Below are 44,330 nucleotides of genomic sequence, written 5' to 3'. Positions count from 1 at the left end.
ATTCCTTTTTTTACTTGTTTTTATTTTTGTTGCTTTTCATTTACTTGTTTTTTATTTCATATCCCTTTTTTATTGCTCTATTTTTCAAGTCACTATATTTTTTTATCATAATAATATTACCATATTTTTATTAAAAAAACAATAAAAAAAAGGCCTTATAAAGGCCTTTATGAGTGAATTATAGAATTCACTAAAATTTTCCGGGGACAAAACACTTCAGGAGGGAGGGTAACCATCTTGAGTGTTCTGTATTTTCATTATACAAGAAAAGAAAAATTTTTCAAAGCTTTAAATAATTGATTTTAAAGTTATATAACCTTATATAGAGAGTTTATTTATATTTAATGAAAAAAATTTCATATTTTTATTTGTTTAATATGAAAGTGAAAATTTTTGTATTATCTACTAAATTAGGATATTTTAACCCTTCTGAAAATAATGGAACATTACTCATAGTATGACCATATGTTGACCATGAGAACCCAGCTTTTTTTTGCATAGTATCAAGATATTTTCTTATCAATGGAGAATTGTAAGTATAATCTTTTGAATTTTTAGTTTCATTATATTCTTTTTCTAAACCTTTAATATTTACTTCTTTTACAAAATCATCATAATTATTTGTATTTTTAATTGTATTGGCAATTTTTTCATAAGAAAATTTTTGGTCTTCAATTTTAGAAATACTTAAAAAACCATCACCAAGAGATAATCCGCCAGTTTCATGATCAGAAGTAAAAATTATTAAAGTTTCATTTTTATGTTTATTATAAAAATTTAAAGCTGTTTCTAAAGTTGAGTCTAGTTCTAACATTTCATATATCATTGTTTTTATATCATGTGCATGTGAAGCATGATCTATTCTTGCACCTTCGATGAGTATAAAAAAATTATTATTTGAAAATTTTTTTAATGCGTATTCTAATCCAGGTTTCAAATAATTTGTTTTTGAATCTATTGCAAAAGGAACATTTGAATAATTAGTTAGTATTAATTCTTGTTCTTCTGAAGGAATTTGTTTTAAACTGTTATTATATCTGAAATTCGAATTTTTTATTTTGTCATTATCAAAAAATGCAGTTCCTCCACCAATTGCGAGATCTATATTACTTTTTAAAAGTTGATCAGCTATTTCTTTATGATTTTTTCTATTAGAGGTTCTTGCATATAATCCAGCAGGTGTTGCATCAGTAATAGAAGATTTGGTTATTATACCTATTTTATATCCGGAATCTTTTAAATGATAGGTTATTGGAGAAATTTTTTTTCCTTCTTTATCTATATTTATCTGTTCATTATAGGTTTTTTCAAATGACATCATAGCAGTTATTGCAGCTGCTGAATCTGTTACAGTATTTAAAGAATTAGTTTTTAAAGTTGATAAACTTTCTAATTTGTATAAATTTAAATTTGTTTCATTATTTTTTTCTAAATATGTTTGAGATATAGAAATATGATTAAATCCCATTCCATCACCAATAAAAAAGAATATGTATTTATATGAAAAAGTAAATATATTTATTAAAATAATAAATAATAATATTATGTTTTTTTTCATAATAATCACCTCATTAATTATTTAAAAGTCTAATATTTCTCCCGGATTTAAATTCAAAAATTTTTTTCCAAGAGACTCTACTTTACTTTTGAATAGATTTTTATCAGCCCTAATAATATCCCAAGTATTAAAATGCATTGGAATTACAAATTTTGGGTTAATAATTTCTACGGCTTTGATAGCATCATCTATATCCATAACATAATTGCCACCTATTGGTAATAAAGCTATATCTATATTTTCTGTTTTTAATAAATGCATTTCCATACTTAAACCTGTATCACCAGCATGATATATTTTTTTGTTTTCTATTTCAATCAAATATCCACACGGGTTTCCTGCATATATTATTTCATTTCCATCTATTATTGATGAACCATGAAGAGCCGAAGTCATTTTTACCTTTCCAAATTCAAATTTATAACTACCACCTATATGCATTGGATGTATATTTTGCAATCCAACTTTTTGTAAATATAATGCAATCTCAAAATTACATATTATTTTAGCATTTGTTTTTTTTGCAAGATATATACTATCTCCAATATGATCATCATGTCCATGTGTAATTAAAATATAATCTATTTTTTCAAAATCATCTTTATTTTTTTTAGCCTGAGGATTTCCTGTTATAAATGGATCTATTATTATATTTTTGATTGATTGAATATAAAATGCTGAATGACCTATATTTTCAATTTTCATTTTTACATCCCCTTATCCAAGTACTATACTTTGATATATATAAAAAATATACATTAAAATAAAAATAAATCCAAGAGGTCTTCCTACTTTTTTCTTTTTAGATAATAAAGTACCAAACAATAAAATTATTGCAAGTATTAATGAATAAAAAGCATCAAAAGTCAATCCTCTATCAGGTTTTATATCATTTATTAAAGAAGAAATTCCAACTATTGTTAATATGTTAAATATATTTGATCCTATAATATTACCTAAAAGGATGTCATTAGAACCTTTTTTTGAAGCTGCGATTGCCGTTACGAGTTCTGGAAGAGATGTTCCTACTGCAACTATTGTTACTCCAATTAAAGATTCTGATATTCCTATTATTCTTGCAAGTTTTATGGAATTGTTTACAGTTAAGTCTCCACCAATTGCCAACATAATAATACCTATTGAACTTAATAAAATTATTTTTGTCCATCCCATTTCATCATTTTCATCATCTTTTATATCTTCTAATAATTGATTTTGAACTTCTTTATCATTTTTTGCCATCATATATAAATAAATAATAAAAATTAATAAAAAAGATATTAATATTAGTCCATCAAATCTACTTATAACACTTGAATCTTCAATTATCATAGAAAAAATTACGGTTGAAATTATTATTAAAAAAGGCATTTCAAATTTCATGGTTGATTTTCCCATTGGAGCTGGTTTTATTAAAACTGCCATTCCAAGTATTAAAGCTATATTGGATACATTAGATCCTAAGACATTACCAAGAGCTATTCCAGAATTATTTAAAGATGCACTTATACCGACCACTAATTCAGGGGCACTTGTTCCAAAAGCTACAAGTGTAAGACCAGTAAAAAGTTCAGAAACTCCCAGTTTTTTTGAAAATCCTAAAGCTCCTTCGATTAATACATCAGCACCCTTTGCCAATAATATTAATCCGAATAATATAAGAAATAAATTAAGCATTAAAAATCACCCCGAATAATTATTTGATAGAATTCTTCATCATTTAATTTATTATAATTATTTAATATGTAATTTAAAAAATTAAAAGTTTTATTTTTTGAATAATTCATAAGTTCTAAAAAATTTAATGTTTTTTTACCATATGGTTCAACATAAAAATTTAATGTTTTTAAATTTATTTCGTTGTTATAAGCCATTTCATCGAATTGTTTTAATTTTAATAGCGAAACAGATTCAGCAATAATTTCTGGCCATTCATCGTTTAATGAACTTTTTTTTACAATTCCGGGAAAATAATAATGAGTCAATTCATGATATATATCTTTCTTTGAATTTACTATGTATATATTTGGCATTATATTAAAAGATCTTTTGAATGGTTGATATAATATATAAATATTATCTTTGAATTTAGGAAGATATGAATAAAAATTTTCAATCAGAGGTATTTCATCATATATCCATTTTTTATTGGTATAAAAATTTTTATTTGATTTTATATCATATTTTGAATTATATATGAATAAAGCTGAATTTATGTTTTTTTGTTTCTGTATTATTTTTTCCCCATATTGTAATCTTAAAAAAGAGTTTTTAATGTTTATTATATTAATTGGTTTTATTTTTTCTTGTGTATAAAAAATAAAATTTTTTTCTTTGAAATTTTCTGTTTCATAATCAAAAGTAAATATTTTAGTGAAGCCAGTGCTATATATTTTTATTGTATCATTTTTTTGAATAGTTATAGTTACTGGAATTAATAATAGATAAACAATTAAAAATACTATTATTAATTTAAGTATTTTATTTTTTTTCAATATTTACACTTCTTTTCTTCTTTAAATTTATAAATAAAATTAAACCTATTATAAAAAGTACAATACTTATTAATACATTCTGTTTTATATTTCCTATATATAGACTATCCGTTCTTAAAAGTTCAATATTACCTCTAATTATTGAATATAACATCATATAAAGAGCTGTTACTTCACCAAATTTCTCTCTTTTATTTCTAATATAATATAAAAGAATTAAGAAAATTATAAGATCAAAAAAAGATTCATATAAAAATGTTGGATGAAAAAATTCAAATTTTTCATAACCTGGCATTCTATTTTGAGGTTCTACAAACATTTTCCATGGAAGATTTGTTGGAGTACCATAAGCTTCATTATTAAAAAAGTTTCCCCATCTTCCAATAGCTTGAGATAAAGGCAATACATGTGTAAATAGATCTGTTCCTTGTAAAAATTTTATAGAAGAATTTTTTTTGAATTTAGTATATAAATAAGTTGATAAAATGGCACCTAATATAGCTCCATGTATGGCCATTCCACCATGATATGTTTTTAATATTTCTGAGGGGTTTTTTGAAAAATAATCGAGATTAAATAATACATAATATAATCTTGCACTTATCACAGATACTACTATTCCTATTATTATTGCATTTATCAAATCATCTTCAAGTATTTTTTCTCTTCTGGATTGTTTTAAAGCAATTAAAGTAGCTATTAAAATAGAGGAAGAAATTAATAAACCATACCATTTTATGCTTATGCTACCCAATGTAAAAATAGTATCATTATAAGAAATATTACCCTTGAATCGCGGTGGTAATAATGTAATACAAGCAACAATAAAAATAGTTAGGGTGCTTATAGACATTATTTTAAAATATTTATCTTTGTGCACAAAATATCCCTCCTTAACACTTGATTTTTATTTTTTTTAGTATTATAATTATATCTTGTAAGCGGATATAGTTCAATGGCAGAGCGCCAGCTTCCCAAGCTGGATGTTGTGGGTTCGAGTCCCATTATCCGCTCCAAAAAGTCCCTTCACTTAGAAGGGACTTTTTTATTTTATATTTACTTTAAAAAAATTGTTTTTAAAAATTTTATCTAATTGGGTTTGAGAATATTTTTTAGATCCTTTTTCTTTATTATATTCTTCTATATCTTGTATCAATTTTTCTAAGTCAAGAGCAGTTTCAGCTTCTTGCACTAATTCAATTTCATCTTCTTTCATTATCGACTTGAATTTATTATTTAAATCAGTATCTGCTTTTATATTTGAATCAATTTCATCTAATAATTTCTGATTTTCTTCTGCTTCTACTTTAAAATCAATATTTAAATCATTTTTTTGATTTTCTGTTTCAATCAATTTTTCATCAATATTTTTATTTTCTGATTCGATTAATTTTTCATCAGTATCTTGATTATCTGTTTCGGAATCTTTTTCATTAAATGATTCATCTTCTAAATTATTGAGAAGACTTTCAATTTCATCTATATTTGCCTCTTTTAAAGATTCATCAATTAAATCTTTTAATTGATCTGTTTTGTCTTCAAGTGTAGCGCTCTCTTCGTTTATTTCATTATTTTCAATATCATCATCAATTTCACCTAAAAGTTTTTTTAATGCGGAAGATTTTTGCCATATGGTATCTAAATTATCCAGTTTTAGATTCATAACTTCTTCTAAGTTTATTTTTGGGGTTTCTTCTATTTGTTTTTCAGCAATTTCTTCAACCGTAATATCAGATTTTTTAGGTTTTATAGTCATTGTTTTTCTTAATATAAATATCATCATTATACTTATCAAGGCTGATACAATAAATATTATTACAGTTATGATTATGAAAGTTCCTGTGTTATTAGATTTAGTTTCTTCTTCAATTGGGCTTGAGTCTTGGGTTATTTTATATTCATCAAAATTTAATTCTTGAGTTAAATTATTATTTTTTATTGAATTTAAAGCTTCTTTTGCAAGAGAATTTTCTGGAAATAATTTTAACAATTGTTCAGCTAAATCATATTTTTGATTATGAAATGCTGACAATCCAAGATAAAGTTTTATTTCAGGTATATCAGCTTCTATCTTGGCTGAACTTTCCAGTGATTTCATTAAAAATGTTTCAGCAACTTCATAATCTCCAGATCTAAAAGCTTTTAATCCAGATAAATAAAATGTATAAGCACTTTCATAATTTGAGGCTATGGAGGTTATGCTTATTATTAATATGAGTATAATTATTATTTTATTTTTCCAAGCCATATTTCATAACCCCTTATATCATTATTTAATAGATAAACATCATTATCAATAAACATTATATCATGTATATCTGAATTTAATCTTTGATAATTACCTTTAAATATTCTATTAGTTAAATCTATATAAGTTAGAGTATCAGAACCTATTATAAATAGTCTATTATCTTTTTTTAATAATTTTACTTTTCCAATATCTTGATCGCCGATTACTTCTCCTTTTAGATTTATTAGGTCAAACATTAAAAGTTTATAATCAGAAGTCAAAATAAAGTATAAATCATTATTCTTTTCAAAATCAATTATACTATCAAAATCAATTTTCAAATTTTCTTTTAAATATTTTTCGTTTATTATATCAACAATTCTATCATTTTCAATTTTAGAAATTTTATCATTAAATATTAAATATATATCATCATTTAATATTTTAAATTTTGTTAATTTAGATGAGTTATCTATTAATTGATTTTTAAAGTATACAGACGATTTATCGGAAGAATTAACGATATATAAAAGTCCTTTATCTGGTATATAATAAATTTCATCTGCATTTTTCGTTTCATCAGATATTTTTAGAAATAAATCATTTTGATCATCACTAACATATATCCCTGTATCTGTAGATACATAATATCTATTGTTGTATACAACTCCACCTTTGATAATAGAATCAAAAATCTTTTCTCCATAAATTGAATAAATACCCTGTTCAGTTTCTATAAGGATTTTATTCCCGATTTTTCTTAAGATAGAATTTGAAGTATTAATTTTACTTAAAGTATTTAAATTAGTTAATATGTTTTCTTCATTATACTGTTCTGGAAGTTTGAAATATCTATAATTTTCTTCTATGATCTTTTCTTTAGCCTCTTTTTCAGTATAAGTTTCTATAAAATCATCATCTTGAAAATCTTTTATTTCAATTTTTTCTACCGATTCATTCAAAAATCTTTTAATACTATCTAATACATCTGGATTTGAATACATTTCATAAAAATTTTTTGAATATAAAAGATTTTTATCAGCATTTTCAAGTAAAGCACTTTCTACTGAAACAACACCGTCGCCTTTAGAATTCAAAAATTCAGGATAAATTTTTGAAATAGAAGAATTTGAAAGTTCTTTAGACATTTTTGGGTTATTTCCAGCTATTGCGAGATATCTCGTATTTTCATTTTTCCCATATGAATTTAATTGATTTAAAAATTTAGAATTTGGCATAATATCTTCATAATATGAATTTATTTGTTCTAAAAAGAAATTTGTATTATAAGATATGTTTATTGCAGTTTGTTCAGAAATATTAAATGCATTTGATAATAATTTGCTATTTTTACCGTAAAATAAATTATAAAAAATTGGATTGACTAAATTAGTTCCCTTATTAGGTGTTGATATTAAAACTATATTTTTAACATTATTAATTTCTTTATCTGATTCGATAGCATATCTAGCTATTAGTCCACCTATTCCATGAGCTACTATATCAAATTCTTTATTTGGAAATCTTTTTAATTGTTGTGCAAGTCTCTTAGCTTCAAATTCTATAAAACTTTTTGAACCAGTTCTTATTAAATATCCAAGATAAGAATCATAATATACTTTACTTTTTGTGTCTATCATAGGGTACTTGTATTCCCAAATACTCCTTTTTGGAAATAAAACACTCCAGAAATTGTTTCCGTATGGATTTTCAGAAGTTGAAGTATTAGAAAGATATCCCGTGAAATTAAGATCTGTACCTGGTATTAATAAAATATCAGGTTCTATACTCACTGGTTTTTCGATCAATGTTTTCATTCCATAATCTGATTCTTGAGGTGATTTTACTATAAGACCAATTTTAGATAAATGAAAAGTTTCGGCTTCTAAATAATATGTATTGTTTTCTTTTATCACTCTTGCACCAGAAAATTCTGATACTATAGGAGGTTCTCCATCTGATGAATATCCTAAAGTAAAATTAATAAAATTATCTCCAAAATATAAATTTGGAGGTATTTTATATCTTACTTTCAGAGGTATAAGAGAAGATTCTTCTTTGCCGTCTTCTGGTTTTACATTATAAATTTTTCCATAAAAATTACCTAAAGATACTAAATTTTGATATTCTATAGAATTTTCAGGTATTTCTTCAATTATAAATTTTTTTTCAGAATTAAAAGCATCCTGAGGAACTATAACACTTAATTCTTTGGATTTTATCATTTTAGTAACTTTAGAATTTTGATTTGAGTTTATAAATATAAAAAAACTTATAACACCTATGATAATTATTAGACTTATTATAATTATCATAAAAACTTTTTTGTTATATCTTAACCTTTTTAGATTCAATTTTAGCTTTTGAAAATTTATTAATTTTTTTATATCAAAGTTCAACTTTAATTTCTTTTTGTTTTCTTTTATTTCTTTTTCTTTTTTTTCCCCAGCCATATAATATCACCTATCTTTTTTCTATAATGTTTTTTAATTCTATTATATTTTTTAGAGTATGGTGTAAATTTTCTGATTTAAAAGAATTTAAAGTATTTTGAAGATTTTCATCAGCAAATTTTTTAGCTTCTTCCAATCCAATTTTAGAAATCAATGTTTTTTTATTTTCATCTTTTCCAACATCTTTTCCTAATTCTTTAGAATCATATAAAATATCTTTTAAATCATCATATATTTGAAAAGAAATACCAAATTTAATACCATTTTCATAAAATATTTTTGATTTATCTTCATCGCCTTTTAATATAAAAGGTATACTAAAAGATAATCCAAATAATTCCCCTGTTTTTTTCTTATACATGTTAATTATTTCTTTGTAGGCTGGGTTAATTCCTTTTTTTTCAAAAATTACATCTTCTGTTTCACCTTCAATTAATCTTAAAGTACTATTTAAATAGGCGTTTATTGTGTTTAATTTTATATTATTTCCATAAGGTAGTTTTTTTAATATTTTTGAAGGAAATACAAAACCATAGTCTCCAGTTAAAATAGAATTATATTCTCCGAATTTTATATGGTTAGTTTCTCTACCACGCCTAAGTTTAGAATTGTCTATTGCTGGAAGATCATCATGTATTAAAGATGTTGTATGAAGTATTTCTATAGCTATTTCACATAATAATGTATCTTTAACATTTATTTCATTGGATATTGAATTTATAAACCATGGTCTCAATCTTTTTCCACCAGAAGATAATGAATATAATAATGATTTTTTTATGTCTTCATTAGAAATTTCGAGTTTTACAAAATTTAATAATTCATTTTCAAAATAATTTTTGTAATCAAATAAATTCATTGTAAAGCCCCCTAAATATTATAATTTAAATTTTTATATCATTTGATATTATGGATCTAAGATGTTCTCTTAATTCTCCTTCAGAAGCAAAATTTTCTGGATTAACAATATCATGTATTTTTATGCTAACATTTTTAGATCTTTTAAAGATATAAGTACCTCTTTTACTTATATCGAGTGTTCCATTTATGGTTACTGGCAAAATATTAGCTTTATATCTATAAGGAACCATTAAAGTTCCTTTTTTAAATTCATCTACTTTACCATCTAAAGATCTCGTTCCTTCAGGAAAAATGGTTATTATTTTTCCTGATTTCACACTTTTAGCAAATTTTCTTAATGAAGCTGCACCACTTTTTGGATCATTTCTATCTATTAAAATAGATCCAAGATCTTTCATAAATTTTCCAACAACTGGAAAATTTCCAAGTTCTTTTTTAGCAAGAAACCCAGAGGCATATACAAATCCAAGTATTAAAGGAATATCAAAATAACTTTGATGATTTGATACAATTACATAATTATCATTTTGTGGTATTTTTTCTTTATTAATAATCTCTACAGGAGTCCTTATTACATTATAAGTACCTCTACCAAATTTACCAACCACTTTTCTTATATATTTATCTGTTATTTCATCTCCCTTTGATTTTCTCATAAAATATGCTTTTATTAGCACACAGCTACCATAAATATATATTATTCCAAATAATCCTATATAATACCATATACCAAAAATAAAATCAGCTATATTGTTGAAGAATCTTTTCATAAGAGTCCTCCTTTTATTTTTTCGATTTTTTCTAATTCAATTACTTTTGTATTGATTATTCTCAATTTTTTTGATAAATTTATAACTTCATCTTCTAATTCATTTAATTCATAAATTTCTGATTCAATGTTTTTTAAAACTTCAAATTTAGATTTTGTTGCAGGCCTATCGGGTAAAAAAACTGTACAACTATCTTCATAAGGTAATGTGGAAATATCATAATAATTAAAAGCTTTAGATAATTTTATTGTTTCTTCTTTATCAAAACCTATTAATGGTCTTAATATAAGTTTTTTTGATTCTTTGTCTATGCTATTCAAGTTTTCTACTGTTTGAGATGCAACTTGTCCAAGACTTTCACCTGTTATAATAACCTTAGTTTCAGATAGATCCGATATTTTATTTGCAATTCTCATCATAGATCTTCTTTGTAAGATTATGGAAAATTTTGAATATTTTTTATCTTTGAATAACAGTTGTATTTTTGTTAAAGGAATCATATATAGATCTAAAGGATTGATATTGTATAAACTCAATCTTTGAGCAAGTTTTATAATTTTTTCTGTTGATTTTGGTCCTGTATAAGGTGGACTCATAAAATTTATACAATTTAAAGACATTCCTCGTTTTAACATCATAGTGCCAGCAACAGGACTATCTATACCACCTGATAATAATAAAGATCCTTTTGAAGATGAACCTACTGGTAATCCGCTATTCAATTTGTAATTATTAGCATAAATATATGTTCCTTCACACCTTATTTCGACAAAAACTTTTACATCTGGATTGTGTACATCCACGTCTAAAGAATAAGATTTTAAAATATCTTCACCTATTTTTTTAGACATATCTATACTTTCTATTTTAAAATTTTTATCTATCCTTTTAGTTTCTATTTTAAAAGTTTTTATATCTGAATTTTTTAAAATAAAATTTAATTCTTTTGAAACATTTTCTAATATTTCATCATAATTATTATTGCATCTATGAACTTTAGATACAGAATATATTCCAAAAACTTCATTTAAAGATTCTAAATAATTTTCAAATATAATTCCATCGTTTTTTGGATGTAAATATATACGATTATTATTCCTTTCAAAAATAAAATCTTTTCCAACTTTTTTTTCAATATTGTTTTTTAAAATATTCATAAAAATACCTTTATTACGATTTTTTAAAGCTATTTCATTTATTCTTACCATAATAGAATACAATGTTTTAACCTCCAATAATATAATTCATAATAATTATATCATAGTTATATTTGTGAAGGTGTTTATGGAATTTTAATTTTAATTTTTTTATAAAGTAAAAAAATGATAACAATAGTTTCTTTAATGAAACTAATTAAATACTTTTATATTACAACTAAACTTTTGTACGTTTTCTGTTTTTTATAGTTTTCTTTAGCTATAATTAAGGCTTTTGGAAAAATAGAAATAAACTCTTTAAAATTAGAGTTAAATTGTCGTATTTGACTATTTTTTTGTCTGGTGTCATAATTATTATGACTGACCGTTCAGTCAGAAAATAAAAGAGGTGAAAAAAGCTTTGAGTACAACATCAAAAAAAATTACTAAATTTGAAAAAAAACAGTTTATAGCAGAAACTGCATTGGAAGTTATTGTAGAAAAAGGTCTTAATAATTTCACAATGGATGATGTTGCTAAAAAAGCTGCTTTATCTAAAGGTTCTCTTTATAATTATTTCAAGAACAAAAATTCTCTTATAATTTTTGCTTTTGGAGATTTAGTAAAAAAATTTGAAAATACTGTTGAATCAAAGCTATATGAAGAAAAAAACACACTTGAAGATAAAGCAGAACTTATTTCTGAGATGTATTTTTCATTACATTCTGAATTTGCTTCTGATGAACTAATGAGACTCTTTGAAATACTAATTAATTCGTATCATGATAATGAAATGATAAAACAATTAACTGAAATTTTTTCTAATTATTATAATAAAATGCTTTCAAAACTTGAAGGGATAGTTAATTCAAAAACAAAAGCTTTGATGATTCATGCCATGTTCGATGGTCTTACTATGTATAAAGCTGTTGGAGTTAATGTACCACAAGAAAAATTTAAAGAAGAATTTAAAGATATTTTAATAAAATTAAGTGTATAAATATTGGGTGGAGGTGTTTTTATGGGAATTATGGATTCAATGAAATCTATGATGATGAAACAAGCTGCCAAACTGGTTTCAAATGTTGTAAGAAAAGCAGATATTGATCAGTTTGCAAAGCTTTTATGGACTTTAACGAAGTTAGCTAAAGAACCAGCTAAATCTGGATTAAGACATTTAGCTGAAGGTGCAGATAGACATGATCCAATGCTTGTTAATTGGGTAGAATTATTTAATAGATCAAATCCTAAAGTGGTTGAAAAAGTTATTAATAATTTGATAATTAATGAATTTGCAGTTGGTGAAAAAGTTAGACAAGAAAAAATGCATGAATTAAAAATAGTTTTACCTAAACTTGCTATAATTTCTCCTACTTATGCATGTAATTTGAGATGTGTTGGATGTTATGCAGCTCTTTATGGTCATAAATATCAATTATCTAAAGAAGAAGTATTCAGTGTAATAAGACAATTTAATGATTTAGGAATATATTTCTTCATAATAACTGGTGGAGAACCTTTTGTTTATCCTTATTTTTATGATATTTTGGAGGAATTCCAAGATTCATATTTTATGGTTTATACAAATGCTACAATGATAAATGAAGATTCTGCTAAGAGACTTGCAGAGCTTGGTAATGCTACTTTTGCTATTTCTGTAGAAGGCGATGAAGCTATGACAGATTGGAGAAGAGGTAAAGGTATTTATAAGCAAGTTCAAAATGCTTGGAAATTAATGAGAGAAAATGGCGTTATTTTTGGTTCTTCAATAACAGCTACAAGAAAGAACCATGAAATGATTATGGATGATACCTTCTGGGATTACCTTAAAGAAAGTGGAGTTTCTTATGCTTGGGTATTTCAATTCATGCCAGTTGGTGCCGATGCAACCATGGAATTAGTTCCAACTGCAGAACAAAGATTAGAAAGGTTTAGAAAAACTGAAGAACTTAGATTAGGTGGAAAATTCTCATTTGTTGCTGATTTTTGGAATCATGGATTCTTATCTCACGGTTGTCTTGCTGCGGGATCAAAATATTTGCATATAAATGCAAAAGGATATGCAGAACCATGTATATTCCAGCAATTTGCAGTTGATAATATAAGAGAAAAATCGATAGTAGAGATTTTAAGTTCACCATTCTTTGAAGCTTATAAGAGAACAATACCTTATTCTGAAAACTTATTTAGACCTTGTCCAATTATAGATAATCCAAAGGTTTATAGAGCTATGGTTAAGAAATTTAATGCGATACCACAGCATCCAGGAAGTGAAAGAATTATAAATGAGTTAGCTCCTGAATTAGATCAATTAGCTGCAGATTGGAAAGTCTATGCAGATAAATTATGGTATGAAGAAGGATATGCTGAAAAATGGCCTTCTAAGAGAGGTATATATAATTATGAAACAAGAATGAGAAGATATGAAAATAATGAAGAAAAACTAGCTCTTGATAAAAAAGCTTGATAATATTTATGATATGAAGACATCCTTTGATATAAATTGAGGATGTCTTTTTTTATTAAATTAGGTACACAAATTTTATACATTAAAATAATCAATATATGGTATAATTTAAACAGATACTAATTTAGGGGGCAAGATAATGGAATATAATTTGCTTAGTGTAACACTTAACCCATCTCTGGATAGAGAATTTGTGATTGAAAATTTTGAAAGTGGAAATCTCTTTAGAATAAATAATCCATCTAATTCTAATATGGAGCCTGGAGGAAAAGGAATTAATGTTTCTCTCATGACTTCAGATTTGGGTGTAACCTCTATAAATATGGGGTTTCTTGGAGGTTATATAGGAAATGTTATTCAAACAAAAATGTCCAATATAAAAAATATTACGACTAATTTTATTTATTGTACTGAAGAAACAAGAGAGAATATAGAAATTATAGATCCTGTTCAAAATAAAATTTCAGAAATAAATTCTATGGGTCCATTTATTCATGATGAAGATTTAAAACATTTTTTGAAAAGATATAAAAGTGCTTTGAATCTTGTTGATCATGTTTTAATTTCTGGAAGTATTCCGCCTGGTATACCTATATCTTTTTATTCAGAACTTTTTTCTTATGCTAAAAAACAAGGTAAAACAACTTATATGGAAGCAGTTGGACCTCATTTTGATGAAGCTATAAGAGAAAATTGTCCTATGATAGTTAGACCAGATTTGAGAAAGAGTAGCAGAATTTTGGGTAATAATCTTGAAACTCCTGAAGATTATATAAAAACTGGAAAAGAAATAATAAAAGCGGGAGCAAGGTTGGTAGTTATGAGTTATCATGTTGTTGGTGATATAGTTGTGACTGAAGATGGAGCTTGGCTTTTTACTGCAACAGAAGATATAGATAGATCACATCTTTTTGGAACAGGTGATGCTTTTATGTCTGGAATAGTCTATTATATAATTAATAATGGGTTTGATTATCTTGAAGCGGCAAAATATGGTATGGCTGCTGCAATGTCTTCAACTAATTATATAGCAAAAATTCTTGGAACTGAAGAAGAAATTGAGAGATCTAAGACAAAATTTTCAATTGAGAGAATTGGATAGAGGTGTTCTGAATGAAAGCTAAAGATATAATGCAAAGAGATTTAACTTCGATTATGGAAGATGAAAATATAGAAAGATTTATAAAAATTTGTCAGAGACATGGATTATCTGCATTGCCTGTTATAAATGGAGATTTTAAATTAGTAGGATATTTAAGTGAAAGTGGAGTTATAAGTGCTTCTTTACCGGGATATTTGAGTTTAATGGAAAGCTCAGCATTTATACCTGATAGTCATCAATTTTTTAAAGGATTATCCAAAATACTTGATAAACCAGTATCTGATTTTATGAGTGATAAACCATTTAAAGTATATATTGATGATACTGTTTTACATGTTGCCGATGTAATAATAAAAAATAAATTAAAAATAATTCCTGTTGTTGATCATGATGATAAACTTGTAGGTATTATAAGAAGAATAGGTCTTTTGAGTAAAGCAGCAAGAGGAGAGATTGGCGAAGAAGATGAGTAAAAATGTTTCTATGATTACTTTTGGTTGTAAACTTAATCAAGCTGAAACGCAAGCTATGGCGGATAAGTTGAACTGTATAGGCTATAATATAACTTTTGATGAAAAAAATGGGAAAAATGATATTTATGTTATTAATACATGTACAGTTACTTCTGAGGCAGAAAGGAAAATAAGACAACTAATAAGAAGAATTAAAAGAAAAAATAATGATGTTAAAGTTATTGCAGTGGGTTGTTATGTTCATACCGATGCAGAAAAACTTAAAGATATAGGAGCAGATCTTGTTTTAGGAAATCTTGAAAAAAAATTTATAGATAAATATATAAATGATTCAGGAGTTATTCTAAATAAATCTTATTGGTTAAAAAATCAAGATAAGATAATAACTCCTGAAAAATCTTTTGATGATAGAACAAGGATATTTATACCCATTGAAGAAGGTTGTTTGAATGCATGTTCTTATTGCAGAATAATATTTTCTCGTGGAACTTCGATAAGATCACTTCCTATAAATAAAGTTTTAAAAGCCATATCAAATTATATAGATCTTGGATATAAAGAATTAGTTCTTACCGGAATAAATTTAAACCAATTTGGATTTGACAATTCAGAAACTTTAACAGAACTTTTAGAAAAGATAGAAGAAAATTTTGGTGAAGATGATATTAGAATAAGATTAACTTCTATGTATCCAGAATATGTAGATAAAAAAATGGTTGAAATTATTTTTAATTCTAAAATATTTGAAAAACATGTACATCTCTCAATACAACACTTCTCCAATAAAATATTAAATCTTATGGGAAGAAAGTATGATAAAAATAAAATAATTGAGGCTATTAAATTATTTAGAGAAAGAGATAAGTTTTTTTCTATTACAAGCGATATAATTGTTGGATTTCCATATGAGGAAGATGAAGATTTTCAAGAACTTTTAAATTCCATAAAAGACATGAAAATTTTAAAAGTTCATGGTTTTAGATTTTCGGCGAGACCAGGTACTAAAGCATCTAAAATGGAAAATCAGGTACTTGGTAATATAAAAAAAGATAGAATTGAAACTCTTAATTTGAATAGTAAAAATATATCAGAAGATTATAGAAAAGAACTTATTGGAAAAGAAGTTACTATTCTTTCTGAAAAAATTGATGATAACTATATTTATGGGTATGATGAATATTATATTCATCATAAATGTGATTTTAAAAATATAAATCCTGTAAAAAATAAATTTTACAGGGTTAAAATACAAGATATTTCAGATGAAGGAGTGAGTTCTTATGTTTTATAATGGTAAAGAATGGGTAGAGTATCCGTTGATAAACGCAGATGATATGGGGTTTATGAGTGGTTATACTGTATATGAAGTTTTTAGAACTTATAAAAAGATTCCATTTGCATTAAAAAAACATTATAAACGAATGAAAAAATCAGCAGACTTTATGGGTCTTGATATGCCTTCATTTGATAAATTACTTGAAGTTACTAATCAAGCTTTAACTATACATAATTTTGAAGAGTTTAGATTTAGAATGTATATTACTCCTGAAACAACTAAGAATAAAACATTTTATTTTTTTGTTGAAGAATTGATAGAAGATAATCAAGTATTTGAAGATGGAATAGTTATAAATATTGCCAGAGAACGTAAACCATTTAATCCAGTTATCCCATATTATGTGAAATCTCCTTTGAATGGTTTTATAAAATATGTACATAAAAAATATGATTATTATTATGAATCAATTATATTAAATGAATATGGTTATGTTACAGAATGTACTTTTTCAAATATTTTTTATGTAAGTGGTAATGTATTGATTACTCCACATATATCTTCAGGAGTTTTACCAGGTATAACAAGAGATAATGTTTTAAGTCTTGCTAATAATCTTTCAATGGAAGTTGAAGAAAAACAAAATGTTGAAATATGGGAATTACTTTCAGCAGAAGAAGTCTTTTTAAGCCATACTTCAATGGGAGTTGTACCGGTTAGAAGAATTTTTCCTGATTTTACATTCGCAGCTCCTGGTTTAGTTACGGAAACTCTTATGGATAATTGGAAAGAATTTATTTTAAATGACTCAACCAATTGGGAGGGTATTTAATATTGGATTTTATCGGAGACATTTTAAAAAAAATGTCAAAAAAAGATAATGTAATAAAAAAAGTTTATAATATTTCTATAATAAAGAAAAATTGGAATGAACTTTTTACTGATAAGCTCAATATTTATACAGAGCCTGTTGAGTATTACCCAAGAGATAAAATACTGATTATTTCCTGCCAAGATAATATTGTAATGCAGGAAATGCTTTTTTTGAGAAAACAGGTTATAGATAAGATAAACTCTTATTTCAATGAAGTAGTAGTCAAAGAAATAAAAGTAATACGGAGGTGTATCAATGATTGAGAAATCTTATACAGGTAATCAAATTAAAGTTTTAAAAGGGCTTGAACCTGTAAGAATGAGACCAGGTATGTATATTGGATCAACTTCAAAAGCCGGATTAAATCATATGGTTTATGAAATAGTTGATAATGGAGTCGATGAACATATAAATGGTTATTGTACCGAACTCAGTGTTATTTTAAATGCTGATGATACAGTTGAAGTACTTGATAATGGTAGGGGAATTCCAGTTGATATGCATCCAACTGAGAAAAAGAGTACTTTAGAAGTAGTTATGACTGTATTACATGCAGGAGGTAAGTTTGATAAAAATGCATATAAAGTTTCTGGAGGTCTTCATGGAGTTGGAGCTTCAGTTGTAAATGCTTTAAGTGAATTTTTTGAAGTGAAAGTTTTTAAAGATGGAGATGTTTATTATCAAAGATATCAGAGAGGGGTACCTGATGAACCTGTTAAGATAATTGATAAATCTGATAAGTCTGGAACATATATAAGATTTAAACCAGATACTGAAATATTTGAAGATGAAGATATTTCAGTTGAATCAATTTCAATAGAAAATAGACTTAAAGAAATAGCTTTTTTAAATCCCAATTTAGTTATTAATTTTGTGGACAATAAAAAAGGTAAAAAAGAAAAATTTCATTTTAGTGGTGGACTTAAACAATTCTTAGATTATTATATGAAAAAAAGAAAAAAACAACTTTTGACAGACTCCATATCTATAACAGGATCTTATTTATATAAAAAAGGTGAACCAGAGCTTCAATTAGATCTTGAGCTTGGTTATACTAATTCAGATGAAAACACTATAATATCTTTTGTTAATAATATAAGAACTATAGATGGTGGAGAACATGAAGTTGGTTTTAAAACAGCTCTTACAAGACTTATAAATGAATATGCTAAAAAACATAATATACTAAAAGAAAAAGATGAAAATTTTACTGGTGAAGATGTAAGAGAGGGTATGATTGCTATTTTACATGTTAAAATGGCTAATCCTATTTTTGAAGGTCAGACAAAAGGAAAATTGGGTTCTAAACTTGCCAGAGAATCTGTTAATAATATAATGAATGAGTTTTTGACTATATATTTTGATAGTCATATTAAAGAAACTAAGGCTATAATTGAAAGAGTTAAAGTTGCTCAAAGAAGAAGAATTGCAGCAAAAAAAGCTAGAGATTCTGTTAAGAGAAAATCAATATTTGAAAATTCAACATTACCTGGAAAACTTGCTGATTGTATTTCAAGAGATTTGAATGAATCTGAAATATTTATAGTAGAAGGAGATTCAGCAGGTGGTAATGCTAAACAAGCTAGACATAGAAATTATCAGGCTATTTTGCCTTTAAGAGGTAAAATATTAAATGCAGAAAAAAAAGATATGATAAAACTTTTAAAAAATGAACAAATATTGAATATTACAACTGCTCTAGGTACAGGTATAGGGGAAGAATTTGATATATCAAAATTAAGATATGGTAAGATAATAATAATGACAGATGCCGATGTAGATGGTGCACATATAAGAACTTTAATATTGACATTTTTTTACAGATATATGAGAGAATTAATTGAAGAAGGTCATGTATATATAGCTCAACCACCTCTTTATAAATATGAAGTTGGTAAAGAGTCTTTTTATTTATATACAGATGAAGAGCTTGAACAAAAGAAAAAAGAATATTTGGGTAAAAAATTTAAATTACAAAGATATAAAGGGCTTGGTGAAATGAATCCAGACCAATTATGGGATACAACTATGGATAGAGAGCAAAGAAAAATGTTAAAAATTAAAATAGAAGATCTTATGATGGCTAATGAAGCTATTGAAATATTAATGGGAGATGATCCAAGTTTAAGAAGAACTTTTATAGAAGAAAATGCATATAAAATTAAGGAATTAGATATTTAAATGAAACCTTTTTTCTTGATAGTTCTTATAACTGTAATATACATTCTTTCGATAATAAAAATAATATTCCCCCTTGTTCCCAAGGGGGCACCTTTTTATAAAAATGAAGGAATTTTTTTAAAAAAGGATTATATATATACTGTTAAGAATAATCAAAGGTTTTATTATTATAATTTTATGGACGATGTAGTTGCTATAAGCGATGTTCATTATCCAGATGCTTTAGAAATAATCTTTAGCGATGATAAGGATTCAGAATTAGAAATTGTTAAAAGTATATTAATACTAAAGGATATAATAAGAGTAGATTTTCAAAAAAAAGAAATAATTTGTTATAATAAGATTAGTATAAAATTTTATGAAAAAGCAGATTTAAAAAAGTATTTTGAAAAGAATACTTTAGAGAATTTAAGTAAAGGAAATTATACTCTAATAAACTCTGAGTTGTTTAAAGAATAGATAATATTAGGGGGGTTACCATGGCTAAAGAGTATTTAATAGGTTTAGATATAGGTAGTTATTATACAAAAGGTATTCTTTTTGAATATGAAAATGATAAATTTAAACCTTTAAATTATAAAAAAATAAAATCTGATGGAATTATAAATGGAGAGATTCAAGATGTTGAAGCGATAAGACAAACTATAACTTCAATAATAAACTCTTTTCAAAATGAATTGCCTAAAAAGACTAAAAATGTTGAAGTTGCGATAGGATATTCTACAAACAATTTGTATATAGATCAAGAAAATTATACTGCAGAATATTCTCAGAAAAAAGAAATTAAAGATTCAGACTTGAAAAAAATAAAAAATCATATAGTATCAAAATATACAGATGAATCTAAGATTATTCTTGATTCAAAATTTATGAAATTCATACTGGATAATAAAAGCGTTAGAAATCCTATATCTTTTTTTGTTCAAGAATCATTAAGTACTTCATTAAATATTGTTTGGGTACCTGAAAATTCATTTGCTCTATTAATAAATGTATTTAAAAATATAATAGTTGATTCACAAATACCAATTTATGATTCGGCTTTGTCTGCGGCATATGCGGTTACAAATGCTAATGATAGAGATATAGGAGTAACTGTTATAGATTTTGGTTATCATATGTGTAGAATTGTAATATTTAAAAATGGTATACCAAAATTGTATTATGCTTTTTCTTATGGTATGAAATATGTTTTAAAAGATATTTGTAATGTCCTTAAAACCTCGGAAGATGAAGCTCATAGACTTTTAGTTGAAGAAGCTGTATGTCTTAGAGATACTAAAACTATAAAAAAAATAGACTTTGAATTGATATCTGGTAGTGGTTACTCATATGTTTCACAAAATCTTTTAAATAAAATAGTATTTGCAAGAATAAGAGAAATAATAAGTAGACTTAATGGAGAACTTTCAAAAATCGGATATGAAAAAACATCAGAAGTTGGAGCACTTCAAGGAGGAATTGTTATAACTGGAGGAGGCTCTAATCTTAAAAATGTTGATATGACTATTAAAGATTTGATGGGAAGTAATTTTAGAAAAGGAAATCTTACTTTGAACATGTTTTATGAAGTTCCCGATGAATTAAAAAATGATCCTGAATTTTTGCCAGTTTTTGGTATCGTTGAAAGATTTAGACTTGATATGATTGAATCGGTTGACAATACTAATCAAAATGCTGAACCAACTCAAGATAAGAAAGAAAAAAAAGAAAAAAATAAAAAAGGTTTTTTTAAATCGATCATGCAAAAACTCACCGGGGGTGAAGATGATGCCTTTTGAAATTGATGATAATGATAAAACTAAAAATATATTTTCTAAGAAATCTCATTATACTATAAAAGTTATTGGAGTCGGTGGAGCTGGAAATAACGCAATACAAAGAATGGTGACAAAAGGTGTTGAAGATGTCGAACTTATAGCAGCTAATACAGATGTCCAAGTTTTAGAATCCAATCCAACAGAGTCTAAAATCCAACTTGGAAAAGAATTGACAAGAGGATTAGGTGCTGGTGGAGATCCTTCAGTGGGGAGAGATTCTGCGATTGAAAGCACTGATGAAATTAAAGAAATTCTTAAAGGAACAGATCTACTGTTTATAACGGCTGGACTTGGCGGTGGAACTGGAACTGGTGCAGCACCAGTTATTTCTGATATTGCTACTAATATGGGAATTTTAACTGTTGCCATAGTTACAATGCCTTTTCATTTTGAAGGATCTACAAAAGAGAGATTGGCATTAAATGGTTTACAAAATTTAAAACATTCTGTTGATAGTTTAATAAAAATTTCAAATGATAAATTAATAGATAATGGAGAAAATATACCTATAGATAAAGCTTTTGAAAAAGCTGATGATATTTTATACCAAGCTATAACAGGTATATCAGATTTGATAACTAAACCAGGAATGATAAATCTTGATTTTGCTGATGTCGCATCTGTTTTAAAAATAAAAGGTTCAGCTATGCTTGGAATAGGTTTGGCAAAAGGTGAAAGAAGAGCTGAAGATGCTATAAAAAATGCATTGAATTCAAAATTACTTGAAGATCAAGTTAGAAATGCTAATGCTGCATTGGTAAACATAGCTGGTAAGAATCCTACAACCGAAGATGTTAGAATAATAAATGAAATTCTTAGATCTTATGCAATTGATGATGCTAAACTCAAAATGGGAATTTCTATAGTTGAAATGCCACCAGAAGTTATAAAAGTTACAGTTGTTGCCTCTGGATATGATAAATTACCTGGAGAAGACAATTATCTTGATCTTTATGAACAACCAGCTTTATACAGACAGTTTGGAAAAACGATAGTTACTGATGAAATGTCAAAACTTGAAAAGTTTTTAAATGAAAATGTTATGGGCGAATAAAAATATAAACATTAAAAATTTAAAGAATGAAGATAATGATAATATATATAATAAAATTTTTTATGAGTTGAATAATGATGGAATAACAGACTATCATTTTACTCCTCATAAAGATTTTGTTGATATAAGTGTTAGATATAATGGAGATCTCATAAAAATAGAAAAAATATTTAAAAATCAATATAATAGACTTTTAAATAGAATACTTATAAATTGTGGATTAGACATAATAAAAGACTTTAAAAATTTAGATGGTTCTTTCGAATTAAATGATAATTTCTATAGAGTCTCATTTATGAAATCTTTTTTTGGTATAAGTTGTGTTATGAGAAAATTAAAAAATATTGAAAAAATAAATATAAATATTCCTACAAAAATAGAAAAAAAGATATTAGAATATGTAAATAATAAAAGTGGACTTATAATATTTTCTGGTCCTACAGGATCGGGAAAAACAACAACTTTAAATTATTATTTGAATAAATTAAAAGATAAAATGAAAATACACACTATTGATAATCCGATTGAATATATCATATCTGGGATAGTTCAAATATCTTTACTTAATAATGAAAGTATTGACATTTTAAAGTATATTTTAAGACAAGATCCAGAATTAATTTCTGTTGGTGAGATAAGAGAAAGATCATATGCAAAATTTTTATTTGAAACAATAACTACGGGTCATTATGTTTTTAGTACTGTACACTCTGATAGTATTGAAAATGTTTTAAATAGATTTTATTCTATGGGTATTAAAAATGAAATAATAAAGTTTACAGACATGATACTCAATCAAAGATTATTACCAGGTATTTGTAAAAATTGTAAAGGTAAAGGTTGCAAAGAATGTATGAATACTGGTAAAAAAGGATTTTTTAGTATTTTTGATTGCTTAATATTAAATGATGATGTAAAAAAATATTTATTAAATAATACTTTAAACTTCGAAAGAATAAAAAATTTTAATTTTATATCTAAAGAAGAACAATTTAAAGATCTTAAAGAAAAGGGTTTATTATATTTTTAGAGGTGGTTTATGAATTATTATTCAAAAAGTCCAGAAGAATGGAAAAAAGTTGATGAAGAAAAGAATAAAAAAAGAAAAAACAAATATAAAAATACAAAAAAAATAACATTTTTATTATTGATATTTTTATCTTTAGCTACATTATTTTTTATATTTATAGGGCCAAAACTCAATAAATTTAATTTAGAATATAATGTTGTAATAGATGGAATATCATTTTATTTAAGAAATGATGAAATTTTTAATTATCCAGACAACATTAATGTCACAGTGGAAATGCAAAATACTGGAAATAATACAAAAAAAGTAAAAATACAAGATTTTTCTTTTTTTATTATAAAAAAAGATACTTCAAAAGTTGTATATTCATTCTTATATCCTCAAGAAATAGAAACAGATTTAAATTCTTTTCAAACGAGACTCATATTTGATTTATCAAAAGAGAAAGAAATCTCAAAACTTGATAAAGGTCTTTATGAAATAAGGGCGTCTTTTAAGTATAATGAAAATTCAATAATTTTAAAAAGATTTTTTGATTATAGACATGATTTTTCTTTGAATGCTTATACTAAAGAAGATTTTTATTTGATATCTGAAAGACCTATCATTAACTTTGAGTTAGAAAATATAACTAAAGATACAATAAATTCTACTTTAGATGGTAAGATTAGTATTTTTGAAAAAGACAATAAAATTTATGAAGATAATTTTAATTTAGGAAGCATAAATATTCCTGTTATGCAGAATAAGAAATTTGAAATGGAACTTTCTCAAAAATTTAAAAAAGGAATTTATAATGTCTTAATAGATTTGAATAGCTTGAAAAAATCCATATACTTTAATATGTATATAATGGATAAAATTGAGGAAAAAACTGATTTATTAGGAATTAATAATTTTACAATGAGTACATTTGAAAAAAATCAAGATTTATATTTTAAAGGTTATGTTGAAAATAAATCTCCAGAAGATAAAGGATTTATAATTCAAAATATAGCATTTAATGTATCTTTTTCTGATACTGAAGAAGAAATATATAATTATTCAAATGATAAAATAATAAGAGTTGGAATAGCTGGATATGGAAATAAAGAGATATTTGATCTTGAAAAATTAAAAAAAATAACTTTAGATAAAATTGGAAGATATAATATTAATTTCAGTTTTACAATAAATAACATAACTTTTAAAAGTCAAAAAGTTATACAAGTTAGGGAGTAAATATGTACGGATATATTTCTATTTATTTTAAGCCAAGTGAAGAAGAAAGAAGAAATTATTTATATCATTATTGTGGAATGTGTCATAATTTAAAGGCAAATTTTGGTAATTTATATAGACCAACTATAATAAAAGAAGTTGTTCTTTTTTCTATTATGCAAAATGAAACAAAAGATATAAAAGAATTCAAATGTCCATGGATGAAATTTGGAACGAGATATAGACCAAATCAAATGGAATTTTTAGACAAATATTCATATTTGAATCTGTTAATTATATATGGTAAACTTATAGATTATAAACTTGAAGGATATCCAATTTCTTTAAAATTTTTAAAAAAAATAAAAGAAAAACTTTCAAATGAATATGATAATAATTTTTTATGTGAATATGAAAAATTAATGGAATATCAAGATGAAATAGAAAAATCAAGACTAGATATAGACTGTTATGCAAAACCGACACAACTTTTGATGAACTTATTATTTAAGAAATTTTTTAATGCCCAAAATGCAACATTACCAGTAAGTATAGGTACTTTGATTTATATAGTTGATTCAATTTATGATTTTTCTAAAGATATTAAAAGAAAAAAATTTAATGCTATTTCAAATTCTTTTGATATTAAAGATTTACAAGAATTAGAAATTAATGATAAAGAAAGACTTTTATTTACTTATGATCTATGTTCAATGGATATTATGGAAGAATATGAAAAATACACTTTACATAATAAACATTTAGTTAAAAAACTCTTAAGTTTTTCTATCAATTATCATAGATATAAAATAACTTCTATATTAAATGGAGGGGAAAATAATGAAAGATGTGAAAAACAAGATATTAAATGGTCAATTTAAAGACCTATATGATGAATATAAAAAAGATGAAGAGCTTAAAAGCAAAGTTAATGAATTTAAGGCTGGATACTATACTTATAGAAGAAATGATTGTGGTGAATGTTTACAATGTTTAGGTGGTTTGGTATGTGCCGATACATTATGTGAATGTATGGGTGGAGATATTTGTAGTTTCTTTTGATATGATATGAAAATAAAAAATGAAATTATAAAAACATCTATATTAACGGGGCTTTTTTATATATTATTTATATCTTTAAAATATTTAAAAATAGCTCCTAATATTATAAGTTTTATCATGCCTATGCCGATATTCTTTTTAAGCTTAAGATATTCATTAATATATACATTTGTTTTTTTGTTTTTAATATTTATTTCTGGTTTTGTCATTGAAAGTATAGGTATTTTATTATTAATATTTTTACCAGTTTTTATTTATAAAACTGTAAATAAAAAAATCCTGAAAAATATAATCATAATATTAACAACTTTTATTAGTTTTCTATTGATGATTAATTTTTTTGGACTAAAACTTCCTAATAAAATTAATTCAGAATTCTTCATGTATATAACTTCAATATTATATTCTATTTTTTCAACAGTATATCCTATATTATTAAAAAAATTAAGTGAAGAAGTAATCGATCTAATATCTAAATATTTAGATTGATTATTTTCTTTTACTAATTAAGGGGGGATTTTTTTGAAAGTAAATTATATACATAAACTTGATAATATGAAGTATATATCTAAAGAGAAATTAGAAAAATTAAAAGAGGTATCAAAAAAATACAAATTTAGATCTAATGAATATTATTTATCACTTATAGACTGGAAAGATGAAAATGATCCAATAAGAAAGATTATTATTCCACAGTATTCAGAATTAGATGAATGGGGTATTGAAGATGCTTCAAAAGAATATTCTTATACTATATCCAAAGGATTGCAGCATAAATATAAAGATACTGTTTTATTGCTTATAAACGATTTATGTGGTGGATTTTGTAGATTTTGTTTTAGAAAAAGATTATTCATAAATATAGGTGATGAAGTAACGAGAGATATAACTACAGATTTAAGATATATAGAAGAAAATAAAGAAATTACTAATGTTTTATTGACAGGCGGAGATCCGCTTTTATTATCTACAAAAAAATTGAATGATATAATAAAAAAGTTGAGAGATATAGATCATATTAAAATAATAAGAATAGGAACAAAATTACCTGCATTTTATCCTTTTAGAATTATTGAAGATGAAACTTTACATAGTTTAATTCAAAATTATTCTACTCCAGAAAAAAGATTATATTTTATGCTTCATATAAACCATCCCAATGAAATTACACATTATACTATTAAATCCATAGATATTTTATTAAAGAATGGTGCACAAGTTGTAAATCAAACACCTATACTTAAAGGAATAAATGATGATGTAAAAACATTAAAAAAATTATTCCAAAAACTATCTTATATTGGAGTCCCACCATACTATGTTTTTCAAAATAGACCTGTAATGGGTAATAAACCTTTTGCATTAGAAGTTGAAAAAGGATATATAAATTTTTTAAAAGCTCTTGAAGAAATATCAGGTCTTGCAAAAAGGCCAAAATTTGTCATGTCTCATGAAACAGGAAAAATAGAAATAAGTGGAATTACAAAAGATAAAATAATGTTTAAATACCATAGAGCTAATAAAGAAGAAAATAAAAATAAATTTATGATATATAAAAGAAATCCAAGAGCATTTTGGTTTGATGATTATGAATATCTTCTTGAAGAATATAAATATTGACAAAGGGGGAATAAAAATGAAAAAAATGGGGGATATGCTCTTAAGAAATGAAAATTTTTCCGAGATTGTTATAGGAAATACAGCCATTGTTAGAGCAATGATAGAAGCTGGGACAGAAATAGTAACTTCTTATCCAGGTTCGCCAACACCTGAAATTGCGACTGCAATTTCAAGTATTAAATCTGAAAAAAGGCCTTTTTATTTTGAATTTTCTACAAATGAAAAAGTAGCAACTGAAGTTTCATTTGGCGCTAGTGTTAATGGGCATTTATCAACAGTATTTTTTAAATCTGTAGGTCTCAACGTAGCTGCTGATTCATTTGTTCAATTGGCATTATTAGAGTTGATAGGTGGAATGGTAATTATTTTAGGTGATGATCCGGGAGCTAATTCTTCTCAAAATGAACAAGATAATAGACATTATGCTGAAATGACATATATACCAGTATTAGAACCTTCAACTCCTCAAGAAGCATATGAAATGTATATTGAAGCAACAAAAATTTCTAAAAAAATGAAAATGCCAGTCATTTTGAGACTTACTACGCATGTTTGTCATGCTAAACAAAAAGTTCATTTTAAAAAATATGAAATAAAAAATATTTCTAAACAATCAAAATTTGATAAAAAAAATGGACCTTATATACCTATAACTTCTGAAGTATTTAATATGAAAAAAAATGCCTTATTAAAATTGAATGAATTTAAAAAACTAACTTCTGAAAAAAATATAAATAAATTGTTTAATAATAATTCTAAAAAAGGAATTATAACAATGGGAGTTCCATATTTATCTTTACTTGATGTACTTGAAGAAGTTGAAGATAAACCTGATATATTAAAGCTTGGAGTTGTTTACCCATTAGAAGAAGGAATAATAAAATCGTTTTTAAATAGTCATGATGAAATAAAAATTTTAGAGGAACTCGATGATATTCTTGAAACAAATATAAAAAGAATAGCTTATGATAACAAAATATATACTAAAATAATGGGTAAATTTGATATCAATGAATTTATAGGTGAATATACTCCAGATAAAGTTCAAGAAATAATGAATAATACATGGCCAGAAATTTTTCAAAGTATAAATATAAATAAAAAAATAAATGTACCAAAAAGACCAGCTCAAATGTGTCCTGGATGTGGACACAGATCAGCGTTTTATGCTATAAAAAAAGCTTTAAATTCTGAAGATATAACAGTTGCTGATATAGGATGCCATACACTTGGATATCTTCCACCATATGAAATGGGTGAAGTGTTATTATCGATGGGACATTCAATATCTACAGGATCAGGACTTTCATTGTTTAATGAAAAAAGAAATATAGTATCTTTTTTAGGAGATTCAACTTTTTTCCATGCAGCAATACCAGGAATAATAAATGCTGTTTTTAATCAACATAATCTTACATTAATAATAATGGAAAATGGTACAACAGCTATGACTGGTCATCAAGATCATCCAGCGGTTGGAAGTAATTTTAATGAAAAGACTAAAGAAATACCATTGAAAAAAGTTTTAGAAGGAATAGGTGTTGAAAATATATTTGAAGTTGATGCATATTCTCAAAACAAACTTTTTGAAATAATAAAAAAGACCTCAAAAATAAAAGGATTAAAAGTAGTTATAGCTAAACATCCTTGTATGTTGAAATTTACAAGAGAACAGAGAAAAAAAGGAACTTATAAAAATAGACATGTATTTATTGATCAAAATATATGTAATAATTCTAATTATTGTATAGAAGATTTTGCTTGTCCTTCTTTTCAAAAAGATGATAAAGGAAATATATGGGTTCATGAAGATCTTTGTATTGGCGATGGTTCTTGTATTCAAACTTGTCCAACTTCAGCAATAAAACCCAAAAATAATTAAGGAGGGATAAATATGAGACAAAATATATATATAATAGGTGTAGGAGGACAAGGAATAGGATTATTAAGTGAAGTTATCATTAGAGCAGCAGATTATGCTGGACTTCCAGTTATGGGAGTTGATACACATGGACTTGCACAAAGAGGAGGAACTGTACAATCACATGTTAGAATAGGAGAAGGAATACATTCGGCTCTAATAAAAAAAGGATATGCAGACATAGTTATTTCTCTTGAAAGAACCGAAGCCTTAAGGGGAGTAAATGAGTTTTTAAAAGATGGTGGAAGTTTAATATATTATGATACATCTTGGCAAACACTTTCTGTTCGTTTAGGAAAAGATAAAGAAATTACTAATGAAGATATAAATAAAATTTGTAAAGAAAGAAATATAAAAGTTTACAGAGTATTTGATGAAAATCTTGAAGATGCAAGAATGCAAAATGTTGTTGTTTTAAATGAAATAAAAAATAATGAAATTATAAAATATATAAAAAGAGAAGATTATTTAAAAGCTTTAAAAGATCTTTTACCAGAATATGCATTAGAAAAAAATCTTAGAATATTTGAATAAAATAAAAAGAATAGTTGGTTGATTCCAACTATTCTTTTTACTTAAAATTCAGTATTTAATTTAGCAATTTCTACTATTATTTGAACAGCTTTTTCCATAGATTCGATTACAACGTATTCATATTTTCCATGGAAATTATGTCCTCCAGTGAATATATTAGGACATGGGAGACCCATAAATGATAGTCTTGCACCATCAGTTCCGCCTCTTATAGGTTTTATATTAGGAGTTACATCACAATTTAAAAAAGCTTTTTTTGCCAAATCCATTATATGAGGATTTTTTTCAATTATTTCTTTCATATTGTAATAACTATCTTTTAATTCTAATTTGATAGCATTAGAATATTTTTTATTTATTTTTTCAACAACTTTTTGAACAAAATCTTTTTTTTGTTCAAATAATTCTTTATCATGATCTCTTATTATCATATTTAAAGTAGTTTTCTCTACAGAACCATTAATATCATTTATATGAAAAAAACCTTCATATTTTTCGGTATTTTCAGGTCTTTCATTTTTTGGAAATAAAGATATCAATTCATTTGCTATTAGTATAGAATTAATCATCTGATCTTTAGCTGTTCCAGGATGTACATTTTTACCTTGAATATAAAATTTAGCACTTGCTGCATTAAAATTTTCAGATTCAAGTTCTCCAAGAGGTCCTCCATCAATAGTATAAGCAAAATCTGCTCCAAATTTTTTCACATCAAAAAAATCTGCTCCTCTACCTATTTCTTCATCTGGGGTAAAACATATTCTTATTTTTCCATGTTTTATATCAGATTTTAATAATATTTCCGAAGCTGTAATTATTTCAGCAATTCCTGCTTTATCATCGGCACCTAGTAAAGTTGTTCCATCTGTTGTTATGATTGTTTTTCCATTATAATCATTTAATGATGGAAAATCTTTTGGATCTAAATAAATATTTTTTTCAGCATTTAAAATAATTTTTTCACCATTATAATTTATAATTTTAGATTTCACATTTTCTCCAGACATATCTGGAGATGTATCCATATGGGCTATAAATCCTATTACAGGACAATTTTTCTCTATATTTGAAGGTATAGTCGCCATCAAATAACCATTTTCATCAAGCGATACTTCATCTAAACCTATTTCAATCAATTCTTTTTTTAATTCTTCGGCAAGAACTAATTGTCTTTTTGTTGAAGGAATTGTATCTGAATTCTCATCAGATGTTGTATATATTTTGATATATTTTAAAAATCTATCCACTAAATTTTGCAAAGCTATCACCTCTTAATATTATGTATTACAATTATAACAGAATTTATTTTTTAATATAATAATAAAATTGATAAATTATTCGTTTTTATGGGTCATTATTTAATGTAATGTTGATAAATTATGCTTTTTGTGTTAAAATATAATGGGATTTAATAAAAAAATATTAACATTCGGGGGTGCATCTCATGTTTCAGAAACAGATAATGATGAGAAGAGTGCTATACTCTTTAATTCCCATCTATATTTTTTCTTTTTATTTATATGGATGGAGACTATTGATGTTATCTGCCATAGTTTTTGGTTCGAGTATAGGAGTAGAATACATCTTTGAAAAAAATAGAAAGAAAAAAGTTAGCGAAGCTGTCTTAGTTACTGCTATGTTATTAGTATTATCAATGCCACCTTTAACACCTTGGTGGATAGCCTTAATAGCTTCTATTTTTGCTGTTTTATTTGGAAAAGAAGTTTATGGAGGATTTGGAAGAAATATTTTCAATCCTGCAATTACAGGACGTCTTTTTGTTTATATAACATTTGCGAATGTTATGACAACTGGTTGGATGAAACCGGGAAATTTTGGAACAGATATTCTTTCAACCGCTACACCTTTAGAGATGCTCAGAATGGGAGATAATCTTTCTATTCGCGATTTGTTTTTTGGCATAAGACCTGGATCAATGGGTGAAAGTGCCATATGGCTTATTGTAATTGCCGCAATTTATTTAATGGTTACAAAAACAGCAAGTTGGAGAATAATAATATCAACTTTTTCGAGTGCTTTAATATTAAGTTCCATACTTTATTTTTTTAATGTATCTGGAGCAATGCCTCCAATTGAAGCTGTTATGTCTGGAAGTTTATTGTTTGTAACTGTTTTTATGGCAACTGATCCTGTATCAGGGCCAAAAAAGAATTCGTCTCATTGGATTTATGGAATTATAATAGGTGTTTCAGCTGTTTTAATTAGAACTTTTTCATTATTTTCAGAAGGAACAAGTTTTGCAGTTTTAATGGGAAATACATTTGCTTCTTTATTAGATCAGATTAAATTTAATAAGAAGGTGAAATCATGAAAAAACAAAGTAAATCATATACAATAATATTTACATTTATTGTTTCTTTTATTTTTGTTTTTGTTCTAGCACTTGCAAATGAATTAACTAAAGAACAAATAGTAAAAAATCAACAATTATTTGAAAGAAAAGCTGTTCTTAATGCTTTTGGAATAATTTATGAAAATGATGATGAAGCCTTTGAAAAATATGAAGATACTATAAAAATAGAAAAATATAATGATGAAATTTTGTATGAATATGAAAAAAACGATGAGAAATTTTATGGATTTAAATTCACTGGAAATGGACTTTGGGGAACAATAACTGGAATATTAGCTGTTAATTCTGATGTTAGTCAAATATTGGGAATAGATTTTATTTCACATAATGAAACACCTGGTCTTGGGGGAAGAATTGAAGAAGAATGGTTTAAAGATCAATTTAAAAATGAAAAAATAATTAATAATAATATAAAAGTTATAGTTGGTGGTGGAGAAGGAGATTTAGATAAGGAAAATAGTGAAATAGATTCTATTACTGGGGCTACAAGGACCTCTGAATCTGTTCAAAAAATTACTAATGATACTATATATAAAATTAAAACTATATTGGGGGTGAATGAATAATGGCTCAATATAAAACAATCTTAAAGGATAATCTATGGAATAATAATGCCATATTTGTTCAAATCCTTGGAATTTGTTCTACTTTAGCAGTTACAAATAGACTTGAAAATACTTTGATAATGTCAATAGGAGTTATTTTAGTTATGGGATTTACAAATTTTACAATTTCTTCAATTAAGTCATTAATACCTCGAAAAGTGAGAATGATAGTTCAAACATTAATAATTTCTTTTTATGTAATAATTGTTGATATAATTTTAAAAGCCTTTTTACCAGATATAAGTAGAGCGCTTGGACCTTATGTAGGATTAATAATTACTAATTGTATAATAATGGGAAGAGCTGAAGCTTTTGCACAATCAAATAAACCTTTTATTTCTTTTTGGGATGGTATAACTTCAGGTACTGGATATATGTATGTTTTACTTACTATAGCCTTTTTTAGAGAATTACTAGGCTTTGGTACTATATTTGGGTTTCAAATTATGCCAGAAAATTTTATAAAATGGACGATTATGGTTATGCCACCAAGTGCATTTTTTATGTTGGCTATTTTTATATGGATTGTTAAAGGGATTATGTCTAAGAAGGAGGCTGAATAACTATGCCTGAAATAAGTCCTTTTGTATTATTTTTTGCATCTATATTTACATCAAATATTTTACTTTCAAACTTTTTAGGAATGTGTTCATTTATTTCAGTTTCTAAAGATTATAAATCTTCAAATGGTCTTGGTATGGCAGTGACTTTTGTTTTAACAATAACAACTGCAGTTAATTGGTTAGTTTATAATTATATACTTGAACCTTTTGGTTTAGAATATTTAAGATATATAGTTTTTATAATAGTTATTGCAGCTGTAGTACAAATTCTTGAAATGATAATAGAAAGAGTATCCGAAAATTTATATATGGCTTTAGGAATCTTCTTGCCATTGATAACGGTTAATTGTGCAATTTTAGGTGTTGCATTATTTATGCAGTTAAGAGATTATTCTTTTATACAATCAATTATTTTTGGATTGGGATCCGGTCTTGGATGGTGGCTTGCTATTATGGCATTGGCAGCAATAAGAAAAAAAGTAGACAAAGCTCCTGTTCCATATGGATTAAAAGGTCCTGGAATAACTTTAATAACTATAGGATTTATGGCTATGGCATTTCTGGGTTTTTCCGGAATGCTTGCAGTACAGTGAGGTGATTATATGACTGGAATATTATCAGCATCTATTATTGTGGCAATTCTTACTTCTGTTCTTGCTTTGATTATTACTATAGTTGATTCTATAGTCAATAATTATGGAGAAGTAAACATAAATATAAATAATGGAACAAAAGAACTTAAGGTTGATGGTGGATCTCCTCTTTTGTTTACACTTGCAGAACAAGGTATATTTATACCTTCAGCTTGTGGTGGAAAAGGAAGTTGTGGTGCATGTAAAGTTAAAATATTATCGGATGTTGGTCCTATTTTACCAACAGAATCTCCATTATTAACAGATGAGGAAAAAAAATCTAAAATTAGACTTTCTTGTCAAGTTAAAGTTAAATCTAATATTTCAATAGAAATACCTGAAGAATTATTTTATGTAAAACAATATAAAGCTAAAGTTGAAAAAATAAATAATGTAACTCATGATATTAAAGAAGTCTATATTAAATTAAAAAATCCAGATAATATAGAATTTAAAGCAGGACAATATGCACAAATTGTTGTTCCTCCATATGGAAAAATAAAAGAAAGCACACAAAGGGCATATTCTATTTCTTCAGCTCCAAAAGATAATTCACATGTTGAATTTTTGATTAGACTTGTTCCAGGTGGAATAGCAACTACATATGTACATGATTTTTTGAAAGAAAATCAAGATGTAGAAGTTGTAGGGCCTTTTGGAGATTTTTTTATGAGAGAAACAAAAGCAGATATGGTATGTGTTGCAGGTGGTTCGGGAATGGCTCCAATAAAATCAATTATTTATGATATGTATGAAAAAGAAATTTTAGATAGAGAAATTTGGTATTTTTTTGGGGCGAGAAGTTTAAAAGATCTATATTATATTGAAGAATTTAAAGAATTGTCTAAAAAGATGCCTAATCTTCATTTTATTCCGGCACTTTCAGATCCAATGGACGAAGATAATTGGGAAGGAGAAACAGGACTTATAACTGATGTATTAGATAAATATTTAAAAACTAAATTAAATCCAGAACATGAAAGAGAAGGTTATCTTTGTGGAAGTCCTGGTATGATAGATGCATGTGTTAAAGTCATGACATCTAATGACATATCAGAAGAAAAAATTTATTATGATAAATTTGCTTGAGGAGGTATAAAAATGAAAATGACTCCTGAATTAAAGAAGGCACAACATAACATGCAACCAGGTGAAATAACTGCTAATGGTTTTTTAGGAGATGATGATAGATCTTTAGTTGATATTATAGAAGAAGATGAAGAAAAAATGCTTAAATTAAATCTTGAATTTGAAAAAGTTTCAGAGATGATGAAAGAATTATTAGAAAAAGGAAGAAAAGGTTTTGGAGAACCTATTAAATATTTAAATTGGGAAATAAAAGTTGATGAAGCAAGAGGTTTTTTAGCTTGTCCATTTGAGGATGGCATTTTTAGAAAAATTAATGTTATTTTAACTAATAATAATTTAAATGAGACTATAATTTATACAGATCTATCTGTGCATCTTTTAGAAAAACATCATTTTTTACAGGGAAAAGGATCTGATTTTAGATTATCTCCAAATAAATTAAAGAGAGTCCTGGAACTTTAATTTAAATATGTTATAATTTATTAGAGACAATTTTAATCTTAGGAGGTATTTATATATGGCTATTAATGAAAAAATGGAAAAAGCATTGAATGAACAGATTAACAAAGAATTGTTTTCTGCTTACTTATATCAATCAATGGCAGCTTATTTTGAAAGCAAGAGTTTAAAGGGTTTTGCTAATTGGTTGGATGTACAAGCATCTGAAGAAAAAATACATGCGAGAAAAATTTATGATTTTATAAATGAAAGAGGCGGTAGAGTTTTATTAAAAGCGATAGAAGAACCAAAACATGATTGGGATAATGTTCAAGCTGCTTTTAAAGATGCTTTGGCACATGAACAATTTATAACAGATTCTATAAATAAATTGGTAGATCTTGCAATTGAATTAAGCGATCATGCAACTAATAATTTTTTACAATGGTTTGTTGCTGAACAAGTTGAAGAAGAAGCAACTGCAACTGAAATAGTTGATAGATTAGAATTAATTGATGAGAATGTCATGGCATTATTGAGAATGGATGAATCACTTGGAGTAAGAACTTTAACTGCAACATCAGAAGAATAAATAAAAATGAAGCAATAGATTTTTTCTATTGCTTCATTTCTTTTATAAAGTTTAATACTTCTTCCACATGATTTTTAACATTTACTTTTTCCCAAATCTTTATTATTTTGTTATTTTCGTCTATTAGGATGGTAGTTCTTATAACTCCCATATATTCTTTGCCATATAATTTCTTTTTTTGCCATACTCCAAATTCATTGAGTATTTTTTTTTCAGTATCGCTTAATAAAGTTATTTTTAAATTATTTTTTGCTATAAAATTAAAATGTTTTTTTTCTTCATCTGGACTTATACCATATATTACAGTATTATACTTTTTAAAATCCTTTACTTTAGATGTAAAATCTAAAGCTTCTATAGTACAACCTTTAGTATTATCTTTTGGATAAAAATAAATAATTTTTATATTTTTTGAATTCAATGCATCTGTTAATACACCATTTGAATCTGGAAGTTTTATTTCTTTTACAATATCTCCTAAACTATATTTTAAATAAGACATTTTATTTACCTCTCTTCAATATTTTACAGAAAATAGTGAAAAATTTTTTTCACTAAACCGTTCTTCTTCAATATTTTCAACTCTTGAAAAACCATTGCCTCTAATTATAGAAGCTTTAAAACTATTTAAATCACTCTCTTGACCTTGAGCTACTATTTCAACAGATCCATCTATTAAATTTTTAATATATCCGTTTATATTATATTTATTAGCTTGAGTTTTTATATAAAATCTAAAACCTACGCCTTGGACTCTGCCATATACTATAAGTTTAGTGCTAATCATTTTATCACCCTTTAATAATTTATATCTTTTACTTTTTTAACTTTTATAAACATTTCAGACATATCTTTTGAAAATACATATTCTGTAAAAAAACCCATCTCTTCTAAAGATTCTATTATTGTTAATATATCTGCAGCGTCTATTTCGGGAGGAATTGCATCTACTTCAATTTCATCGGTATTTTTTACAATAAAACCTTTATCTTTTATGAGTAAATCATCTAAAGATTCTTTAATTTTATTATTTATATATATTTCTTCTACTGGAACTTTACCTTTGCCTTTTTTATACATAGCATAAGCGTCAATTATATACTTTAATTCTATTAATTCATTGAGTTCTTTAGTAAAGTTATCCATTGCATCGCCCCCTCTCTGAAATAATTATACACTAAATTTAATCAAAACTCAACAAAAATTAAAAAAACAAAATTTCTTGTAACATAAAATCGAGGTTTATGATTAAATTTAACATATAAAAATTAAAAGTAGCTGAAATTTTTCAGCTACTTTTAATTTATTTTGAAGAAAAATAATAATTTGGAGATTCTTTAGTTATTTTTATGTCATGTGCATGGCTTTCAGACATTGCAGCATTTGAAATTTTTATAAATTCAGAATTATTTCTAAGCATTTCAAAGTTTTTAGCACCACAATATCCCATACCAGCTTTTAATCCACCGAGTAATTGATGAATTACATCAGAAACTCCACCTTTATAAGCTACCATACCTTCAACACCTTCAGGAACAAGTTTTTCAGAATCAGTTACAGAATCTTGAAAATATCTATCTTTAGAACCTTTTTCCATTGCACCAATAGAACCCATTCCTCTGTAAGTCTTAAATTTTCTTCCGGAATATATTATAGTTTCACCAGGTGCTTCATCTGTTCCAGCAAGAATGCTACCCATCATTACAGTTGAGGCACCAGCCGCAAATGCTTTTACAATATCTCCTGAAAATCTTAATCCGCCATCTGCGATTAAAGGAATATCATATTTTTTTGTAACTGAATATACATCCATTATAGCTGTTAACTGTGGTACTCCTATACCAGCAACAATTCTTGTTGTACATATAGAACCTGGTCCAATTCCAACTTTTACACCATCAGCACCAGCTTTTATTAGATCTTCTGCAGCCTGTGCTGTAGCAATATTACCTGCAATTATAGGCATTTCAGGATAATCTGATTTTATAGTTTTTAATATATTTATTATATTTTTTGAGTGACCATGAGCAGAATCTAAAACTAAAAAATCAACATTAGCTTCTATCAATTTTTTTGCTCTTTCTATACCATCACCAGTACCAATAGCAGCACCCACTATGAGTCTTCCTTTGGTATCTCTTGAGGCATTTGGCTTTTCAACTACTGACATAACATCTTTTATTGTTATTAATCCTATTATTCTATTGTGTTTATCAACTATAGGTAATTTTTCAATTTTATTTTCATGTAAAATTTCTTTAGCTTTTTCTATTTCTGTATGTGGTCCAGCAACAACTAAATCTTTATAAGGTGTCATAAGTTCTTTGGCGAGTTTATCTGAATTTCTTTCAAATCTAATATCACGATTTGTTATTATTCCTAATAATTTTTCGTTTTTATCGATTACAGGAAGACCACCAATTTTATATTCTTCCATTATTTTTTCAGCTTCATAAATTTTAGTTTCTGGAGTAATTGTTATTGGATCAGTGATAACTCCATTTTCAGCTCTTTTTACTTTTGAAACTTTGTAAGCTTGTTCTTCAATACTCATATTTTTATGAATTACTCCAGCTCCACCTTCTCTTGCCATTGCTTTTGCCATTCTTGTTTCTGTTACGGTATCCATAGCTGCAGATATAAAAGGAACATTTAAAAAAATATTTTTTACTAATCTACTCTTAGTATTAGTTTGTGTAGGTATAACTTCTGAATATTTTGGTACGAGTAAAACATCATCAAAAGTTAAAGCTTCTCTCATCAGTAAAAACACCTCCTGAAAATTTTTATATTATATCTATTGTATTATTTATTTTGGAGAATGTTTTTACATAAATAGAAACATTTTATTACAATAGACTGATTTTCAAAGAATTAACAAAAAAACGGGAATTTTATGTATATATTCCCGTTTAATCGCTTTAATTAAAGTATTTCCTCACAGCATGAGATGAAACAATAGCTCCATCGGCAACTGCAGTAACTATTTGTTTTAAAGGTGTATCTCTTATATCTCCAACAGCGTAAATTCCTTTTACAGATGTTTCTAAGTTTTTATCAGTTTTTATATATCCAGCATCATCGAGTTCTAGCATATCTTTTAAATATGAAGTTTCTGGTTTGTGACCTATAAATATAAAAGCTCCATCGAATTTTTCTGTAGTCAATTCTGAATTTATAGTATCTTTTAATTCTAATTCTTTGAGTTTAAAATCACCTTTAAATTCATTTACCACTTTATTCCATCTAAATTTTATATTAGAAGAATTAAAAGCTCTATCTTGTAACATTTTATCGGCTCTTAGTTTATCTCTTCTATGAATTACATGAACTTCCTTAGCTATTTTTGATAAATATAAAGCTTCTTCAATTGCAGTATTTCCTCCACCAATAACAGCAACTTTTTGATTTTTAAAAAAATGTCCATCACAAGTCGCACAGTATGAAATTCCCTTAGAATTAAATTCTTCTTCACCTTTAATATTTAAATGTTTTGGAGTTGCTCCAGAAGCAATTACAAGTACTTTAGTCTTTATTGTTTTTCCATCATCTGTTATTATAATTTTTTCATTTTCATTCAATTTTATATCCATAACTTGTGCAAAGTGAAACTCAACACCAAAATGTTTTGCATGTTCGCCCATTTTTTTCGAAATTTCAGAACCTTTTATTGAAGTAAAACCAGGATAATTTTCTACAAGTTCTGTCAGATTCATCTGGCCACCTTCAAGAGTTTTTTCTATAATTAAAGGTTTAATACCTCCCTGTACAGCATATATTGCAGCAGATATACCTCCAGGGCCTCCACCTATTATTATCATATCATAATAATCTTTAATAAGATCTTTTTTACCGGCATTTCCAAGATCAAAAAACATTTTTTATCCTCCTTTAAATGATTCTAAAAAGGTGACCCAAATGGGTCACCTAATTATTTTTTATTATTCTACTGATTTTAAAATTTCATCTAAGAAGTTTTGTTCTGGATAAGCTCCAATAAATTCGTTTTTTGTTTTCCATTCATCATTTTCAAATACTTCTATTACTGTATGTGGAACTGAACTTACTCCATGTTTTGAAGACAATTCTGGGAATTCGTTTGCCTCAACCATTTCTCCAGATATGTTTGAGTTTAAAATAGCAGATTGATGAGCTGCAAGTACTGCATTTGGACAATAAGGACATGTTGGAGTTACAAATGCTCTTATTCTTATTTTTTTATCAATAGTTTTAATTTTATTTTGTGTTTCTTCAGAAAAATTTACTTTAGAATTTGAAACCATTATTATATTTTGCAATAAGGTTGAAAATTCATGACCTGAAGGAATTCCATAAAATTTAATTCCTAAATCTTTATCTTCTGAATCGAGTAAAACCATTGATGGAAATAAATTTTTATCTAATCCATATTTTTCAAAGTCTTCATCTTTAGAATGAGATTCAATTTGAATTTTTTCATTTACTTCCGTTAATTCTGTTATCAAATTTTCTGTAACTTCTGAATATTCGCTGTCATTTTTGAAAAGAATAAACTTAACTTTATTTGTCATATCGTTTAAAATTTCTGCAACTTGTTCTCTTGTTTTTTCATCTAATAATTGTGCCATATATTGATACCTCCAATTAGTTTTATATACCCTCTGAGGGTATTTTAACATGGATATATTTAGTCTATTTTACAAATTTGTATATTTTTCCTGTTTTTGTAGTTTTTACTATAGAGGCTATAAATAATAGTATTGATGGTATTAAAATATTTATGATATTAACATTATCATTAGAAATATTAATTAATTTATTTAAAATATAAAATACCCCTGTACCGTAAAAAAAAGATTCAGTACCTTTTAAAATTAATTTTTTTGATAGAAAAGTTTCAAAGTAGCTATTTCTTGTATATCCAAAAGATAAAATCATTGATCGGAATCTTTCATGAAACTTTTTTCTTGAAGCGTCATAAGATCTTATATAATAAAATATAAATATTATAAATATAAAAATATCAGCCATTATATTATTTGAAATATTTTTTATATAAAATAATATTAATAACATGCCCGTTAAAGTGTACATTGTGAAATATTCGAAGACATTTGGCAAATTATAGTTTTTTATAATTAAATATTTTATTATAAAATAAGAAATTATTGAAGCTATTAAATTTATAAAAAAAGCATTAAGGATCATTTTTATTGATTATTCTCCTCTTTTTCTGGATTTGTTTTAGCAGCTTCAACCATAGTTGATATACTACCCAATATTCCAGAAACTTCATAAGGCATAAATATTTTTGAAGCTTTTCCGTTTGATATATCTTTCAAAGCATCTAAGTATTTTATAGTTATCAAATCTTTTGAAGGATTTCCTTTATGAATAGCATTAAAAACATTTATTATAGCTTGAGATTGACCTTCAGCTTCAGCAACTAATTTAAATTTTTCAGCTTCAGCAACTCTTTTTATTGATTCAGATTGACCTTCAGCTTTTAAAATAGCAGATGTTTTATCACCTTCAGCTTTTGTTATTTCTGATTGTTTATATCCTTCAGCTTCAAGTATAGAAGCCCTTTTCATTCTTTCAGCTTTCATCTGTCTGCTCATAGCATCCATTATATCATCAGGTGGATCTATTTTTTTGATTTCTACTCTTGTTACTTTAACACCCCATCTATCTGTTGCTTCATCAAGAACTTCCCTTAATTTGGTATTTATTCTTTCTCTTGAAGTTAATGTTTGGTCTAATTCAAGTTCACCTATAACATTTCTTAGATTAGTTTGAGCAAGTTTTACAGCAGCAGATGTAAAATCACCGACATTATATATAACTCTATAAGCATCGGTTATTTCATAGTATATTACAGCATCTACAGTAACTATAACATTATCATTTGTTATAACTTCTTGAGGTGGAACATCTATGACCATTTCTCTTATATCAACTTTAGTTATTCTTTCTATGAACGGAACTATAAAATTTAACCCAGACTCAACTTGTCTATGAAATTTACCAAGTCTCTCTACTAAAGCTTTTTCATAAGGTCTTACAATCTTTAAACTTGTTGATACTATGATAATAAGAAATATGGCTACTATCAATGCAATTATCATAATTATTCCTCCCTTTTTAAATGTACGTATAGAAAATTGCTTTCTCTTTTGTCAATTAATACTGTGTCATTTATTTTTACTTTTTCAGTATCTTCTATGAAAGCCACCCATTTGTCTCCCTTTATTGATACTATTATCTTATTATTTTCTCTTATATCAATGATTTTAGCTTCTTTACCTATTAAATCATCTGTATAGGTTTTTTTAGGATCTGAATTTTTATAAAGTCTTTTTACAATTTTTCTTGTAGATATCCAAAGTATAAATGATATAACTATGAATATTATAATGTTTAATGTCATTGAACTTATGAAAAGTGATAGTATTGCAGTTGCTACTGCTCCAATTGCAAACCAGAAAAAAAAGAATGTTGGAGTTAGCATTTCAGCAACAGCGAATATTATTGCCATTATTACCCAAAATGCCCATAACTGCATGTTATTTCCCCCTTTAGAGTTTTAATTTCCTTTCAGGATGAACAATGTAAATTTCTTTATCTGAAAACTCTTTTTTTAATTTTTCTTCAGTAGATTTTATTATTGAATTATATCTACTTGAAACATGGTATATTATTATTTTTTTTGCATTTATATTTTTGATTAGTATTTTTAATTCCTCTAATGAAGTATGGTTTCGTATTTTACGGTCTTCTTCTTTAAAAAAGGTACATTCATGTAATAAAATTTCACAGTTTTCAGCATATTCTAAAGGTATTGGCAAAGAATCACCGCTTATTGTCAAAATATTTGCATCATATCTTTGTGATATATTGTCTTTCCCTATTTTTTTACTCAATTCTATTATACTATTTTGATCTAAATATTTATATTCGTCTTTTAATCTTTTTCTTTTTTCAAAGATTTGATATCCGAAAGTTAATTCAGATGGAGTATGACGGGTTTTAAATGGTTTAATATATCTTGTTTCTGATATTTCTATAACAGATTTTAGATTTATTGGAATAAAATTTAAAGAATATCTTAATCTATTATTCATATTTTTTATAAAGCTTATATACTTGACTATTTGTTCGGAGTTTTCAGGATAATATATATTTAAAGGCTTTTCTCTCGAACCCATAGCATTGTTTCTTGTATTTATGAATCCCCATAATCCAGATATATGATCTATATGAGAATGTGTTAAAAATATATTCTCTATTGCATATATTTTATTTCCAAGTGAAGAGCTTATTCCTTCTCCAACATCAAATAATATTCTATCTGGTTTATAGAGTACCCAAGTAGTATATAATGCTTTTGATTTTATAATGAATTCCAAAAAATATCACCTCTAAAAAAAAAGGTGGTATTAAACCACCGATATATTTATTTTATTGGTAAGACCTTTATTACTATAGAACCTTTAACACCTTGAGGTAGTTTTATTTTGAGTCTAAAAACACCAAGTTCTTTTATATTGACTTTTTCATCTATCCACATTTTATTGAAATCTATTTTTGATATTTCTTTTATTCTTTTAGCTATATCAGATGATGTGACAGCACCAAATAATTTGCCATTTTCACCAGAATTGGCTTTTATTTCATATGTATAAGATGATATATTTTCTAATATTTCTTCACTTTTATTTCTGATGTTTTCTTTCTTTTTTTCCTCAAGTTTTTTCATATCTTTTACATGTTTTAAAGTTCCTTGATTTGCTTCTATTGCTAAACCTTTTCTTATGAGAAAGTTTCTTGCATAACCGTCTGATACTTCTTTTATTTCATTTTTTTTACCTATTTTTTTGACGTCTTCTAGTAATAAAACTTTCATTTCTTCACCTCCAATAATATTTTACCATAATGCCT

Annotated in this window: 48 protein-coding genes and 1 tRNA gene; 27 read left to right on the top strand and 22 right to left on the bottom strand. The window is 26.0% G+C overall.

Annotated features, from left to right (window positions below; genetic code table 11):
* Positions 1 to 364: 364 nt before the first annotated feature.
* Genes PWP28_RS02715 through lgt form a run of 5 tightly spaced genes read right to left on the bottom strand, consistent with a single transcriptional unit; the run spans position 365 to position 4,933 of the window.
* A complete protein-coding gene (locus PWP28_RS02715) occupies positions 365 to 1,558 on the bottom strand; it encodes an alkaline phosphatase (RefSeq protein WP_308644211.1) in 1,194 nt (397 codons plus the stop codon).
* Between the two features lie 21 nt (positions 1,559 to 1,579).
* A complete protein-coding gene (locus PWP28_RS02710; RefSeq protein WP_264150039.1) occupies positions 1,580 to 2,263 on the bottom strand; it encodes a metal-dependent hydrolase in 684 nt (227 codons plus the stop codon).
* 12 nt (positions 2,264 to 2,275) lie between these two features.
* Complete coding sequence (locus tag PWP28_RS02705; protein ID WP_109603586.1) at positions 2,276 to 3,235, bottom strand: calcium/sodium antiporter; 960 nt, start codon at positions 3,233 to 3,235, stop codon at positions 2,276 to 2,278.
* Entirely contained in the window at positions 3,235 to 4,053 is an 819-nt protein-coding gene (locus tag PWP28_RS02700) for a hypothetical protein (protein WP_308644210.1), read from the bottom strand. The genes PWP28_RS02705 and PWP28_RS02700 overlap by 1 nt, the downstream gene beginning before the upstream one ends.
* Complete coding sequence (gene lgt / locus PWP28_RS02695) at positions 4,040 to 4,933, bottom strand: prolipoprotein diacylglyceryl transferase (RefSeq protein ID WP_240597459.1); 894 nt, start codon at positions 4,931 to 4,933, stop codon at positions 4,040 to 4,042. Before lgt ends, PWP28_RS02700 begins: the two co-directional genes overlap by 14 nt.
* A 61-nt stretch (positions 4,934 to 4,994) precedes the next feature.
* Between lgt and PWP28_RS02690 the strand changes: the two genes are divergently transcribed.
* Positions 4,995 to 5,069 (top strand) — tRNA-Gly (locus PWP28_RS02690).
* A gap of 29 nt (positions 5,070 to 5,098) precedes the next feature.
* Here the strand turns inward: PWP28_RS02690 and PWP28_RS02685 are convergent.
* From PWP28_RS02685 to thiI, 5 genes are read right to left on the bottom strand one after another with little or no spacing between them, the layout of a single operon-like run.
* A complete protein-coding gene (locus tag PWP28_RS02685) occupies positions 5,099 to 6,301 on the bottom strand; it encodes a hypothetical protein (RefSeq protein ID WP_264150042.1) in 1,203 nt (400 codons plus the stop codon).
* Entirely contained in the window at positions 6,280 to 8,736 is a 2,457-nt protein-coding gene (locus PWP28_RS02680) for a hypothetical protein (RefSeq protein WP_308644209.1), read from the bottom strand. Before PWP28_RS02680 ends, PWP28_RS02685 begins: the two co-directional genes overlap by 22 nt.
* 10 nt (positions 8,737 to 8,746) lie before the next feature.
* Positions 8,747 to 9,595, bottom strand: coding sequence for a polyprenyl synthetase family protein (locus tag PWP28_RS02675; RefSeq protein WP_264150044.1), 849 nt, complete (start codon positions 9,593 to 9,595; stop codon positions 8,747 to 8,749).
* A 25-nt stretch (positions 9,596 to 9,620) separates the two neighbouring features.
* Positions 9,621 to 10,367, bottom strand: a complete 747-nt coding sequence (locus tag PWP28_RS02670; protein ID WP_109603581.1) for a 1-acyl-sn-glycerol-3-phosphate acyltransferase — start codon at positions 10,365 to 10,367, stop codon at positions 9,621 to 9,623.
* Complete coding sequence (gene thiI, locus PWP28_RS02665; RefSeq protein WP_109603580.1) at positions 10,364 to 11,587, bottom strand: tRNA uracil 4-sulfurtransferase ThiI; 1,224 nt, start codon at positions 11,585 to 11,587, stop codon at positions 10,364 to 10,366. The genes PWP28_RS02670 and thiI overlap by 4 nt, the downstream gene beginning before the upstream one ends.
* Positions 11,588 to 11,924: 337 nt before the next feature.
* On the opposite strand from thiI, the gene PWP28_RS02660 reads away from it, so the two are divergent.
* The 19 genes from PWP28_RS02660 to PWP28_RS02570 all read left to right on the top strand — a co-directional run bounded on the left by PWP28_RS02660 (position 11,925) and on the right by PWP28_RS02570 (position 30,117).
* Positions 11,925 to 12,503 carry a TetR/AcrR family transcriptional regulator gene (locus PWP28_RS02660; RefSeq protein ID WP_264150046.1) on the top strand — a complete coding sequence of 193 codons (579 nt, stop codon included), beginning with the start codon at positions 11,925 to 11,927 and terminating at the stop codon, positions 12,501 to 12,503.
* 21 nt (positions 12,504 to 12,524) lie between these two features.
* Positions 12,525 to 13,970: a radical SAM protein gene (locus PWP28_RS02655; RefSeq protein WP_109603578.1), complete on the top strand. Its 1,446-nt coding sequence runs from the start codon at positions 12,525 to 12,527 to the stop codon at positions 13,968 to 13,970.
* A gap of 139 nt (positions 13,971 to 14,109) precedes the next feature.
* Positions 14,110 to 15,072 carry a PfkB family carbohydrate kinase gene (locus tag PWP28_RS02650; protein WP_308644208.1) on the top strand — a complete coding sequence of 321 codons (963 nt, stop codon included), beginning with the start codon at positions 14,110 to 14,112 and terminating at the stop codon, positions 15,070 to 15,072.
* 11 nt (positions 15,073 to 15,083) lie between these two features.
* Entirely contained in the window at positions 15,084 to 15,545 is a 462-nt protein-coding gene (locus PWP28_RS02645) for an HPP family protein (protein ID WP_109603576.1), read from the top strand.
* A complete protein-coding gene (mtaB, locus tag PWP28_RS02640) occupies positions 15,538 to 16,836 on the top strand; it encodes a tRNA (N(6)-L-threonylcarbamoyladenosine(37)-C(2))-methylthiotransferase MtaB (protein ID WP_308644207.1) in 1,299 nt (432 codons plus the stop codon). Before PWP28_RS02645 ends, mtaB begins: the two co-directional genes overlap by 8 nt.
* On the top strand, positions 16,826 to 17,653 hold the full coding sequence (locus tag PWP28_RS02635) for an aminotransferase class IV (RefSeq protein ID WP_109603574.1): 828 nt from the start codon (positions 16,826 to 16,828) through the stop codon (positions 17,651 to 17,653). The genes mtaB and PWP28_RS02635 overlap by 11 nt, the downstream gene beginning before the upstream one ends.
* Before the next feature lie 2 nt (positions 17,654 to 17,655).
* Positions 17,656 to 17,958 carry a DUF721 domain-containing protein gene (locus tag PWP28_RS02630; protein ID WP_308644206.1) on the top strand — a complete coding sequence of 101 codons (303 nt, stop codon included), beginning with the start codon at positions 17,656 to 17,658 and terminating at the stop codon, positions 17,956 to 17,958.
* On the top strand, positions 17,951 to 19,876 hold the full coding sequence (locus tag PWP28_RS02625) for a DNA topoisomerase subunit B (RefSeq protein ID WP_308644205.1): 1,926 nt from the start codon (positions 17,951 to 17,953) through the stop codon (positions 19,874 to 19,876). The genes PWP28_RS02630 and PWP28_RS02625 overlap by 8 nt, the downstream gene beginning before the upstream one ends.
* Positions 19,877 to 20,335 carry a hypothetical protein gene (locus PWP28_RS02620; RefSeq protein ID WP_264150049.1) on the top strand — a complete coding sequence of 153 codons (459 nt, stop codon included), beginning with the start codon at positions 19,877 to 19,879 and terminating at the stop codon, positions 20,333 to 20,335.
* 20 nt (positions 20,336 to 20,355) lie between these two features.
* Complete coding sequence (locus PWP28_RS02615) at positions 20,356 to 21,657, top strand: cell division FtsA domain-containing protein (RefSeq protein WP_264150050.1); 1,302 nt, start codon at positions 20,356 to 20,358, stop codon at positions 21,655 to 21,657.
* Positions 21,647 to 22,750, top strand: coding sequence for a cell division protein FtsZ (ftsZ, locus tag PWP28_RS02610; protein ID WP_109603569.1), 1,104 nt, complete (start codon positions 21,647 to 21,649; stop codon positions 22,748 to 22,750). The genes PWP28_RS02615 and ftsZ overlap by 11 nt, the downstream gene beginning before the upstream one ends.
* Positions 22,728 to 23,780 carry a GspE/PulE family protein gene (locus tag PWP28_RS02605; protein ID WP_109603568.1) on the top strand — a complete coding sequence of 351 codons (1,053 nt, stop codon included), beginning with the start codon at positions 22,728 to 22,730 and terminating at the stop codon, positions 23,778 to 23,780. Before ftsZ ends, PWP28_RS02605 begins: the two co-directional genes overlap by 23 nt.
* A gap of 9 nt (positions 23,781 to 23,789) precedes the next feature.
* On the top strand, positions 23,790 to 25,001 hold the full coding sequence (locus PWP28_RS02600) for a hypothetical protein (protein WP_264150052.1): 1,212 nt from the start codon (positions 23,790 to 23,792) through the stop codon (positions 24,999 to 25,001).
* A gap of 2 nt (positions 25,002 to 25,003) precedes the next feature.
* Entirely contained in the window at positions 25,004 to 25,861 is an 858-nt protein-coding gene (locus PWP28_RS02595; protein WP_109603566.1) for a DUF5685 family protein, read from the top strand.
* Complete coding sequence (locus tag PWP28_RS02590; RefSeq protein ID WP_109603565.1) at positions 25,821 to 26,042, top strand: hypothetical protein; 222 nt, start codon at positions 25,821 to 25,823, stop codon at positions 26,040 to 26,042. The genes PWP28_RS02595 and PWP28_RS02590 overlap by 41 nt, the downstream gene beginning before the upstream one ends.
* 6 nt (positions 26,043 to 26,048) lie before the next feature.
* A complete protein-coding gene (locus PWP28_RS02585) occupies positions 26,049 to 26,531 on the top strand; it encodes a hypothetical protein (RefSeq protein ID WP_264150053.1) in 483 nt (160 codons plus the stop codon).
* A 33-nt stretch (positions 26,532 to 26,564) separates the two neighbouring features.
* Positions 26,565 to 27,662, top strand: a complete 1,098-nt coding sequence (locus PWP28_RS02580; protein ID WP_240597457.1) for a KamA family radical SAM protein — start codon at positions 26,565 to 26,567, stop codon at positions 27,660 to 27,662.
* A gap of 16 nt (positions 27,663 to 27,678) precedes the next feature.
* Complete coding sequence (locus PWP28_RS02575) at positions 27,679 to 29,544, top strand: thiamine pyrophosphate-dependent enzyme (RefSeq protein ID WP_109603563.1); 1,866 nt, start codon at positions 27,679 to 27,681, stop codon at positions 29,542 to 29,544.
* Positions 29,545 to 29,556: 12 nt separating this feature from the next.
* Positions 29,557 to 30,117, top strand: a complete 561-nt coding sequence (locus PWP28_RS02570; RefSeq protein WP_109603562.1) for a 2-oxoacid:acceptor oxidoreductase family protein — start codon at positions 29,557 to 29,559, stop codon at positions 30,115 to 30,117.
* 41 nt (positions 30,118 to 30,158) lie between these two features.
* On the opposite strand, the gene pepT is transcribed toward PWP28_RS02570, so the two are convergent.
* Positions 30,159 to 31,376, bottom strand: a complete 1,218-nt coding sequence (gene pepT, locus PWP28_RS02565; protein WP_305081868.1) for a peptidase T — start codon at positions 31,374 to 31,376, stop codon at positions 30,159 to 30,161.
* 185 nt (positions 31,377 to 31,561) lie between these two features.
* Between pepT and PWP28_RS02560 the strand changes: the two genes are divergently transcribed.
* From PWP28_RS02560 to PWP28_RS02530, 7 genes are read left to right on the top strand one after another with little or no spacing between them, the layout of a single operon-like run.
* On the top strand, positions 31,562 to 32,449 hold the full coding sequence (locus PWP28_RS02560; RefSeq protein ID WP_109603560.1) for an RnfABCDGE type electron transport complex subunit D: 888 nt from the start codon (positions 31,562 to 31,564) through the stop codon (positions 32,447 to 32,449).
* Positions 32,446 to 33,057: an FMN-binding protein gene (locus PWP28_RS02555; RefSeq protein ID WP_109603559.1), complete on the top strand. Its 612-nt coding sequence runs from the start codon at positions 32,446 to 32,448 to the stop codon at positions 33,055 to 33,057. Before PWP28_RS02560 ends, PWP28_RS02555 begins: the two co-directional genes overlap by 4 nt.
* Complete coding sequence (locus PWP28_RS02550) at positions 33,057 to 33,659, top strand: NADH:ubiquinone reductase (Na(+)-transporting) subunit D (RefSeq protein ID WP_206050481.1); 603 nt, start codon at positions 33,057 to 33,059, stop codon at positions 33,657 to 33,659. The genes PWP28_RS02555 and PWP28_RS02550 overlap by 1 nt, the downstream gene beginning before the upstream one ends.
* 2 nt (positions 33,660 to 33,661) lie before the next feature.
* Positions 33,662 to 34,252: an NADH:ubiquinone reductase (Na(+)-transporting) subunit E gene (locus PWP28_RS02545; protein WP_109603557.1), complete on the top strand. Its 591-nt coding sequence runs from the start codon at positions 33,662 to 33,664 to the stop codon at positions 34,250 to 34,252.
* A 9-nt stretch (positions 34,253 to 34,261) separates the two neighbouring features.
* Positions 34,262 to 35,380 carry a 2Fe-2S iron-sulfur cluster binding domain-containing protein gene (locus PWP28_RS02540; protein ID WP_308644204.1) on the top strand — a complete coding sequence of 373 codons (1,119 nt, stop codon included), beginning with the start codon at positions 34,262 to 34,264 and terminating at the stop codon, positions 35,378 to 35,380.
* Between the two features lie 12 nt (positions 35,381 to 35,392).
* Positions 35,393 to 35,842 carry a hypothetical protein gene (locus PWP28_RS02535; RefSeq protein WP_109603555.1) on the top strand — a complete coding sequence of 150 codons (450 nt, stop codon included), beginning with the start codon at positions 35,393 to 35,395 and terminating at the stop codon, positions 35,840 to 35,842.
* A 55-nt stretch (positions 35,843 to 35,897) separates the two neighbouring features.
* The gene (locus PWP28_RS02530; protein WP_264150057.1) at positions 35,898 to 36,410 is read left to right on the top strand and encodes a ferritin; all 513 of its coding nucleotides are present in this window, start codon (positions 35,898 to 35,900) and stop codon (positions 36,408 to 36,410) included.
* Between the two features lie 25 nt (positions 36,411 to 36,435).
* Here the strand turns inward: PWP28_RS02530 and PWP28_RS02525 are convergent, their stop codons facing one another.
* The 11 genes from PWP28_RS02525 to rplI all read right to left on the bottom strand — a co-directional run bounded on the left by PWP28_RS02525 (position 36,436) and on the right by rplI (position 44,295).
* Positions 36,436 to 36,912, bottom strand: coding sequence for a peroxiredoxin (locus PWP28_RS02525; RefSeq protein ID WP_308644203.1), 477 nt, complete (start codon positions 36,910 to 36,912; stop codon positions 36,436 to 36,438).
* A 15-nt stretch (positions 36,913 to 36,927) separates the two neighbouring features.
* Positions 36,928 to 37,197 carry an acylphosphatase gene (locus tag PWP28_RS02520; RefSeq protein WP_109603552.1) on the bottom strand — a complete coding sequence of 90 codons (270 nt, stop codon included), beginning with the start codon at positions 37,195 to 37,197 and terminating at the stop codon, positions 36,928 to 36,930.
* 11 nt (positions 37,198 to 37,208) lie between these two features.
* Positions 37,209 to 37,556, bottom strand: a complete 348-nt coding sequence (locus PWP28_RS02515) for a hypothetical protein (RefSeq protein ID WP_109603551.1) — start codon at positions 37,554 to 37,556, stop codon at positions 37,209 to 37,211.
* Between the two features lie 157 nt (positions 37,557 to 37,713).
* Positions 37,714 to 39,171, bottom strand: a complete 1,458-nt coding sequence (guaB, locus tag PWP28_RS02510; RefSeq protein ID WP_109603550.1) for an IMP dehydrogenase — start codon at positions 39,169 to 39,171, stop codon at positions 37,714 to 37,716.
* A gap of 160 nt (positions 39,172 to 39,331) precedes the next feature.
* Positions 39,332 to 40,288 (bottom strand): thioredoxin-disulfide reductase, encoded by a 957-nt coding sequence (gene trxB, locus PWP28_RS02505; RefSeq protein WP_109603549.1) that lies wholly within the window; start codon positions 40,286 to 40,288, stop codon positions 39,332 to 39,334.
* Between the two features lie 63 nt (positions 40,289 to 40,351).
* Entirely contained in the window at positions 40,352 to 41,017 is a 666-nt protein-coding gene (locus tag PWP28_RS02500; RefSeq protein WP_264150061.1) for a thioredoxin family protein, read from the bottom strand.
* 64 nt (positions 41,018 to 41,081) lie between these two features.
* Entirely contained in the window at positions 41,082 to 41,597 is a 516-nt protein-coding gene (locus tag PWP28_RS02495; RefSeq protein ID WP_109603547.1) for a hypothetical protein, read from the bottom strand.
* 2 nt (positions 41,598 to 41,599) lie between these two features.
* Positions 41,600 to 42,517, bottom strand: a complete 918-nt coding sequence (locus PWP28_RS02490) for an SPFH domain-containing protein (protein WP_109603546.1) — start codon at positions 42,515 to 42,517, stop codon at positions 41,600 to 41,602.
* Positions 42,518 to 42,519: 2 nt separating this feature from the next.
* Complete coding sequence (locus tag PWP28_RS02485; RefSeq protein WP_109603545.1) at positions 42,520 to 42,954, bottom strand: NfeD family protein; 435 nt, start codon at positions 42,952 to 42,954, stop codon at positions 42,520 to 42,522.
* A gap of 13 nt (positions 42,955 to 42,967) precedes the next feature.
* Positions 42,968 to 43,798 carry an MBL fold metallo-hydrolase gene (locus tag PWP28_RS02480; RefSeq protein ID WP_109603544.1) on the bottom strand — a complete coding sequence of 277 codons (831 nt, stop codon included), beginning with the start codon at positions 43,796 to 43,798 and terminating at the stop codon, positions 42,968 to 42,970.
* Between the two features lie 47 nt (positions 43,799 to 43,845).
* Positions 43,846 to 44,295: a 50S ribosomal protein L9 gene (rplI, locus tag PWP28_RS02475; RefSeq protein WP_109603543.1), complete on the bottom strand. Its 450-nt coding sequence runs from the start codon at positions 44,293 to 44,295 to the stop codon at positions 43,846 to 43,848.
* Between the last annotated feature and the right edge of the window lie 35 nt (positions 44,296 to 44,330).

This window comes from Oceanotoga sp., assembly GCF_030445905.1.
GTDB classification, from domain to species: domain Bacteria; phylum Thermotogota; class Thermotogae; order Petrotogales; family Petrotogaceae; genus Oceanotoga; species Oceanotoga teriensis.
This window is presented reverse-complemented; position numbering and strand designations above follow the sequence as displayed.

What these genes read in the sequence shown, in the direction of transcription:
- PWP28_RS02715 (WP_308644211.1), bottom strand. Translation starts at nt 1,558, where the DNA reads ATGAAAAAAAACATAATATTATTATTTATTATTTTAATAAATATATTT.
- PWP28_RS02710 (WP_264150039.1), bottom strand. Translation starts at nt 2,263, where the DNA reads ATGAAAATTGAAAATATAGGTCATTCAGCATTTTATATTCAATCAATC.
- PWP28_RS02705 (WP_109603586.1), bottom strand. Translation starts at nt 3,235, where the DNA reads ATGCTTAATTTATTTCTTATATTATTCGGATTAATATTATTGGCAAAG.
- PWP28_RS02685 (WP_264150042.1), bottom strand. Translation starts at nt 6,301, where the DNA reads ATGGCTTGGAAAAATAAAATAATAATTATACTCATATTAATAATAAGC.
- PWP28_RS02680 (WP_308644209.1), bottom strand. Translation starts at nt 8,736, where the DNA reads ATGGCTGGGGAAAAAAAAGAAAAAGAAATAAAAGAAAACAAAAAGAAA.
- PWP28_RS02675 (WP_264150044.1), bottom strand. Translation starts at nt 9,595, where the DNA reads ATGAATTTATTTGATTACAAAAATTATTTTGAAAATGAATTATTAAAT.
- PWP28_RS02670 (WP_109603581.1), bottom strand. Translation starts at nt 10,367, where the DNA reads ATGAAAAGATTCTTCAACAATATAGCTGATTTTATTTTTGGTATATGG.
- PWP28_RS02655 (WP_109603578.1), top strand. Translation starts at nt 12,525, where the DNA reads ATGGGAATTATGGATTCAATGAAATCTATGATGATGAAACAAGCTGCC.
- PWP28_RS02650 (WP_308644208.1), top strand. Translation starts at nt 14,110, where the DNA reads ATGGAATATAATTTGCTTAGTGTAACACTTAACCCATCTCTGGATAGA.
- PWP28_RS02645 (WP_109603576.1), top strand. Translation starts at nt 15,084, where the DNA reads ATGAAAGCTAAAGATATAATGCAAAGAGATTTAACTTCGATTATGGAA.
- mtaB (WP_308644207.1), top strand. Translation starts at nt 15,538, where the DNA reads ATGAGTAAAAATGTTTCTATGATTACTTTTGGTTGTAAACTTAATCAA.
- PWP28_RS02635 (WP_109603574.1), top strand. Translation starts at nt 16,826, where the DNA reads ATGTTTTATAATGGTAAAGAATGGGTAGAGTATCCGTTGATAAACGCA.
- PWP28_RS02625 (WP_308644205.1), top strand. Translation starts at nt 17,951, where the DNA reads ATGATTGAGAAATCTTATACAGGTAATCAAATTAAAGTTTTAAAAGGG.
- PWP28_RS02620 (WP_264150049.1), top strand. Translation starts at nt 19,877, where the DNA reads ATGAAACCTTTTTTCTTGATAGTTCTTATAACTGTAATATACATTCTT.
- PWP28_RS02615 (WP_264150050.1), top strand. Translation starts at nt 20,356, where the DNA reads ATGGCTAAAGAGTATTTAATAGGTTTAGATATAGGTAGTTATTATACA.
- ftsZ (WP_109603569.1), top strand. Translation starts at nt 21,647, where the DNA reads ATGCCTTTTGAAATTGATGATAATGATAAAACTAAAAATATATTTTCT.
- PWP28_RS02605 (WP_109603568.1), top strand. Translation starts at nt 22,728, where the DNA reads ATGAAAATGTTATGGGCGAATAAAAATATAAACATTAAAAATTTAAAG.
- PWP28_RS02600 (WP_264150052.1), top strand. Translation starts at nt 23,790, where the DNA reads ATGAATTATTATTCAAAAAGTCCAGAAGAATGGAAAAAAGTTGATGAA.
- PWP28_RS02595 (WP_109603566.1), top strand. Translation starts at nt 25,004, where the DNA reads ATGTACGGATATATTTCTATTTATTTTAAGCCAAGTGAAGAAGAAAGA.
- PWP28_RS02590 (WP_109603565.1), top strand. Translation starts at nt 25,821, where the DNA reads ATGAAAGATGTGAAAAACAAGATATTAAATGGTCAATTTAAAGACCTA.
- PWP28_RS02585 (WP_264150053.1), top strand. Translation starts at nt 26,049, where the DNA reads ATGAAAATAAAAAATGAAATTATAAAAACATCTATATTAACGGGGCTT.
- PWP28_RS02575 (WP_109603563.1), top strand. Translation starts at nt 27,679, where the DNA reads ATGAAAAAAATGGGGGATATGCTCTTAAGAAATGAAAATTTTTCCGAG.
- PWP28_RS02570 (WP_109603562.1), top strand. Translation starts at nt 29,557, where the DNA reads ATGAGACAAAATATATATATAATAGGTGTAGGAGGACAAGGAATAGGA.
- PWP28_RS02560 (WP_109603560.1), top strand. Translation starts at nt 31,562, where the DNA reads ATGTTTCAGAAACAGATAATGATGAGAAGAGTGCTATACTCTTTAATT.
- PWP28_RS02555 (WP_109603559.1), top strand. Translation starts at nt 32,446, where the DNA reads ATGAAAAAACAAAGTAAATCATATACAATAATATTTACATTTATTGTT.
- PWP28_RS02550 (WP_206050481.1), top strand. Translation starts at nt 33,057, where the DNA reads ATGGCTCAATATAAAACAATCTTAAAGGATAATCTATGGAATAATAAT.
- PWP28_RS02545 (WP_109603557.1), top strand. Translation starts at nt 33,662, where the DNA reads ATGCCTGAAATAAGTCCTTTTGTATTATTTTTTGCATCTATATTTACA.
- PWP28_RS02540 (WP_308644204.1), top strand. Translation starts at nt 34,262, where the DNA reads ATGACTGGAATATTATCAGCATCTATTATTGTGGCAATTCTTACTTCT.
- PWP28_RS02535 (WP_109603555.1), top strand. Translation starts at nt 35,393, where the DNA reads ATGAAAATGACTCCTGAATTAAAGAAGGCACAACATAACATGCAACCA.
- PWP28_RS02530 (WP_264150057.1), top strand. Translation starts at nt 35,898, where the DNA reads ATGGCTATTAATGAAAAAATGGAAAAAGCATTGAATGAACAGATTAAC.
- PWP28_RS02525 (WP_308644203.1), bottom strand. Translation starts at nt 36,912, where the DNA reads ATGTCTTATTTAAAATATAGTTTAGGAGATATTGTAAAAGAAATAAAA.
- PWP28_RS02520 (WP_109603552.1), bottom strand. Translation starts at nt 37,197, where the DNA reads ATGATTAGCACTAAACTTATAGTATATGGCAGAGTCCAAGGCGTAGGT.
- PWP28_RS02515 (WP_109603551.1), bottom strand. Translation starts at nt 37,556, where the DNA reads ATGGATAACTTTACTAAAGAACTCAATGAATTAATAGAATTAAAGTAT.
- guaB (WP_109603550.1), bottom strand. Translation starts at nt 39,171, where the DNA reads ATGAGAGAAGCTTTAACTTTTGATGATGTTTTACTCGTACCAAAATAT.
- trxB (WP_109603549.1), bottom strand. Translation starts at nt 40,288, where the DNA reads ATGTTTTTTGATCTTGGAAATGCCGGTAAAAAAGATCTTATTAAAGAT.
- PWP28_RS02500 (WP_264150061.1), bottom strand. Translation starts at nt 41,017, where the DNA reads ATGGCACAATTATTAGATGAAAAAACAAGAGAACAAGTTGCAGAAATT.
- PWP28_RS02495 (WP_109603547.1), bottom strand. Translation starts at nt 41,597, where the DNA reads ATGATCCTTAATGCTTTTTTTATAAATTTAATAGCTTCAATAATTTCT.
- PWP28_RS02490 (WP_109603546.1), bottom strand. Translation starts at nt 42,517, where the DNA reads ATGATAATTGCATTGATAGTAGCCATATTTCTTATTATCATAGTATCA.
- PWP28_RS02485 (WP_109603545.1), bottom strand. Translation starts at nt 42,954, where the DNA reads ATGCAGTTATGGGCATTTTGGGTAATAATGGCAATAATATTCGCTGTT.
- rplI (WP_109603543.1), bottom strand. Translation starts at nt 44,295, where the DNA reads ATGAAAGTTTTATTACTAGAAGACGTCAAAAAAATAGGTAAAAAAAAT.